The following is a 55,912-nucleotide window of genomic DNA, read 5'->3' as shown; positions in this document are numbered from 1 at the left end:
CCACCGTGCCCTCCAGCATCACGTAGAAGCAGGTGGCCGGGTCGCCCTCGGTGTACACCGGGCCGGGCTCGAACCCCTCCACCCGTCCCTCGCTGCACAGCCGGCCCAGCTGCTCGGGGAACAGCTTCTCGAACAGGAACAGCGACCCGATCTCCTTCGGGCTGCACGGCAGCGGCCGGCCGCTCACGACTGCTCCAGATACCGGTGGACGAGCATCACGGCCATGGCTCCCTCTCCGACGGCGGACGCGACGCGCTTGGCGGACTCCGCGCGGGCGTCGCCCGCCACGAACACGCCCGGCACGTTGGTCTCCAGGTGGTACGGCGGCCGCTCCAGCTCCCAGCCGGCGGGCGGCCGTCCGTCGGCGGTCAGGTCGGGGCCGGCCAGGATGAACCCGTGCTCGTCACGCAGCACCGTGCCGTCCAGCCAGTCGGTCAGCGGGGCGGCGCCGATGAACACGAACATCCACTGCGCGTCGACGCGTTCGCTCTCGCCGGTCTTCGTGTCGCGCAGGGTGAGCTGTTCCAGGTGGTCCGAGCCGTGCGCGGACTCGACGACGGTGCCGGTGCGCACGCAGATGTTCGGGGCCTCGTCGATCTGCTGGATCAGGTAGTGCGACATCGACGCCGACAGCGACGGGCCGCGCACCAGCAGGGTCACCGACTTGGCACCCCGGGACAGGTACATCGCGGCCTGCCCCGCGGAGTTGGCGCCGCCGACGATGTACACGTCCTGGCCCTGGCAGGAGGGCGCCTCGGTCAGCGCCGAGCCGTAGAACACCCCGCAGCCGGTGAGGTCCTCGCACCCCGATGCCGGCAGCTGCCGGTAGGACACGCCGGTCGCCAGGATCACGCTGTGCGCGGCGAGTGCCGAGCCGTCCGAGAACCGCACGGTGCGCGCCGCGCCGTTGACCTCGAGGCCGGTCACCTCCCGGGTGGTGAGGATCTCGGCGCCGAACTTCGCCGCCTGCCGGCGCGCCCGGTCGGTGAGCTGGGCACCCGAGACGCCGTCCGGGAAGCCGAGGTAGTTCTCGATCCGCGAGCTCTGGCCGGCCTGGCCGCCGGTCGCCGAGCGCTCCACGAGCACCGTCCGCAGCCCCTCCGAGGCCCCGTACACCGCAGCGCCGAGCCCGGCCGGTCCACCGCCGATCACCACGAGGTCGTAGAAGTCGGCCGCCGGAGTCGTCGCCAGCCCCACATGGGCCGCGAGCTCGGGCGCCTCCGGTTCGACCAGCGGCGTGCCGTCCGGCGTGACCACCAGCGGCAGCCGCTGCCCGTCCTGCCCGGCCGCCTTCAGCAGCCGCCGGCCCTCGGGCTCGTCGGAGGAGTACCAGCGGTAGGGCACCTGGTTGCGGGCCAGGAACTCCCGCACCTCGGAGGACCGCGCCGACCAGCGGTGCCCGACCACCTTCGTGCTGGGCACGGGCCGGTAGTCGCTGTGCCGCCACGCCTGGAGCAGGTCGTCCAGGACCGGGTAGAGCTTCTCCTCGGGCGGGTCCCAGGGCTTGAGGAGGTAGTGGTCCAGGTCCACGACGTTTATCGCGTCGATCGCCGCGTTGGTGTCCGCGTAGGCGGTCAGCAGCACCCGCCGTGCGCCCGGGTAGACGTCCAGGGCCTGTTCGAGGAACTCGATGCCGTTCATCTGCGGCATCCGGTAGTCGGCCAGGATGACGGCGACCAGGTCGCCGCGCAGCTTCAGCTCGCGCAGGGCGTCCAGCGCCGACTCGCCGGACTCCGCGCGCACGATCCGGTACGACTCGCCGTAGCGCCGCCTGAGGTCACGGGCGACGGCACGGGAGACCCCCGGATCGTCGTCCACGGTCATGATGACGGTCCGCGTCGGCTCCGCGGCCTGTGCCATGTTTCTCCCACCCCGAGCGGTCGGATCGTGCGGCCGGCGCGCCCCCGTCGTCACGGCGCCGGCTCCCGCCCATCGTATGTTCGATCCCCCCGCTTCGCTCAGGCATGCGGGGACGGGTCCCTGAAGCCGGCCCGGGGCCGGGAATGCGGGGGACGGGGTCCCTCAGCCGGCCCGGTGCCGGGACCGGAGCACGCAGAACTCGTTGCCCTCGGGGTCCGTGAGCACGACCCACGTCTGCTCGCCCTGCCCCACGTCCGCGCGCCGCGCCCCGAGCGACAGCAGGCGGGCGACCTCGGCCTCCTGCTCGTCCGGGCGGAAGTCGAGGTGCAGCCGGTTCTTGACGGTCTTCGCCTCGGGCACCGACGCGAAGAGCAGGCCCGGCAGGCGGTCCGGGGCCGGGCGGATCTCGAACTCCTCGGGATCGTCCTCGACCACCACCCAGCCGAGGGCATCGGCCCACCAGCGTCCGAGGGCCACCGGGTCGGCCGCGTCGACGATCACCTGTTCCCATTCCAAGGTCATGCGGGGCAGCGTATTCCAGGATTCGCGCGGGTGGCGTGCGGGCGGCGTAGGGAAGACTGGGCCCACGGACGGGAACCCGACACAGGGAGGCAGACGGCATGACGCGCCCGATCACGGCAGGGGTGGACGGATCGGAGGAGAGCCTCGCGGCACTGGCATGGGCGGGGCGGGAGGCAGTGCGCCGCGGGCTGCCGCTGCGCGTGGTGCACGCCTGGCGCTTCGAGGTGCACGACGCCTTCGACATGGGCGACCGGGACACGCAGCGGCAGTGGACCCGGGACGCACTCGCCGAGGCCGCCCGGCGGGTCACCGAACGGCACCCGGGCCTGACGGTGGCCACCGACGCCGTGGAGGACGGGGCCGTACGGGCGCTCATCGCCGCCGCGGCGGAGGCGGAGCTGCTGGTGCTCGGCTCGCGCGGACAGGGGGCGCTGGTGGGATTCCTGGTCGGTTCCGTCGGACAGCAGGTGATCGCCGAGGCCGTACGGCCCGTGGTCATGGTGCGCGCCGGGGACGAGGCCGCCGCCGAGGCCGCGGGCCGGGAGGTCGTCGTGGGCCAGCACGGCGCCCCGGAGGACAGCGCCGACCCCCTGCGGTTCGCGTTCGAGACGGCGGCCGCCCGCGGCGCCACCGTCCGTGCCGTGCGGGCCTGGACCCTGCCGCCGATGTTCGCCTACAGCCCCGGTTCGCTCAGGCTCCTCGACGAGGCCGGCGGCCTGGAGCCGTACGAGAGGAAGGGGCTGGCCGCCGCGCTGCAGCCGTGGCGGGAGCGGTTCCCGGACGTCCCCGTCGTCGAGCACGTGGAGATGGGCAGCGCGGGTCAGGTGCTGCTGGCGGCGGCCGACCGGGCCCAGCTGCTGGTCGTGGGGCGCCGCGCCCGCCCCACGGCGGTGGGCGCGCGGATCGGCTCCGTCGCGCACGGGATGCTGCACCACGCGGGCTGCCCGGTGGCCGTCGTCCCGCACACCTGAGTCAGTCGGTGGTCGGCTGCAGCGTCCCGCGCGCCCTGGGCAGGATGTTCCGGATGTAGTCCTCCACCGCCGTGTCCAGGCCGATGTCGTGCTGCGCCCGCTCGGACAGGTACCAGCGGTGCTCCAGCAACTGGTGGTACAGCTCGGCCGGATCCATCGCGCCGCGCAGCTCGCGCGGCACGGCCCGCACGGTGGGCCGGAACACCTCGCGCACCCAGCGGTGGGCCAGGACCTCCGGGCGGGCGGCCTGGGCGTCCCCCCTGCTCGAGCCAAGCCGAGGGCCCGGGGGCGGGTTGCCGGGGGCGTAGTCGTCCTGGGTCGCCATCCAGCTCTCCAGGTCGTTCAGCAGCCGCCGGGCCTGGTTCTCCTCGGTGTCCAGGCCGGTCAGGCGCAGCAGCTGCCGCTGGTGGTGGCCGGCGTCGACGACCTTGGGCACGAAGGTGACGGTGTCGCCGGTGGAGGAGGACTCGATCTGCATCTCGGCGACGTCGAAGCCGAGGTCGTTCAGCCGGCGTATCCGGCGCTCGATGTAGTGGTACTTGCCCGCCGGGTAGACCGAGGTACGGGTCAGCTCCTCCCACAGACGCCGGTAGCGGGCGCAGATCTCGGTGCCGAACTCGATCGGGTCCACCGAGGGGTGCAGCGCGCCGGAGGCCTCCAGGTCGAGCAGCTCGCCGCTGATGTTCACCCGGGCCAGGTCCAGGTCGTACTCCCGCTGCCCGCCGCTGAGCCGCGGGTGCAGTTCGCCGGTCTCGGCGTCCACCAGATAGGCGGCGTAGGCCCCCGCGTCGCGCCTGAAGAGCGTGTTGGACAGCGAGCAGTCGCCCCAGGCGAACCCGGCCAGGTGCAGCCGCACCAGCAGCACGGCCAGGGCGTCCATGAGCCGGTGCATGGTGGCCGGGCGCATGGTGGTCTCGAACATCGAGCGGTAGGGCATCGAACCGCCCAGGTGCCGGGTGATCAGCACCGGCTCCAGCGGCTCGCCGCCGTGACCGGTGCGCCCGGTGACCACGGCGAGCGCGTCGACGGCGGGGATGCCGAGCCGGTCCAGGTCGCGCAGCAGCCCGTACTCGCGCAGCGCCGGGCGTTGGGCGAGCTCCTTGACGGCGATCACCTCGTCGCCGGCGCGGGCGTAGCGCACGACGTGCCGGGAGATGCCGCGCGGCAGCGGCACGAGGTATTCCTCGGGCCACTCCTCCAGCGGCGTCTCCCACGGCAGCTCCAGCAGGAGCGCGGGGTGCTCCGGGTTGGTGGCGCTGATCTGCAAGGCCATGACACGAACCCTAGAGCGCGTGTTCGCGCGCCCGCTGCGCGGCCTGCCGCACCGAACCGCGGTGCACGGGTCCGTGCCCGGGCAGCAGCACGTCCGCCTCGAGGCGTTCGAGTATCTCCAACGAGGCCAGCGCCTGTGCACGTTCGTGGTGGAACATGTCCGGCAGCAGCTGCGGTCCCTGGATGCGCGAGGTGCGGTGGCCGCTCACCAGGGCGTCGCCGGAGACCACCACCCCGGTGTCCGGCAGGTGGAAGACCGCGTGGCCCCGGGTGTGGCCCGGCGTGTGCACGGGCACGGGCCGCCCCGGCAGATCGAGCGGCCCCGCCGCCGGGAACGGCTCCGGGGCGGCGACCGGGACGTGCGCGGTGCCGCCGACGCGCAGCGCGTGCACCACCCACGGCAGCACGCCCGGCCGCCAGCCGTTGCGCAGTACCTGCCCGACGCTCACCTGGTGCAGGAACTCCCGCCGCGCGTGCGGTACTTCGGCCTCGTGCAGGTGCACCGGGGTGCCGTAGGTGTCCCGCAGGTACTCGGCGGAACCCAGGTGGTCGTTGTGCGCGTGGGTGATGAGCACCGCCGCCACCGCCTGGGGCGAACTGCCCACCGCGTCCAGCGAGTCCAGCAGCTGCTGCCGGTCGCCCGGGTAGCCGGTGTCGATCAGTGTGGCCGTCTCGCCCTCGGTCAGGATCACCCAGTTGGTGTTGCTGCCGTGCACCAGGTAGGTGCCGTCGGCGACTTGCCGCACGTCCGTCCGCATCGATCGCCCCGCGTTTCCCGATGTCCCGATGGTTGCCCGTGGGGAACAGCCAACCAGATGCGAGCCGGGGTCCGACAAGAGGGGATGTGCTCAGCGCACGCCGGCCGGACGGAACTGGACGCTGATCCTCGGTCCGGTGGCCCGCACGGTCTTGGGTACGCAGTGCTCCCAGGTGCGCTGGCAGGAGCCGCCCATGACGATCAGGTCGCCGTGCCCGAGCGGACGCCGGACCGTGCCGCCGCCGCCCCGCGCCGGACGCAGCAGCAGATCCCGGGGCGCGCCCACCGAGAGGATCGCGACCATCGTGTCCTCCCGCGCGCCCCGGCCTGTTCGGTCGCCGTGCCAGGCGACGCTGTCCCGGCCGTCGCGGTAGTAGCACAGCCCGGCCGTGGCGAAGGGTTCGCCCAGCTCGTCTGCGTAGTGTGCGGACAGCGCGGCGCGCGCCTCGGCGAGCACCGGGTGCGGCAGCTGCTCCCCGGCGCCGTAGAAGGCGAGCAGCCGCGGTACGGCGACGACGTTGTCGTACATCTTCCGGCGCTCCGCACGCCAGGGCACACCGGCGGCCAGCCGCTCGAACAGGTCGTCGGCCCCGCCGAGCCACCCGGGCAGTACGTCGATCCAGGCGCCGAGGCCGAGCACGGTACGGCGCAGCCCGTCCAGCGGGCCGAGCCGGAGCTCGTCGGCCTGGTCGAAGAGGGAGCCCTGGAGGTGGTGCGCGCTCATGGGTCCAGCCTACTCCTTAATCGAAAGTATGTTCGCGTTGGAGGTCGGCGCCGGAGGCTCGCGCCGGAGCGCCTCCCGCATCTGGCGGGTTCCGTCCCGCTTGCGGCCCGGTCCTTTCGATACAGCCCGGTCCTTTCGATACACCGGTGTATCGGATACATTCACGTATCGATGGCCGGACGGAGGCAGGAGGTGACGGTGGGGGAGACCGCGCGGCGCGTCACCCGGCGCCGGGTGCGGACCCGGGCCAGCCTGCTCGACGCCGCCTTCCGGGTCTTCGCGGCCAAGGGCTTCGGCCGGGTGTCGATCGAGGAGGTGTGCGAGGCCGCCGGCTACAGCAGGGGCGCCTTCTACTCCAATTTCGCCACCCTGGACGAGCTGTTCTTCGCCCTGTACCAGGAGCGGGCCGAGCTGATCGCCGACCAGGTGGCCGGGGCGCTCGCGCTCGACGGACCGGACCTGGACGTGCCCGCGGCCGTCGACCGGGTCACCGAGGTGCTCCTGCTCGACCTGGACTGGCTGCTGGTCAAGACGGACTTCCTGGTGCACGCCGCCCGCGACCCCGCCGTGGCCGAGACCCTGCTGGAGCACCGCGCGCGGCTGCGCCGGGCCATCGCCGACCGGCTCGCCCGCGCCCGGGGCCACACCGCACTGCCCGCCGTCCTCGGCGACGCCGACGGGGCCGCCCACGCGGTCGTCGCGGCGTACGACGGCGTCACCACCCAACTGCTGCTGGACAAGGACGTCGAGGGCGCGCGGGCCTGGCTCAAGCAGCTGCTCACCGCGCTGCTCACCGACGGCAGCGGCGCCCCGGCAGGGGACACACAAGGAAACCGAGGAAGGAGACGGTCGCCATGGACGCCGACGTCATCGTCGTCGGAGCCGGCCTCGCGGGCCTGGTCGCCGCACACGAGCTGACCAGCCGGGGCCGCAGGGTCGCCCTCGTCGACCAGGAGAACGCCGCCAACCTCGGCGGGCAGGCGTACTGGTCCTTCGGCGGGCTGTTCCTGGTCGACTCCCCGGAGCAGCGGCGCCTGGGCATCAAGGACTCCTTCGAGCTGGCCTGGAGCGACTGGCAGGGCAGCGCGCAGTTCGACCGGCTTCAGGACGAGGACTCCTGGGCGGTGCGCTGGGCCCGCGCCTACGTCGAGTTCGCGGCGGGGGAGAAGCGCTCATGGCTGGAGGCACACGGGATCACGCTGCTGCCCACGGTCGGCTGGGCGGAGCGCGGCGACCTCAGGGCCGACGGCCACGGCAACTCCGTACCGCGCTTCCACATCGCCTGGGGCACCGGGACGGGCGTCGTGGAGCCCTTCGCCGACCACGCCCGGCGGGCCGCGCGCGACGGGCTGCTCACCTTCCACCACCGGCACCGCGTGGACGAGCTCGTCATCGAGAACGGCACGGCGCGCGGTGTGCGCGGCACGCTCCTCGCCGCCGACGACTCGCCCCGGGGCGCCGCCTCCAGCCGTGCGGAGACCGGCGAGTTCGAACTGACCGCCCAGGCAGTGATCATCACCACCGGCGGCATCGGCGCCAACCACGACATCGTCCGCCGCTACTGGCCCGAGCGGCTCGGCACCCCGCCCGCGGAGATGGTCACCGGCGTCCCGGCATACGTCGACGGCCGGATGCTCGACATCAGCGCCGAGGCCGGCGTACGCCTGGTCAACCGGGACCGCATGTGGCACTACACCGAGGGCCTGCAGAACTGGAACCCGATCTGGCCCGGCCACGGCATCCGCATCCTGCCCGGGCCGTCCTCGATCTGGCTCGACGCCCTCGGACGCCGGCTGCCCGACCCCTGCCTGCCCGGTTACGACACGCTGAGCACCCTCAGGCACCTGCGCACCACCGAGGACATCGCAGGGCACGACCACTCCTGGTTCGTGCTGACCCGGAAGATCGTCGAGAAGGAGTTCGCCCTCTCCGGCTCCGAGCAGAACCCCGACATCACCGCCAAGGACCGCAGGGCGGTGCTCCGGGACCGGCTGCTCGGCAAGGGCGCCCCCGGACCCGTGCAGGACTTCCTGCGGCACGGCGCGGACTTCGTCGTCGCCGACAGCCTCGAGCAACTGGTCGAGAAGATGAACCGGCTCACCAGCAAGGCACTCCTGGACGCCGCCGGGGTGCGCCGCCAGATCGAGGCCCGCGACCTGCAGATCGCCAACCCCTACAGCAAGGACTCCCAGGTGCAGGGCATCCGCAACGCCCGCCGCTACATCGGCGACCGCCTCGGCCGGGTCGCCGCCCCGCACCGCATCCTGGACCCGGCGGCCGGTCCGCTCATCGGCGTCAAGCTGCACATCCTCACCCGCAAGACCCTCGGCGGCATCCAGACCGACCTCGACTCCCGTGCCCTCGGCGCCGACGGGCAGCCCATCGACGGCCTGTACGCGGCCGGCGAGGTGGCCGGCTTCGGCGGCGGGGGAGTGCACGGCTACAACGCCCTGGAGGGCACCTTCCTCGGCGGCTGCCTGTTCTCGGGACGCGCGGCGGGGCGGGCCGCGGCACGGCGGACCGCCTGAACGAGCCGGACGGCCCGCCCTGCGCGGACGCGAGGGGGCGGGCCCACGAGTCGCGCCGGACGGCTCACTTCTGCAGCAGACCCGCCAGCAGCGTCGCGTGGCTCCTGTCCGGCGCCTTGGACGCGGTCAGCAGCGTCAGGCGCTCCTTTCGGGCCAACTTGCGGAAGCGGTCGAGGTGTTCGGCGGCCTCCGGCTCGGCGAGCTCCGCCTCGTAACGGCGCCGGAACTCGTCGTAGGTTCCCTCGCTCCCGTGGTACCAGCGGCGCAGCTCGGTGGACGGGGTCATGGCCTTCGGCCACTCGTCGACGTGCGCGTCCTCCTTGGAGATACCGCGCGGCCAGAGCCGGTCGACCAGGACGCGCAGGCCGTCGTCGGGCTCGGGCGGATCGTAGATGCGACGCACACGGACGCTCACGGTCGGGCCTTTCTCGGGTGCGGGCGGTCGTGGCCGGAGCCTACTGCGACGGCACCGGACGGCGGCCCCCCGCCGCGGTCGACGCGGCGGGAGTTGACCTGAACGAGGGCGCGCCGACGGCGATCCGCCCCTACTCTGAGGGCTTGATCATCCACCGCCCCCGATCCGCCGCCCCCGATCCACCGCCCCCGGAGCACCCGGCCGGCCGAAGGAGAGCATGTGACGCCACTGAGGAAGCAGTCCGCCCGCCGCGGCGCCGTACTGCGGCGCGAGGCCGTCGTCGCCACCGTTCCCGTCGCCGTCGCGGCGCTGCTGGCGGCCGCCGGTCCCGCGGCGGCCGGGACGACCGGCTCGGCGGGCGCCGGCGACCCCTACTTTCCGCTCGCCGGCAACGGCGGCTACCACGTCGCCCACTACGGCCTCGCCCTGCGCTACGACCCGAGGAGCCGGCACCTCGACGGCACGGCGGTCCTCACCGCCCGCGCCACCCAGCGGCTGACCCGGTTCGACCTCGACCTCAAGGGCCTGCAGGTCACCGGCCTCACCGTCGACCACGTCAGGGCCGCCTACCGGCGCGACGGCCAGGAACTCGTCGTCACCCCCCGCACCGCCCTGCCCCAGGGCCGCTCGTTCCGCGTCGCCGTCACCTACAGCGGCACCCCGGGGCCGGTCACCGACCCCGACGGATCCCTCGACGGCTGGATCCCCACGGACGACGGGGCCTTCGTCGCCGGGGAACCGCAGGGCGCGATGACCTGGTTCCCGGCCAACAACCACCCGACGGACAAGTCCTCCTACGACTTCGCCCTCACCGTCCCCGAGGGGCGCACCGCCATCGCCAACGGCGTCTACCTCGGCAAGCGGACCGCCCACGGCCGCACCACCTACCGCTGGCGCCAGTCGGAGCCGATGGCCGCCTATCTGGCCACCGCCACCGTCGGCACCTTCAAGGTGGAGCGGTACACCACCCGCGACGGCATCGAGGTCTACAACGCGATCGACCCGCGCGAGGCGGCCAAGGCCGCGCCCGTGCTGAAGAAGCTGCCGTCCGTGCTGGATTGGGAGAGCGGGCTGTTCGGGCCTTACCCCTACCGGGCCGCCGGCGCCGTCGTGGACCACGCGCCGGGCGTGGGTTACGCCCTGGAGACCCAGACCCGCCCCCTGTACGACTCGGCGCCCGACCTCGGCACCCTCGTCCACGAGAGCGCCCACCAGTGGTTCGGCGACTCCGTCTCGCTGACCCGGTGGAAGGACATCTGGCTCAACGAGGGCTTCGCCACCTACACCGAGTGGCTCTACGCCGAACAGCACGGCGGCCCGAGCGCCCAGAAGGCCTTCGACGCGCTCTACGCCCGCCCGGCGAGCGACGGGCTGTGGGCCTACCCGCCCGGCGACCCCGGCAGCGGCGAGAAAATCTTCGGCGCCCCCGTCTACGCCCGGGGCGCCATGGTCCTGCACGAACTGCGCAAGGCCGTCGGCGACCCGGAGTTCTTCCGGATCCTGCGCGCCTGGGCGTGTTCGCACCGCTACGGGCACGGCACCAGCGCCCGGTTCACCGCCCTGGCGGAGCGCGAGTCCGGCAGGAACCTCGACGCACTGTTCCGCACCTGGCTGTACACGAAGGGGAAGCCGAACAGGCCGTAGCGTGCCGGGTTCGGCACGCAGGACCGTCCGGGCCCCCGGGGGGACCGGACGGCCCTGTCCCGGGGGCCGTGGCCATCCGCACAGTGAAGGAGACACCAGGGGCCCCGGCATCCGGCCGACGGTTCCCGCCGCCTCGGGACGAGGGGATGACGCCGCCATGAACTGCACGGCCCCGCACACGGCGAGCCGCTGCGCCCGGCATCCTCGGCGGCGGCCTTGGTGAGCGTGGCCGCCCCCGCACGGGAGACCGAGGGGACCGGCATCGTGACGGCAGCGGCCGAACCCGGCGAGGACGTCCTGCGGCGGCTCGGGGCGGGCCCGGGCGGCCTGTCGGGGTCCGAGGCCGCGGCGCGACTGCGGCAGTGGGGGCCGAACGCGGTCCACTCGCACCGCGCCCGCCTGCTGCTGGTGCTCTGGCACCAGCTGCGTTCCCCTCTGCTGGGCCTGCTGCTGATCGCCGCCGTCGTCTCCTACTTCGTGGGCGAGCGGTCGGAAGCGCTGATCATCGGGATCATTCTGCTGCTCTCCGTGGGGCTGGGTTTCACCAACGAGTACCGGGCGGAGAAGGCCGCCGAGTCGCTGCACGCCCAGATCCGCCACCGGGCCACGGCGCTGCGCGACGGCCGTCCCACGGAGGTCGAGGTCACCACCCTCGTCCCGGGCGACGTGGTGGAACTGCGGCTGGGCGACATCGTGCCGGCGGACCTGCGGCTGCTGGCGGCCACCGGCCTGGAGTGCAGCGAGCAGATCCTGACCGGTGAGTCGCTTCCGGTGGCCAAGGACACGGCGGCGGTGGCGCCGGGCACGGCGCTGGCGGAGCTGTCCGGGTGCGCCCTGATGGGCACCGTCGTACACGCCGGCAGCGCGCGGGGCGTGGTGGTCGCCACGGGGGCGGGCACCGAATTCGGCCGGATCGCCGCGGGCCTGAGCTCCCATCAGCTGGAGACGGAGTTCCAGAACGGGCTGCGCCGCTTCTCCATGCTGCTGGTGTACGTGGCGGGAGCGCTCACCGCGTCGATCTTCGTCATCAACGTCGCCCTGCACAAGCCGATCATCGACGCCCTGCTGTTCTCCCTGGCCATCGCGGTGGGCATCACCCCGCAGCTGCTGCCCGCCGTCGTCTCCACCAGCCTGGCCGCCGGCTCACGCCGGATGAGCCGGCGCAAGGTGCTGGTCAAACGGCTGGTGTGCATCGAGGACCTGGGCGACGTCGACGTGCTGTTCACCGACAAGACCGGAACCCTCACTCAGGGCCGGATCGACTTCATGCGGGCCCTGCCGGCCGACGGGGGATCCGCCGGTGAGGTGCTGCGATGGGGCCTGCTGGGCACGGAGACGGAGGTCGACCAGGGCCGCCCGGTCGGCGGCAACCCGCTGGACGCCGCCCTGTGGCAGTCACCCGCGGCCGCCGGGCAACGCTCCGCCGTCGCCGCCTGGACCCGCGTCGCCACGCTGCCCTTCGACCACGAGCGGCGCATGGTCTCCGTGCTGGTCACCGACCCCGGCGGGACCGCCACGCTGGTCACCAAGGGCGCACCGGAGGCCGTACTGGCACGGTGCCCGGACGTCCCGCCCGCCGCCCGGCAGGCCCTCGACGCGGAGTTCGCCGCGGGGAACCGCGTGGTCGCCGTGGCGACCCGGCCCGCCCCGGCGGCCCGCCCGCCGACCACGGCCGACGAAGAGGGCCTGCGTCTGGCCGGCTTCCTGGTCTTCCTCGACCCCCCGAAGCACAACGCGGCCGAGGCCCTGCGCCGCCTCGCGGACCTCGGCGTCATCGTGAGGATCGTGACCGGGGACAACCCGGTGGTGGCCGAAAAGGTCTGCCACGACCTGGGCCTCGCCGGCGGCGGCACGCTGTCCGGCACCGACCTCGACGCCATGGACGACACGGAACTGGCCGCGGTCCTCGACCGCACGACCGTCTTCGCCCGGGTCAGCCCGGAGCACAAGGCCAGAATCGTCCGCGTCCAGCGCCAGTCGGGCAACGCCGTCGGCTTCCTCGGTGACGGCGTCAACGACGCCCTGGCCCTGCACGCCGCGGACGTGGGCATCTCGGTCGACTCGGCGACCGACGTCGCCAAGGACGCCGCCGACGTCATCCTGCTCGAAAAAGACCTCGACGTGCTCGCGGACGGGGTTGCCGAAGGACGGCGGATCTTCGCCAACACCATCAAGTACGTGCTCATGGGGACCTCCAGCAACTTCGGCAACATGTTCAGCGCGGCCGGGGCCTCCGTGTTCCTGAGCTTCCTGCCGATGCTGCCCTCGCAGATCCTGCTGAACAACCTGCTGTACGACGCCGGCCAACTGGCCATCCCCACCGACGAGGTCGACGAGGAGCAGGTGCGCCGGCCGTCCCACTGGGACATCGCCTTCATCCGCCGTTTCATGCTCTGGTTCGGGCCGATCAGCTCGCTGTTCGACTTCGCGACCTTCGCCCTCATGCTGGGCGTCTTCCATGCCGGACCGGCCCAGTTCCGCTCCGGCTGGTTCGTGGAATCCCTCGCCACCCAGACCCTGGTGATCTTCGCCATCCGCACCCGGCGCCTGCCCTTCTGGCGCAGCCACCCGAGCGTGCCGCTGGCGCTGACCACGGTCGCGGTGGTCCTCGTGGGCGCCGTCCTGCCCGCCAGCCCCGCGGCCTCGGCCCTCGGATTCCAGCCGCTCCCCGTCGGCTTCTTCGCCACGCTGGCCGCCCTGGTCGTGGCCTACCTGGGCCTTGTCGAGGTCGGCAAGCGATTCTTCTACCGCGCCGCGAAGGTTCCCGTCCCGCCCAGCCCGGCACCCGGGCACCGCCATCTGCGCCGCCGCGCCGCCCGCTTCAGCACCGCCCAGCGTCGCCGGTCCGCGATGCGGAAGGAGTGATTTTGAAGTGATGGCCCGCCGGCTGTACGACCACACGCACCTGCCCCATGACAAGGGCCCCGGCGTACGTCCCCGGGTCCTTCAAGGGCCGTGAGACGGGCCGGGGCCCCGGCAGCTGGCCGTTGGTGGCCGACGTGGACCCGCTGTGCCGGATCGGCTCCGGCGTCATCGGGGAGGCGCGGACCGGAGCGGCCCGGCAGGAGACGGAGTGGGGGACCCTGCGCCGCTCCGGGCGCTGACGGCTCCCCTCACCCTCACCCGCCCGGATCGCCCTTCCGCGCCGCTCGGCGCTATCCGAGGCGGCGGCGGGCCACCGCGCGGCGCCGCTTGAGCGCCCGCCGTTCGGTCTCGCTCGTGCCGCCCCAGACGCCGATGGTCTGGTCCGTGTTCAGTGCCCACTCCAGACACTGCTCCGAAACGGGGCAGCGCCGGCAGACCGCCTTGGCCTGTTCGGTCTGCAGCAGCGCCGGACCGGTGGTGCCGATCGGAAAGAAGAGGTCGGGGTCCTCCTGGCGGCACGCGGCGTGGTCTCGCCAGTTGTCCATGAATAGTCACCTGCGATCGAAAGTCGTCTGTGGCTTGACAAGTTGCGTACTCGTCATCGGGTCACCTGACGATGCGCGGGTGAAACAGCGCGGGTCCGCGATCGGGGGATCTTCGCGAAATCCGCACACGGTCACTGCTCGCGCACGCCCCACGGGGAGCCGTACGCCGTCAGCAGGTCCAGGAAGGGGCGGGCCGGGAAGGCCTCGGGGCCCAGGACGCCCGCACCGTTCCACACTCCGGTGGCCACGAGTTCCAGCGCGACGACCGGGTTCACGGCCGTCTGCCACACCACCGCCTGACACCCGAACTCGGCCATGGACCACTGGTTGTCGACCACGTGGTACAGGTACACCTCGCGCGGCGCGCCGTCCCGGGTGCCGCGCACCCAGGTGCCCGCGCAGGTCTTGCCGTGCATCCGCTCGCCCAGGGTCGCCGGGTCGGGCAGGCACGCGGCGACGACGTCCCGGGGCGAGACGGCGACCGGCCCGTCCGGGCCCGGAACGGTGACCGGGCCGGTGCGGTCCAGACCCAGCCGGTGCAGAGTCTTGAGGGTGTCGACGAACTCGCGGCCCAGACCGTACTTGAACGTCACGCGCTTGGCGTCGACCCAGCGCGGGACCAGCAGCACCTCCTCGTGCTCCACGTTCACGCACTCGACCTCCCCGATGCCCTCGGGGAAGTCGAACACCTCCGGCTCGCTGAACGGTTCGGTGGTGAACCAGCCGCGCCCCGCCTCGTACACGACCGGTGGGTTCAGGCACTCCTCGATGGTGGTCCAGATGCTGAAGGACGGGGCGAAGTCGTAGCCCTCGACGGTGAGGTTCGCGCCGTCGCGGACGCCGATCTCCTCGATGTCGTCGAAGAGTTCGTCGGCCGCGTACCGGGCGAACACGTCGGACAGGCCCGGTTCCACGCCCATGCCGACCAGAGCGAGGGCGCCGGCCTTCTCCCAGTCGGCCGCCTGCGCGAACTGCTCGTCGCCGAGCCTGACCCCGCACTCCTCGTACGGTCGCTCCGGGTGCGGCCGGGACAGGGACATCGCCATGTCGAGGTAGCCGGCACCGGCCGCGCGGGCCGCCCGGAACAGCGGCATCACGAAGCGCGGGTCGGTGGCGTTGAGGAGGATGTCGCAGCGGTGCCGGGCGAGCAGGGCGGCCACCGCCGCCTCGTCGGCGGCGTCCACGCGCTCGGCGCGAAAGCGGCCGTCGTCGCCGAGGGCCGTCACGGCGGCCTCGGCCCGGGCCCGGTCGTAGTCGGCGACGACCATCGCCTCGAAGAACGGACGGCGGGCCGCGATCCGGGTGATCGCGGTACCCACGCCACCGGCTCCCACGAGCAGTACACGCATGACGAGAACTCCCTCTCGTTGTGAGGTTGGCAAAAGACCGGGCGCGCCCCTGACCGCGATCCAACGCCCGTCGGCCGAGTAAGGTCAATGGCGTTGGCATAAGGGCGCGGGAGCGCGCGACGAGGAGGCCGGGAGGCCGTGATGCCCAAAGCCGTGGTGCCTGAGGAGAAGCGCCGGCGGCGCCGCCCCACCAGGAGCGGCACCGTGCTGTCCGAGAGCCTGATCGTCGACACGGCGCTGCGCCTGCTGCGGGAGCACGGCAGCGCGGGACTGACCGCGCGGCGCCTGGGCCTCGCGCTCGACTGCGACCCGAGTGCCCTCTACCGCTACTTCCGCGGCATGGACGACCTGACCCTCGCCATCGGCGACGCCCTCGTCGGCCGGGCCCTGCGGGGCTGGGAGCCGACCGGACAGTGGCGGGCGGACCTGCGCGCCGTCGGTCTGCGCATCCACGCCGCCTACGTGGCGCATCCCCAGGCCGCCGTGGTGACCGCCAACCGGGTCACCGGCCGGCCCCACGAACTGGCCGCCGACGAGACGGTCCTCGACGTGCTGCGCAGGGCGGGCTTCCCGCTGCCCGACACCGTCCGGATCTACCACGCCTTCGTCGACCAGACCCTCGCCTTCGCCGCGCTGGACGCAGCCTCCCTGACCCTGCCGAGCGCCGCCCTGCGCGCCGACGAGGAGATGTGGCGCTCCACCTACGCCCGACTCCCGGCCAGCAGCCACCCCCGCATCGCCGAGGCGGCCCCGCTGCTGATCACCCGCATGGTCACCAGCGCCTACCCCACGGCCCTGGACATGCTGCTGGACAGCGCCGGGGCACAGCTGGCGGCGGTGCGCCGGAAGAGGAGGCCCACCTGTCAATGACCTCCGTCAGTAACTCCCGTCAGTAACCCCCGTCCGTTTCGGACCCGGGTCCTGAGGGCAGGACCCGGCGTCGCAGCGCCTCGGCCGCCGTCGCCGTCACGGCCTCGGCGACCGTCGCGAGCGCGGGGGAGTCCAGCTTCCACTGCTGCCAGTACAGGGGGACGTCGACCGAGCGGTCCGGTGCGAGGCGGGTCAGCCGGCCGGCGCGCAGCAGCGGCGTGGCCTGCGCCTCGGGGACCATGCCCCAGCCCAGGCCCGCGGCGACGGCGTCGACGAAGCCCTCGGAGGCCGGGACGTAGTGCCGGACCGCGCTCGCCCCGCCCTCGCCGCCCCGCAGTGCGCGGACGAAGCCGTCCTGGAAGTCGTCCCGCCGGTCGAAGACGACAACGGGGGCCCCGGCGAGCACGTCCGGCAGCGGGCCGCGCAGGTGTCGGGCGGCGAAGTCCGGGTGGGCCACGGGGACGTAGCGCATCCGGCCGAGCGCGCGCACCGAGCAGCCCGGCACCGGATCCGGTGCGGAGGTCACCGCGGCCATCACCAGCCCCTCCCGCAGCAGCGCCGCGGTGTGGTCCTCGTCCTCCCGGCGCAGCTCGAAGCAGATGTGCCGCTCGCGCGGCACCCGCGCCAGGACCCCCAGGAACCAGGTCGCCAGCGAGTCGGCGTTCACCGCCACCGACACCCGGGTCGGCTCCCCGGTGCCGCTCAGCCCGAGTTCCGCGGAGGCGTCCCGCTCCAGCCGGGCCACCTGCCGGGCGAACCGCACGATCACCTCGCCGGACTCGGTGGGCCGCACCGGCTTGGTGCGCATCAGCAGCACCCGCCCGGTGCGCTGCTCCAGCGACTTGACCCGCTGACTGACCGCGGAAGGCGTGATGTGCAGGGCCGCCGCGGCCGCGTCGAAGGTGCCCTCGTCCACCACCGAGAGGAGGGTGCGCACCTGGTCGAGGGGAAGCTCCGTCATCACGATGGCTAATGGTACGTGAGAATCTTTAGCTGTACGCGCGGTGATCCGCTCCGTAGCGTCGAGGACATGAACCACGCCCTGACCACCGCCGCCGCCGGATTCGGCACCGGCCTCTCCCTGATCGTCGCCATCGGGGCCCAGAATGCCTTCGTGCTGCGCCAGGGTGTGCGCCGCGAGGCGTTGCTCGCCGTCGTCGGCATCTGTGCCCTGTCCGACGCGGTCCTCATCGCGCTCGGCGTCGGCGGGGTGGGCGCCGTGGTGGTGGCCTGGCCCGGGGCGCTCACCGCGGTCGGGCTGATCGGCGGCGCCTTCCTGCTCGGCTACGGCGCCCTCGCGGCCCGCAGGGCACTGCGCCCCGCACCGGCCGGCCTGCGCGCGGAGGGGCAGGCGGCGGGATCGGGACGGCGCGCGGTGCTCACCTGCCTGGCGATGACCTGGCTCAACCCGCACGTGTACCTCGACACGGTGTTCCTGCTCGGCTCTCTCGCCGCCGACCGGGGGCCGCTGCGCTGGACCTTCGGGCTGGGTGCCGCGCTCGCCAGCCTGTGCTGGTTCGCCGCCCTCGGCTTCGGCGCCCGGCTGCTGGGCCGCGTGCTGGCCCGGCCCTCGGCCTGGCGGGTCCTGGACGGGCTGATCGCCGCCACGATGGTCACGCTCGGTCTCACGCTGGTGGCCGGAGCCTGACGGTCCACGGCGGGCGTCCCGGCCGGTGGGGTACGAAGAACACAGCCAGTGCTGCGATAGTGACCCCCGGACAGAAAGATGTAACGAGCAACCAGGAAGCCCGTGGACACCAGCGAGAGCACCGACAGCAGCACCACCCCGCCGCGGACCGGCACCCCTGACCATGCCGGAGCCGTCCGGCGCGGCTGGCGTCGCTGGGCCATGGACACCCGCCCGCTGCGCCGCCCCGCCTTCCGCCGGCTGTGGTCCTCCACCGTCGTCACCGCGGTCGGCAGCCAGCTCACCGCCGTCGCCGTGCCCAAGCAGATCTACGACATCACGGGCTCCTCGGCCTGGGTCGGCTACGCGAGCCTCGCCGGTCTGGTGCCGATGGTCGTCTTCGCGCTGTGGGGCGGGGCCGTCGCCGACACCGTGGACCGCCGCAGGCTGCTGCTGGTCACCAACAGCGGCATCGCGGTCACCTCGCTGCTCTTCTGGCTGCAGGCCGCCATCCGGCTCGACTCGGTCGCCGTGCTGATGGCGCTGCTCGCCGTGCAGCAGGCCTTCTTCGGGCTGAACTCCCCGGCCCGCAACGCGTCCATCGCCCGGCTGGTCCCCGAGGGGGAGCTGCCCGCCGCCAACGCGCTGGGGTCGACCGTCATGCAGACCGGGCTGGTCGCCGGGCCACTGCTGGCCGGCGCGCTGATACCCGTGATCGGCCTGCCCGAGCTGTACCTCGTCGACGCCGTGGCCCTGTGCGTGACGGTCTGGGCCGTGCTGCGATTGCCCGCGCTCCCACCGCTCACGGGCTCGGCCACCCGCCGGGCCGGAGTGCGGGAGATCGCCGCCGGGTTCCGCTACATCTCCGGGCACAAGGTGCTGCTGCTGTCCTTCCTCGCCGACATCATCGCCATGGTCTTCGGCATGCCCCGCGCCCTGTTCCCGCAGCTGGCCGCAGAGACCTACGCCTCCTACGGCGAGGGCCTCGCGCTCGGCCTGCTGTTCGCGGCCATCCCCGTCGGGGCGGTGATCGGCGGCCTGTTCTCCGGCACCTTCTCCCGGGCGCGCCGGCACGGCTGGATGGTCGTCGGCGCGGTGACGGCGTGGGGCGCGGCGGTCGCCGGCTTCGGCCTGAGCCGCAGTCTGTGGGTGGCCGTGGGGTTCCTGGCCGCCGCCGGAGTCGCCGACATGGTCTCCATGGTCTTCCGCGGAGCGATCCTGCTGTCCGCGGCCACCGACGAGATGCGCGGCCGGATGCAGGGCGTCTTCACGGTCGTCGTCGCGGGCGGCCCGCGCCTGGCCGACGTGCTGCACGGCACGGCCGGCTCCGTCCTCGGCCCGCGCGCGGCCGTCGCCGGCGGCGGTCTGCTGGTCGTCGCCCTGATGCTGGGCCTGGCGGCGGCGGTCCCGGCGCTGCGCCGCTACCGCATCTGAGGCCCGGGGGCCGTACGGGCCCCGGGGACGGTGAGGTCCCGCCGGCCCGTGCTACAGGCCGCGCCGCGGGATCGTGTACTGCTCCAGCAGCTTGCCGCGCGTCAGCTCCAGCCGGTGCGCGAGGATCTCGGCGACCGTCCGCACCAGCGACAGCCCGAGCAGCGGATCCTCCACGCACAGCGCCAGCACCGCGGAGGCGTCGAACTCGTAGGCGCGCACCCGGCTGAACGCCTCGGCCCCGAAGTCCCATTCGTACGGCGGAAAGAGCCAGGACCAGCCGAGCAGGTCGCCGGCGCCCAGGCTCGCCACGGTCACCCGGCGGGTGGGCGTCACCTGCTGGTCCAGGTGGACGGCGCCGGAGCGGATCACCCAGAAGCGGTCGGCCGTGCCGCCCGCCTCGAAGATCCTGGCGTCCTCCGGGAAGGACACCTCGTGCGCGAGCTCCATCAGACGCTCGCGCTGCTTCTGGGGGAGGGCGGTCAGGAGTTTTATCGCTTTGGTCATGGCCCGGGGCTCCTTGCCGGCGATCGGTTCCGCGCATGTGCCTCAAGCCCATTTCAGCCGCTGCGGGCGCCCCGGGCACCTCGGCGGAGGCGACTTCCGCCCACTGCGACGAGGACTGCTCGGGTGCCACACGCCGGAAGGGCCGTGGGAAGGGGCGAAGCCCATCCGCGCGGAGGGGACGGCCCCGGCCGGTACCCGCAGCGGTGGCGACTTGGAGGCATGAAAAAGCCCTGGCTGGACGGGGGAGACCAGCCAGGGCCGTATGCGCCGGCGTACGGGGGACTCATGGGATCGACCCCGTTGCCGCGTAAGTATGAACAATAAACCATCTCCGGTCGTTTCACCCAGCCGGGAGCGGGTCAGGTGACCGGATTCACTCGGAACCCTGTTCGGCGTGCCGGCCCGGCGTGAGGATCTCGTCCAGCACCCGCAGGACGGTCTCGTAGGTCAGCACGCGCACGCCCGCCTCACGGGCCGCGTCCGGGTCGGTCGGCCCGAGCGTGTCGCGGCGGTCACGCCATCGGTGCTCCTCCTGCACCGCGCACGCCCTGGCGCGCCGGATGCGCCGCAACAGCTCGTCTGAGTCCACGACATCGGTCATGCGCTGCGCCTACCCGCTCGACGCGCTCCGATGGCCACCGTGCACCGGCCGTTTCCGGAACGCACGATGGCCGCCGTGCTTCGGCGGCTTGCGCCTGCCGGCGGCTGCCGGGTGCGGCCCCCGCATGGATGTTTGGCCCGTCCGGGAGCGGCTAGCCGGAAAAGGAGACCTGCGGGGCTCGCGCCGAACGGGAGGCGCGCGGTCACCGCACACGGCGTCCGGAAGGCCGCCGGTGCGGGTTTCCGCACGGGTCCGGCTTCTTCCTTCACACCCAGGGAGCGAGGAGATGTGCGAGAAGCACAGGACCGATTTCCAGCCCGATTCGTCCGGCGCGGACCCCTGTACGCACCCGGGGCCGTGTCAACCGGCCGACGCCCGACGGGCGGTGGAACGCGCCATCACCGAATGCTGCCGCGCGACCCACGCCCCCTGTGACGCACACGCCGTCTCCGACGCGCAGCTCGTTGCCTCGGAGCTCACGACCAACGCCATCCTGCACGGAGGCGGGATGACCGACTTCCACGTCGACGTCGTCGGGCGTGGCGTGCGCGTCTGCGTGAGCGACCGCAGCGACCGGGTGCCGGTGGCCGCGCCACCCGTGGACCGGCAGGGGCGGCGCCGGGCCGGCGGCCGCGGCTGGCCGATCGTGTGCCGGCTGGCCCGTGACGTCCAGGTCTCCGACCTGCCCTCGGGCGGCAAGTGCATCACCGCCGTGGTGCCCCTCGGCTGAGTGGGCCCCGGCAGCCCCGGTGGGCCCTCGCGCGCACGGCTCCACCGCACCGGCGGGCGTACCGGTGGGCGTCCGCTTCCGGGTGTGGTCGTCGTGGAGCGTTGTCCGGTGCAATCAATTTCCGCGAAGCGGAGTTTGCACCTCCCACCCCCGGGCAGACGAAATCTCGTGCTTCGGACCGGAGGCGCGCCGGCGGAAGCGGCATGACTGCTCCGGTGGGCCCTCCAGGTGAACGGGCGAACCGGACGCAACCACTTCCGCGGTCATTCCCCTGAGACCACCGTTCAGGAGCGATACCGCATGCTCATCGATATGTCGACAAGCCGTCCCAATGTGCCCGAGGAGGCGCCCGAGGACGCGCCCGAGGACCAGGCCGCGCCCGCCCGGCGGGCGCATGACGACGCCCCCGACACCGCAGCCCTCTTCAAGCACCTCGCCGCCGCGCAGGAGGGCCCCGAACGGGACGCCGTCCGCGACGAACTCGTCACCGCGTGGCTGCCCATGGCCCACCGCATCGCCGGCCGCTTCCGCGACCGGGGCGAGTCGATCGAGGACCTTCGGCAGGTGGCGGCGCTGGGGCTGGTAAAGGCGATCGACCGCTTCGACCCGGACCGCGGGGCCTTCGAGAGCTACGCCGTGCCGACCATCACCGGCGAGGTCAAGCGGCACTTCCGGGACCGGATGTGGGCCTTGCGGGTGCCCCGCCGGGTGCAGGAACTGCGCAACAGGGTGCGCGTCGCGCGCCGCGAACTCACCCAGAACCCCGGCAGCGCCGAGCCCTCGATCGCCGACCTCGCCGCCCACACCGGGCTGACCGAGGAGGAGGTCAACACCGGGATGGAGGCCCTCGACAGCTTCAGCACGCTGTCGCTGGACGCCGAGATGTCGGGCGACGGGGACGGGGACGGGTACAGCATCGCCGACACCCTCGGCGCGGCGGACTCCTCGTACGACGTCGTCGTCGACCGGGAGTCCGCGAAGGAGGGGCTGCGGCGCCTTCCTGAACGTGAACGGGCCATTCTCTACATGCGATTTTTCGAGGACATGACACAGAGCCGCATCGCCGACCGGCTGGGCATCTCCCAGATGCACGTCTCCCGGCTGATCAGCCGCAGCTGCGCCCGGGTCCGGGACGAGGTGCTGGCGGAGCGGTCGAACCGCCGCGGCAACGGCCCGCGGCCGGCCGCCATCTGAGCAGACGTGTCCGAGCAGAGGTGTCCGAGCAGTCACGTCCCAGCAGGGACGTATGAGCATCCACGGAAGGCCGAACGAGTGCTGATTCCCCACCCCGAGTTCCTGCGGAAGCTTCTCGACGAGTACGAGGCGGTGCTCGCCGAGGAGCGCGCGGGCGCCACCGGCCCGAGCGTGCGGGCGCAGGACCTGGCGTACACGCTGTGCGTGTCGACGGGCACCCGCGAGGTGACACTGGCCGTGGAGGAGGCCCGCCGCATGCTCGCGGTACTCACCGGCGCAGGGAACGACGGCAACTTCTCGACGGCGACGGCGACGGCGACGGCGACCGTGACCGCGGCCGTACCGCTGACGGTCTGACAGAACAGGGCCCAGCAGGACGGGACACCCACCCCGCGGCACGGACAGGCCCGCCCTCGCCACGCACGGCTGTCCGTATGCGCTTGAGCCGCATACGGGCAGCCGTGCGTGTGCGGGCTCCGCGTGCCGTGCGTGCCGTGCGTGCCGTGCGTGCCCCGTCCGGGCCCCGGCGCCCGCTGGGAGGAGTGTGTCCCGGCGCAGCCGGGGCATCCGGATTCCCGGGGCTGGAGGTGGAGCTGGAGGTGGAGCTGGAGGTGGAGATGGAGTCGAGTGCCATGGCCCGTCCCGGGCGGATCCGGGCCCGGCGGGCCGCGCAGGGCTCGGTGACGGAGGGGGCCGCGCGAGCGGGACTGGCCGCGCGGGGAGTGATCTATCTGCTGGTCGGCGTGCTGGCGCTGCGGGTCGCCTTCGGTGACGGAAAGCACCAGGCGGACCGCAACGGCGCGCTCGCCGCGCTCGCCGACGAGCCGTTCGGCGCCGTGCTGCTGTGGGCGCTGGGCATCGGGCTGGCCGGGATGGCGGTATGGCGCCTGTCCGAGGCGGTGTTCGGCTCCATGGGGCCGGAGGGCCGCAAGGCGGGCAAGCGGCTGCTGGCCGTGGTCCGCTGCGTGTTCTACGTCTTCGTCGCCTGGTCCGTGCTCTCCTTCGCGGCGGGCTCGGGCGGCAGGGGGTCCGGCGACGAGCAGTCCCGGGACCTGACGGCCAGGGCACTGCGCGTGCCCGCCGGTCAGTGGCTGGTCGGCGCCGCGGGCGCCGGGATCGTGGTGGCGGGCCTGTGGATCGGTGTGCAGGCGCTGCGCCGTGACTACCACGACAAGCTCAAGCTCGGCGCGTTGTCCCGCAGGACACGGCGCCTGGTGGACATCACCGGTGTCGGCGGCGGTACCGCGCGCGGGCTGGTGTTCGCCACCGCGGGGACCTTCCTCGTACGGGCCGCCGTCGACTACCGGCCGGAGAAGGCCAAGGGCCTGGACGACACCCTGCGCTCGTTCGCCGACACCCCGTTCGGCCCGTGGCTGCTGGCGCTGGTCGCGGCAGGCCTCGTGCTGTTCGGGCTGTTCTCCTTCGCACTGGCCCGCTGGCGTCGTGTCTGAGCTGCCCCGCACGGGGAACACGGACCGGATGAACGATGACGAGCTTTCGCCCGACGGCCGGGCCGTGCAGGTGTACCTCGACCTGCTGCGCGTCCGGCTGCCCGAGGAGGACTACGACCTCCTGCTCACCGTCGTCGACCCGGTCCTGAGGGCGATAGACGAGCAGGGCGTGCCCTCCGCCGACTTCCCGCTGGACGCCGCGCAGGCGCAGGGGCTGCCCCAGGAGATACGGGACGAGGCCGCCCTGGTCATCGCCACCGCGGTCACCGGCAGGCTGGACAACGAGCTGGTCGTCCTGGACATCGAGGAGACCGGACCGGTCCGGGTGGTCACCGACGCGGCGACCGCCGCCGACCCCGACCGCCTGACCGAGATCGCCGGCTACATCCGTGACCGGCACCGGGAGACCGAGGAACTGCGTGGGATCGCCGAGGTGAGCGATCTGCCCACGGACTTCTGATCGCACGCCGTTCGCCCCGCTCCGGCCGGCCGTCGTCGATCCCCGCGCCGGCCGTCGTGCCCACTCCGGCGGGGAGGCCTCCCGGCCGCTCAGCGTGCGGGCTCCGGCACCGGAACCCCCAGCGGACGGGCCAGGCCCATCACCGCCTCGTCCAGGCGCTGCAGATGCCGGAGCACCCGGTCGGTGATGCGCCCGTACCGCGGACCGCCGGGCGCCGCGTCCTCCAGCAGGGAGGCGATGCTCGGCCCCGTCTCGATCCGGGCACCGGCGTGCTGGTCCGCCACATGGGCGTTGATCGCCGCGATGTTGTGCGTGATCCGGCCGCAGGCCCGGCGCAGCCGCGGGTCCGCCGCGATCGAGGGATGCGTGGGCAGCAGCTCGGCCGCCGCGGCGAGCGTCCGTGCGTGGTAGGCGCAGGTCTCGAGGAGCGCGACGACGTACTGGGCGGTGTCGCGCCGGGCCCGCAGCGGCGTGATCGGATGCGTCAGAGGCTGTGTGGCCGCCCGCAGGTCGCCGAGCGCCCGGTCCAGGTCACGCGCCTTGTCCAGCAGGTCGTCCCCCGCCCCGCCGCTGAGCTGGTCGACGGCGGCGCCGGTCACGTCGGCGAGCCGGTCCAGCACCGTGACCAGCAGGTCGTTCGTGCGCCGGTCCGTGCGCACCGGGAGGACCGCCGCCGCCGCGATGATCCCGCAGGCCGCCCCGAGCGCCGTCTCCTCCACGCGGAGCACGAGCACCTCCCAGCTGTACTTGTGCAGCAGCGTGTACAGCAGCCCCAGCGCCGCGGTGACGAAGAACGACATCAACGTGTACGACAGCGGCGCCGTGTAGAACATGGCGAAGACGAACAGCAGCACCATGCCCAGCGCCGTCCACGTGTGCGGCCCGATCAGTCCCGCCAGCACGATGCCGGCCACGACCCCGAGCACGGTGCCCAGCAGCCGGCGGTAGCCCTTGACCAGGATCTCGCCCGTGGAGGAGGTGTTGATGAAGACGATCCAGCAGGTCAGTACCGCCCAGTACCAGCGCCGGCCGGAGAGGAACTCGCCGCCCACAATGGCCAGGGCGGAGCCCACCGCGACCTGCACGGCGGCCCGCGTGGTGGGCCGCTGCAGCCCGGTGGGCGCCTGCTCCTCGGCCCGCTCGTCCTCCTCGGCGCCCTCGATGGCGGCGTTCTCGGCGTCCAGCTCCTCCCGGGACCGGGTCGTCGCGGGCGCGTCGTCGGACTCGTCCTGCGGACCGTCCAGCGCGAGCCTGAGCCCCAGCACCGCCCGCGCGGCCTCGCCGATCCCGCGGAAGACGTCCTGGACGGGGGCCGGCGCGGGCGGCAGGTTCTCCTCGTCGCGGTAGCCGAGCAGCCGGTTGCGCACGTGCGCCATCGCGGTGCCGCCGCCCTCCCCGACGGGCCGCAGCACCAGCATCCGCAGCGCCCGGAGGTCACGGCGGAGCGTGTCGGTCGCCTCGTCCCGCACCGGCAGCCGGCCGCCCGGCGGGACCGGCGCACCGGGCAGGTGGAGAGTGAGGGTGCTCGTCCGCTGGGCGCTGCGGGCGCTCAGCAGCAGCAGCCCCAGCCGCTCCGCGGAGATCTCCGCGCCCGCGATCCGCCGCTGCACCAGCCGGGCCACGGCCTCGTCGGAGGTGCCCTCCTCCAGCCGGCCCTGGATCATCATGGCCGTCTCGTGCAGCCGGGCCGTGCCCTCGCGCACGGACTCCAGCACCTGCTCCACGTCGTCCGGGCCGGCGTCCAGCAGCTCCAGCTGTGCGGACACCAGCTGTGCCAGGCGCACCCGGAAGGCCTCCCGCAGACGTTGCAGGATGCCCGCCGGTGTCTCGTAGACGATCACGAACCGTACGAGGGCGCTGCAGGCGAAGGCGATCACGATGACGCCGTACAGTCCCGGCAGCGTCGCCGTGGTGGCGCCGACGAACAGGGACATGAAGTAGATCTGGAAGACGATCAGGCCGAGCGCGTTGCCGCGGTCACCGAACCGGCGGCTGTAGACCGCGCCGAAGATCAGGGCGACGAAGAAGACGTCCCCGGCCACGACACGCGCGTTGAGCAGCGCGGCCAGCGACACGGAGACCAGCGCCACGGGCAGGCCCAGGGCGAGGGTGAGGGCCTGCTGGGAGCGCTGTTTCTCCCGGATGGCGAAGGTCGCCACCATCGACGCGATCGCACCGGCCACCAGATGGGCCACGGGGGCGCGCAGCACGGCGAGGACGGCGAGCGTCAGCGCGATCGAGCCGGCCGTCCGTGAGCCGGCGGCCAGCCGCAGCAGCCCGGGATCGGACGCGGCGACGCGATCCCGCAGCCGCGCCCGGACCGACCCCTGCGCTGCCCTCACGCCGCCGCAATCTCCGTTCCAGGCGATCATCCGCTTCCCCAGCATGGCACGCCACGGCCGGACCGCCCCTCGCGGCCGCACCGCCCGCCGCAGCGGGGCCGTTCCCGGCGGCCGGCGGGTCCCCGCCCGGCCTCACAGCTGCCGCGACCGGGTCCGCTCGACGTGCTCCTGCACCCGCTCCGGGCTCATGTACGCATCGGTGTACTCGAAGTCCTTCAGCTTGGCGGGCTTGCGTGCCTGGAAGCCGGTACGCACGAAGTCGTCGCCGGCGACCGCGTTGAGCAGCCAGTTCGTGGCGACCCTGGTCCTGGCCACGTTGGTGCGCAGCGCCCCCAGGTGATAGCCGCGGGCCACCACCTGTGCGGGCACCCCGCGCAGCTCCACGCCCAGCGGCTTGGAGACGGCGTCCCGGCCGCCGAGGTCGACGACGAGGCCGAGGTCCTTGTGCTCGTAGGGCCGCATGGGCTGGTTGCGCAGCGTCGCGATGACGTTGTCGGCGACCCTCGTGCCCTGCCGCATGGCATGCTGCGCGGTCGGCGGGCAGACCGCGCCGTCGCCCTTGGCCAGGTCCGGCACTGCGGCCGAGTCGCCGAGCGCGAACACCCCGTCGTGGCCGGGCAGGCACATCTCGGGGGTGACCGCGAGCCGGCCCCTGACGGTCTCCGAGCCGAGGGTGGCGATGAGCGGGCTCGCCACCACGCCCGCGGTCCAGATCAGCGTGTGCGTGGGCACCACCCGGCCGTCGGTGAAGGTGACCTCCTCCGGGCCGGCCTTCGCGATGGACACTCCCAGCGAGATCTCGATGCCGCGCCGCCGCAGCACCTCCTGGGCGCTGCGGCCCAGCTTGTCGCCCAGCTCCGGCATCAGCTTCGGCGCGATGTCGATGAGGTGCCACTTGATCAGCGCCGGGTCCAGCCTCGGGTAACGCCTGACCGCCGCGTGCGTCAGGCGCTGCAGGCAGGCGGCGGTCTCGGTGCCGGCGTACCCGCCGCCGACCACCACGAACTGCAGCCGCGCGGCCCGCTCGGCCGGGTCCTCGCTGTCGTCGGCCAGGTCGAGCTGGGTGATGACGTGGTCGCGGATGTAGGCGGCCTCGGCGAGCGTCTTCATGCCGAAGGCGTGATCCGTCAGGCCCGGGATGTCGAATGTGCGGGTGATGCTGCCGGGGGCCAGCACGATGTAGTCGTACGGCTCGTCGACGATGTGGTCGGTGATGGTGCGGATGACACAGACCTTGGCCTTCAGGTCCACGCCGATGGCCCCGCCCGGAATGATGCGGGTGCGGTACTTCTTGCTGCGGCGCAGGGAGACGGCGATCGACTGGGGCGTCAGCACCCCGGAGGCGACCTGGGGCAGCAGCGGCAGGTAGAGCTGGTAGGCGAACGGCGTCACCAGGGTGACGTCGGCCTCGCCGGGGGCGAGCTTGCGCTCCAGGCGGCGAACGCACTCGACTCCGGCGAAGCCTGCGCCAACCACCAGGATCCTGGGTCGTGTCACGGTGTTCATCCCTTCTGCGGCTCCAGGCGGTCTGCCTCGACGCCAAGCGCCTGCCCCTGGATCGCTGCTTCGCACCTCATCGATCCCGCCGTGCCCCCGGACACAGCCGGACGGCACGGTTGCACATGCGGGTTCCCAAGATCGGGCGACGTATCGCGGACGCGGGTGCCGGGCTTCGCCCGGTAGCGCATCCGGGGGCCGGGAGCGCTGGTCCTTGGACGGCTCCCGCCGAAGGGCCGCAGCGGCGCCGTGTACGGCCCTCCCTTACGGGTACGCCGACGTGCATGACAAGCGTGGCGGGCGAAGGGAACTGATGTGGGCTGCGAACCGGCCCCCCAGCAGTGGGAAGGCATCGCCCGGCAGGTGACGGACGCGGTGGAGAGCCTGGTGACGCTCTGGTTCGCCGCGGCCGAGGAGGCCACGCCGGGATTGCCCGCCCGCCACCTGCTCGCCCTGCGGACCGTTCGCCACCGGCCCGAACTCAACCTGACCGCGCTGGCCGAACACCTCGGCATCGGTCTGCCCAACGCCAGTCGGCTGTGCGACCGGCTGGAGGGCGCCGGCCTGCTGGAGCGGACCGTCCAGCCCCACGACCGGCGCGAGGTGCAGTTGATGGTCACCGCTCACGGGCGACGGCTGCTCGCCGAGATCAAGGAGGGCCGTGTCCGCAGGCTGGCCGCCGTGCTCGCCTCCATGCCGCCGGCCCAGCGCGCCGATCTGCACCGGGGGCTGCTCGCCTTCCACCAGGCACGTTCGGGCGCCGTCCACGACCACCCGCACCGCCACAGGCCCTTCGACGGCTGACCACCGTCCTTCACCGTGGCCGCCCTCCTACGGCTGACCGCCGCCCGTTGCCGTTGCCGGGCCCTCGACCCCTGACCGCCGCCCGTCACCGTGGCCGGTCCCCTGGATCAGAACCCCCGGCCGTCCGTGCCGCCGGGACCCGGCCCGGTCCCAGTCGCGCCGCGCTGTCGACGTGGCACAGCAGCAGGCAGACGTCGTCGTCGCGTGGGGAGTCGCTCAGCAGCGGCTCCAGAATGCGGTCCGCCGAGCCGTCCAGGTCGGCGTCCAGCTCCGTGGAGTCGAACGCCCTCAGTTCCGCCGCCAGCCGGTCGATGCCCGGGTCTATGCCCTGCGCACGCCGCTCGACCAGGCCGTCGGTGTACAGCGCCAGCGTGGAGCCGGGGGAGAGGGGGACGGTGTGGTCGTGGATCTCCTGCCGCAGCGGGATGCCGAGCATCGCACCGGGCTTGGCGTCCAGGATGCGCGACCGCCCGTCCGGCGTGCGCAGCACCGGCGGCGGATGACCGGCGGACGCCCAGGTGAGCGTGGGGTCGTCGGGGCGGAAACGGGCGATGACCGCGGTGGCGTACAGGTCGGGCTGCAGATGGTGCAGGAACACGTGCAGCCGGGTCAGCAGCTGCCCGGGGCTGCCGCCGTCGACGGCGTAGGCGCGCAGCGCGGTGCGCAACTGGCTCATCATCACGGCTGCGTGCAGCCCGTGGCCGGTGACGTCGCCGATGACGGTGATCAGGCTGCCGTCGGGCTGGCGGAAGGCGTCGTACCAGTCACCGCCGATGTTCAGGCCGTGGGTGGCCGGCAGATAGCGGGCGGCCAGTCCCAGACCCGGGGTGGTGGGCAGGTCGGTGAGCAGCGCGCGCTGCAGCGTCTCGGCGATGTCGCGGCTGTGCTCGAATCGGCGCGCGTTGTCGATGGCGATGCTCGCGCGCCGGGTGAGCTCGATCAGCATGATCGCGTCGTCGGCGTCCCAGCGGTCGCCGGGCGGCGACAGGGTCAGCACGCCGAGCGGCGCCCGCCGCGTGGGCAGCGGGATGCAGAGCAGGGGCCGGTGCGGATCCAGCGCGGACGGCGGCTGGTCGTCGACGCCCGGCAGACGGCCGGGATGGTCGGCGGCGTACTGCGGCCGGCCCGTGCGGGCCGCGATCACGGCGGCGGCCGGGTGCGGAGCCGGCCGCCGCCGCTTGTCGTCCTCATGGTCGAACAGCCACACATCGACGCTGCCGGCGTACCGGGGCACCAGCAGGTCCGGCAGCCGCCGCACGATCTCCTCGTGATTGAGCGAGGCCGTCAGCACGGCGCTGGCGTCCGCCAGGAAGGTCAGCCTGCGGCGGGCGTTCTCCGCCTCGGTGCGCGCCTTGCGCTCGGCCGCGAACGCCTCGCGCTGGGCCCGCCCGGCCGCGTCCAGCTCGGCGTGCAGCGCCAGCACGCCCTGGTTGGTCTGGTGCAGTTCCTCGCGGTGGAAGGCGACGAGCTCCTCCTGCTCCGCGAGCTTGTCCAGGGCCAGCGCGGTGTCCTCGTCGGCGCCCAGCAAGGCCTCGGCCAGGGCGGCCGCGTCGGCGGGCACCTCGCCGTCCGGCGGTTCGGCGGCCTCGGGGCAGACGACGGACGTCCGCCACGGTGGCGGCCCGCCGCCGTCGCCCGTCTCGTGTGCCGGGGTCACCGTGATGTGCAGGGGGGACGCCCCGGCAACCCCGGCACCGGGGCCGGGAACCTTCAGGGCGACCCTCCAGGTGCCACCCTTCGTCAGGCACTGCCGCAGGTGGGCGCCGAGGGCGGTGGCCAGGCGGGTGCGTTCGAGCAGGGGCACACCGTAGGCGGCCGCGACGCGGGATGCGGCGATACGGGCCCGGGCGGCGTCGGTGACGGTGGTGATCTGCCAGGTGTGCGTCATGGGCGGTCCGGCGGAGTGGGAGTCAGGACGGCCACCGCGGTGTCGTCCCGTACCGGGCGGGCGGAGCTGCTGGCGTCACGTATGGTCACGGCGGCCGTGACCGCGGGGTCGGCCGCGAGGACACCGTCCTCGCCCGGCGGTGTCCACCGGCTGGGCAGGCCGTCGCTGTGCAGGACGAGCAGGCGGTCGGCCGCCCAGGGCATCTCGGTCTCGGGCAGGGTCCTGGGCCGGTGCACGCCCACGATTCCCGGCCGGGACAGCAGGTGATGCCAGGTGCCGTCCGCGCGCAGCCGCGCCCCGACGTTGCCGATGCCGGCGAAGCGCACCCGTCCGGCCCGCAGCTCCAGCTGGGCCACGGCGACGGCGGCCCCCCGGGTGCCACGCAGCGCCGCGTCGAGTCGCCCGAGCAGCTCGGAGGGGGTGAGACGGGCCGAGCGGTGCAGGGTCTCCACCGCCGCCGACGAAGCGCGGGCGGCCTCCCGGCCGTGGCCCAGACCGTCGGCCAGCATGAGGGTCACCCGGTCCTCGGCGGCAACCCAGGTCCAGGCGTCACCCGAGTACTCCGCCCCCGCGAAGGGGACGTTGACGCCGCCCGCCCGTACCGCGGCCCGCGGTGTCACGGCCCCGGCGCGCCCGAGGGCGGCACCCACCCGGGCGAGCGCCACCGTGCCCCGGCCCGGAGCGCTGTGCAGATGGAACTCGTCGGCCACGCGCCGGCAGGTACCGAGCCCGGCGCCGAGCGACCGGCTGGTCGAAAAGCCGTCGCGCTGGGCGGCGTCGACGTCGGCCATGCCCGGCCCGTGGTCGACGGCCACTATCTGCACCACCGGCGCGAGGCCGCCGTCCGCGCCCGGAACCGGCGGGGGCACGACGTCGATGAGGACCTGCCCGCCGTCGGCGTGCTTGAGCAGATTGGTGGCGAGCTCGGTCGCCACCAGCGCCGCGGCGGCGGCGCGTGGGGCGTCGAGGCCGGCCAGGGCGGCCGCGTCCTCGGCGGCGACCCGGGTGTCGCGCACCCGGGTCGAGTCGTGCACCGGAACGTCCCAGACCCGTGGCATCAGGTTTCCTCGCGCGGCTGCGCCGGCCGGGCGGCCCAGGAGGTGACGGTGACGCGGGTGCCGGCACCCGGGGTGCTGTCGATCGCGAAGTCGTGCACCAGGCGCCGGGCGCCGCCCAGCCCCATCCCGAGGCCGTCGCCGGAGGTGTAACCGTCGCTCAGCGCCCGGTCCAGGTCCGTGATGCCCGGCCCCTCGTCGCTGAAGGTCAGCCGGAGCCCGTGCACATGCCCGTTGACCACGTGTGCCGCCTCCATCCGTCCGCCCCCGCCGTGCACCAGCGTGTTGCGTGCCAGCTCGCTGGCCGCGGTGACCAGCTTCGTCTGGTCCACCAGGCCGAAACCGAGCTGGGCGGCCGCCTGGCGCACGTGCTGCCGCACCCACACTAGATCCATGTCCGAGCGGATCGGCAGGCAGGCCTGAACGCCCGTTGCTGTCTCCATCACGGACTCCCCAGGCGTGCGCCGCCGGGGCGCAGAACCGTGTCCTGGCCGGTGAGGAGGTGCAGGGCGTCCTCGGTGGTGAGCGCGGTGCGCAGGCCGGGCAGTGTCAGGCCCAGTTCGACCATGGTGATGGCCACGGCGGGCCGCATTCCGGCCACCACGGTCTTGGCGGCCAGCAGCTTCGCCTTGGCCGCGATCTCGGCCAGCACCCGTCCGAGGAAGGAGTCGACGATCTCCACGCCGGAGATGTCGATGACCACCCCCGTGGTCGAACTGCGGGCGATGGCCTCGCCGATGTCCTGCTGGAGCTGTTCGGCCGTGCTGTCGTACAGATCTCCCTGGAGTGTGACCAGGAGCACGTCGCCGAGTCTGAGTACCGGCACGTGCCCCGTGGTGGGCCGGGAGAAGTCGTCGATCACCGTTCACCCACACCATGGGTTGCCGGGTTGACGATGTCGGCGCCCAGCTGGTGCAGGGCGTGGGCGAGTGCGTCGGCGAGTGTCGCGCGGGTGACCACCGTGCCCAGGTCCAGACCGAGGTGGACGATGGTCTGCGCGATGGCGGGGCGGATGCCCGAGACCACGCACTCGGCGCCCATCAGCCGGGCGGCCGCGACGGTCTTCATCAGGTGCTGGGCGACCAGGGAGTCGACCGTCGGCACGCCGGTGATGTCCAGGATCGCGTAGCGCGCCTGCTGGTCGATGACCGCCTCCAGCAGCGTCTCCATCACGACCTGGCTGCGGGCGCTGTCGAGCGTCCCGATCAGCGGCACCGCGACGATGCCGTCCCACAGCTTGATGACCGGTGTGGCCACCTCCAGCAGCTGGAGCCGCTGGCGGTCGATGAGCGCCTGGTTCTCGGTCAGCGCCGTCTCCATGACCACCAGCCGCAGGGTGCCCATCAGGACGGTCAGGACGTTGGTGCACTCGCGCACGTGCTCCGCCGGGGCGTCGGGGAACTCGGCGACCAGCAGGTCCACCGCGGGCGGCCGCAGGGCGTCCACGTCCCGCGAGACGTCCGAGACGGTCAGGCCGGTCCGGCTGCGCGCGGCGCCCATCCGGGACAGCTGATCACGCACCACCATGAAGCCGCCGGCCTCCGGGTCCGCCACCCGCTCGGAGGCGGCCACCTCACCCAGCGCCTCGACGACGGCCCGGCCCGCCTCCACCGCCTCGTCCCGGGAGACGGTGAACACGGTCCGGAAGAGCGACTCGTCGGCCCACCGCTGGGCGATCTGCTCCCGGCGGCGGCGCAGGAAGTCCCCGACCTCGCGCGCCGGCGATCCGTGCTGTCCTGCCGCTTCGTGCTCCGGCACCTGCTCAACTCCTCATCCGCGTTGCGCCGCTCCGCTCACGCTTCTGGCAACGAGGCGGCGACGCAAACCCTTGCCGGGCGACAACTGTAACCGGGTGTCCACCTCGTACGACACCTCGTCCGGACCTCCTACGGCGCGGCCTGCTCGCCGTCCTGCTCGCCGAACCAGTCGAGACACACGACCAGGGCGTCGTCGTCCGGTTTGTGACCGCCGCGGTGCCCGGTCAGCTCCCGCAGCACCGCCGCCGGCACCTCGGCGGCGGGCAGCAGCGAGGCCGCGGTGATGGCCCGGGCCAGCGCGCGCTGCCCGTACTGCTCACCGCCGGGGGCCGCGACGGCGTACACGCCGTCGCTGACGAAGACGAGCCGGTCGCCGGGCAGCAGGGCGAACTCCTGGGGGACGTAGTCGGTCTCCTCGAACATGCCGAGGGGCAGCTGCTGGTCGAACGGCACGGCGGTCACCGTCCGGTCGCGCACCAGGAGCATGCGCGGCGAGCCCGCGTCCACCACCTGCATACGGCTGGTCGACAGGTCCAGGTCCAGCATCAGCACCGACAGATGGACGCGCCCGCCGTAGTGCGCGTAGATCGCCTGGTCGGCCAGTGCCGCCTGGTCGGCGAGGGACAGGTCCGCGCGGCGCGCGTTGCGCAGCGCGCTGACGCCGAGGTTCGTCAGCAGCGAGGCCTCGATGCCCTCGCCCATGCCATTGGTGACGTACAGCATGAGCCGGTCGGCGGACGCGGCCCAGTCGAAGTTGTCCCCGAAGATGGCGTAGGCGGGCTGCAACTGGGCACCGAGCGCGTACTGCGGCCCGGCGCAGGAACGGGCCGGCAGCAGTTGCCACTGCATCTCCGCGGCGAGCGTGAGGCGGTCGGTGCGCCGGGCCCGCAGATACACGTCCGTGTCCCGGTCGGCGACGATCACCTCGTGGCCCAGGGCCTGCGCCACTTCGGCCAGTTCGCCCAGGTACTCCTGGCTCGGTGCGCCCGGGGGCAGGGTGACGGACAGCACGCCGAGCCGGTCACCGCGCACGGTCACCGGGAGGTGGAGCCGGACCCGGCCGCCCGGGAGGTCCTCCATGAAGGACTCCTGCGCTCCGAACGCCCGGCCGGCCGGGCTGCCGTGCACGGGCAGCGGTGACCCGCCAACGGTTGAGCCGGCCACCGGGCGGAGCGTGCTCAGCCCGTAGTCGGCCATCAGGAACTCGGCCTCCTCCGCCGCGTACTGGCCGCACACGGCCTCGCGGAGGGCGTCGGCCACTCGGTACGGAGCCGCGGCGCGCAGGACGCGCTGCACGGCCACGAGTCTGTTCACGATGTCGCTTGTGCCGTTCTCTGTGAGAGGACCGAGCCGGGTCCCGGCCGTGGTGGCCGTGACTGCACCGGTCCGTTGCGGTAAGGGTTTCGGCCGCCGCCCGCCCCACGGCGAGCTGACAGCGCCGCTGAAGCCTGCGAGAGTGTCATCGTGACGTCCTCCTACCCGCGCCCGCAGCCCCCACCCCGCGACGAGGTGGCGCGCGTGGCCTCGGAGGCCGCGGAACTGCTGGAGGTCCTGTGGGGCCGCGCCTCGACGGCGCCCGTCTCCGCCTCGCAGCTGAGGGTGCTGTTCATCCTGGAGCACAACGAAGGCATCAACCTGCGCACCCTGGCCGACGCCCTGGCCTCCACGCCGCCGTCGACGAGCCGACTCTGCGACCGGCTGGAGGCGGTGGGCTTTGTACGGCGGCAGGCGGCGGCCAACAGCCGTCGCGAGGTGGAACTGCATCTCAGCCGCCGCGGCCGGGCGTTCCTGGGCGATCTGCGCTCGCGCCGGGAGGCGGAGCTGCAGTCCGTACTGGAGCGGATGCCGACGGCGCAGCGGGCCGCGCTGCTGACCGGGCTCGAGGGGTTCTGTTCGGCCGCGTCGGCACTGATCCATGACGGCGGTGCGACGGGCGACGCCCGCACGGCCTGACGCCGTCCTCGTCGACACACCATGGTCCCTTCGCCTGCTGTTGCGCTCACTCTCTTGCCTCGGCCATATAATTGTCAAACGACAACTGTTGTGTTCGGGTAAACGAAGGATCGGCGGCCCGCCCGTGCGGGCGCGGCCCTGCTCAGGCCGGCTGTCCTCCCGGCTCCTCCGGCTGCTGGTCCACCAGTGCCAGTGCCTCCTCCACGCTGCCCGAGACCGGCACCGTCAGGCTCACGCCGGTGAGATCGAGGATCCGGCGCACCGCCGGGGTGGGGTCGATGATGTGCACGCTGCCCGGACGCTCGCGCACCTCCTGGTACACCCGCAGGATGATGTTCATGCCCGAGGAGTCCATGAACGGCACGCCGGAGAGTTCCAGCAGGAAGTGCCGCCGGCCGTGGTGGAGTTGGTTCGCCAGATGGGCCTGCAACTCGGTCGCGGTGTCGACGTCCAGGTAGCCCTCGACCGTGAGCAGGGCGACATCCTCCCGGGGCAGGGTGACCTCGACGGACAGCGGGTTCTGGGCAATGGGCACGGGTACCTCCAACGAGTGCTGACGGCCAGTGCTGGATTACCCCCGTCGGCGACTTCGATGCACACCGGTGGTGAACCGGCGCCATGATCCACTTCTTGGCACCGCCGACGGGTGCGACCCGCACTGCGCAGCGCCGTCTACCCACGAAACCGGGCGCCATGCGCGGGCGCCGCGCGGGCCCTCCACCGGCCACCGGGCCCGTCAGGGAAGCGGCGTGCCGTCGGTGGCGTCGAGGATCTCGGCCGTGGTGAAGCCCGCGCGCCCGGAGTCGAGGAAGACGTACGCCGGTGCCGTCTCGGCAGGCCGGGCGGGGCGCCCAACCAGGTCCGCGCCCTCGGGCGCGAAGGCGATGGCGACCGCCCGGCCGTTGCCCGAGCCGGCGCCGGTCGGCAGCACCTTGCGATCGGTCGGCACACCGCTGCACCGGTAAGACTCCTCGCCGTCATCCGGCGGCGGGTCCATCGGCCCGGTCCGGCCGGGGTGCTTCTGGTCCTGCTGCGGGAACTGCGGCCGCGGGTGCCGGGTGCCGGGTGCTGGGTGCCGGGTCGCGGGGGCCTGCGGGCGGTCGTCGGCCATGGCCCCCTCCGTGGGGGGTGCACCCGGGGATCGACGGGTGCGTTTCGCCGCGTCCAGGTGCCCCTGTGCATGCGGCTATGCATGCGGCCATGCATGCCCCTGTGCATGCGGCACACACGCGGCGAAACGGGCGACCCCGGCGTCAGGCGACGTGGATGCCCACGATGCAGGTGTCGTCGTCGGTGTCGGACTTGCTGTAGGTCAGCAGGCGGTCCAGCTGCTGGTCCAGCGTCCTGGGCGCCGAACGGGCCGTGGTCAGCAGATGGGTGAGCGATTCCTCCACCGAGCGGTCCCGGCGCTCGATCAGACCGTCGGTGTACATCAGCAGCGTGTCCTCCGGCGCGAACTGCAGCTCGGCCTCCTCGTAGGCGGCCTCCGGCACGGCGCCCAGCAGCATGCCCCTGACCAGCGGCAGCGGGGCCGCCTCCGGGCCCCGTACCAGCACCGGCGGCAGATGGCCCGCCCGGGCCCAGCGCAGGGTGCGCCGCCCGGGGTCGTACAGGGCGCAGACGGCGGTGGCGGTGACGGCACCGGTCAGATGGTGCGCGACGATGTTCAGCCACGACAGCAGCTGGCCCGGCCCGGCCCCGGTCACCGCCAGGCCCCGCAGCGCGTTGCGCAGCACGACCATGCTGGTCGCGGCCTCGATGCCGTGGCCGGCGACGTCGCCCACGCACAGCAGCACCAGCCCGGACGGCAGCACCACCGCGTCGTACCAGTCGCCGCCCACCAGCTGCTCGGTCTCCGCCGGGCGATAGCGCACGGCGACCTCCAGGCCGGGCACCTGCAGAGGTGCCTGCGTGGGCGGCATGATGGCGTGCTGGAGCTGCAGGGTCAGCCGGTTGCGCTCGGTCGCCTGCTGCTCGGTGTGGGCGAGCTGGTCCCGGGTCGCGGCGAGCGCCACCTCCGTCCAGTGCTGGGCGGAGATGTCCTGGTAGGCCCCGCGCACCACGAACAGTCGGCCGTCGGTGTCCAGGACCGGCTCGGCGACCACCCGGATGTGCCGGGTCACCCCGTCGGGCCGCTGCAGCCGGAAGGCCGCCGACGCCGCGCGGCGCTGGTGCAGCAGGGTGCGCAGGAAACGGCCGATGGTCACGGCGTCGTCGGGGTGCGCGTGCGCGGACAGCTCCTCCAGCGGCACCGGGCTGCTCGTCGGGGCACGGCCGTAGAGGCTGAACAGCTCGTCGTTCCAGGTGATCTCACTGGTCAGCAGGTTCTCCTCGAAGCCGCCGATGCGGCCGAGGCGCTGGGCGTGCTGGAGCAGGCTCGCCAGCCGCGCCGTCTCGTCCTCGATGCGCCAGATCAGCAGCACGCTGTTGCCGTGCCGGCTGATGCTGATGTCCGCGACCGCCGACAGCGGCACCTGGTCGACCAGCGCCGTCAGATGCATCCGGTGCGCCCGGAAGGACTCGCCCGTGGCATACACCCGTTCCACCCGCTGGAACAGCTCGCTCTTCCCGGCGGCCATGGGGTAGGCCTCCAGCAGCAGCGCGCCGTTGACCACCGCCCGAGGCCGGCCCGCCGGGTCCAGGAACCGGCTGTTGACGTGCTGGATGCGGAAGTCCACCAGCTGGCCGGAGCCGTCGACGTGCGGAACGAGGACCAGGGCCGGATCGTGCAGTCCGTCGGCCAGGTCCATCAGCTCGGCGGCGTCCGGCAGCACCCGTGGCTCATGGCCGAGGTCCTGGCGCAGCGTGTACGTCTCCAGTGTGTGCGCACACAGCTCGGCCAGGGCCTCCACCTGCCGGACGATCTGGGGCGGCTGCGGCTCCAGCCGACCCGGCCAGGCGATCTCCAGCACGCCGTGGATACGGCCGCCGGTGCCGGCCGGCACCGCGACCCGGCCGCCGTCCGGGTACAGATGCCGGCCGATGGTCGGCAGCCCGGTCTCGGCGAGCGAGGTGAACCACTGGCCGGTGCGCTCGGTGAGTCCCCGGCGCGCCACGGTGGCCACCTCCGGCGGAACGTAACGCCACCGGGTGGCCTCGGCCGGGGAGAAGCCGGCGCTGCCCGCCAGCGTGAGGGAGCCGTCGGCGCCCGCGGCCCACACCGCCACGGCCTCCGCGCCGAGCGGGCGCAGCGCGTGCTCAAGCAGTGAGTCGGCCACGGCCTGGGTGTCGTCCGCGGCCAGCGCCCCGCTCTCCGCGGCGCGCAGCCGTACGGCCGAGTCGCGCTCCGGTGCCCCCGCGGCGGCCGCGAGGAAGGCGTCGGTGACCTCGGAGACCCGGTCGCGGGCGGCCTGGTTGATGACCTCCACCGCGAACTCCAGCGGCGTCACCTTCGCCTGCTCGGTCAGCTCCTCGAGCTGCCGGGCGGCCTGCGCCGGACCGCAGCCGAGGCGCTCGACCAGGATGCCCTTGGCGAGTTCGATCAGGGCCCGGCCCTCGGCCTCCGCCTGGGCCGTACGCACCTCGCGGCGCAGCCGCTCCACCGTGGCGGCCAGCCGGCCCACGGGGGAGACCTCCGCCGGCCCGGACGGTGCCGGGTCGCCGACGGGCGGCTGCGCCTCGCAGGCGGACGTCTCCGGGCGCAGCCCGGCGCCGACCGGCTCGCGTTGCTGCTCGGACGTGCTCACGATGCGAAGGCTCCTCGGCTGGACTGCGCTGGGGTGCGGAACGTGCCGCGGTGGGCTGAGCCCGTCCCGCCGGCGCGCGGGGCGGGCGCCGGCGCGCTCACGCGGACAGCCAGCGCCGGACGCAGGCGATGAGGTCGTGGGTGTCGACGGGCTTGGTGACGTAGTCGCTCGCGCCCGACGACAGGGACTTCTCCCGGTCCCCGGGCATCGCCTTGGCGGTGACCGCGATGATCGGCAGCTTCGCGTACTGCGGCAGTCTGCGGATCTCGGCCGTCGCGGTGTAGCCGTCCATCTCCGGCATCATCACGTCCATCAGCACCAGCGCGATGTCCGGGTTGCCGACCAGTGTCTCGATGCCCTTGCGCCCGTTCTCCGCGTGCAGCACCCGGAAGCCGTGCAGCTCCAGGATCCCGCTGAGCGCGAAGAGGTTGCGCGCGTCGTCGTCGACGACCAGGACGGTGCGGCCCGCGAAGGAGCCGTCGACGGGCGGCGCGAGTTCCTGCGGGTCGTCGGCCCGCACCAGGGACAGCACATCTCCCGGCTCCTCGGCCGACAGGTGCAGGGAGATCCGCTCACGCAGCTCGTCCAGGCTGGAGAGGAACTCCATCGAGGCGCCGTCGGGATGCGACCGCAGCGCCTCCGCCCGGGCCACGTCCGGGCGGTGACCGCTGTGGACGAGTACCGGCACACCGGCCAGCGCCGAGTCGCCGTCCAGCGCCTGCAGGAACCGGGACGCCTCACCCTCGGGCATGTCCAGGTCGAGCACGACACAGTGGCACGGCTCGGCGGCCAGTGCGCCCGCGGCCTCCTGCGCCCCGACGGCGGTGATGACTTCCACCGTGGGCAGCGAGGTGCCGTCGTCCGGGCTGTGCCGGTTCACGTCGGCGACCACGCTTTCGGCGACCAGGGTCAGCAGGCCGCGCGGCCGCTCCTCGACGACCAGCAGCCGGCGCGGGCGCCGGCGCTGTGTGCCCGGCTGCGGGGCGGTGGAGAGACGGTCCGCCGCACCGGCCGGAAGGAGCTCGGCCGGCGCCTTGTCCGTGGACCGCCCGCTGCCGAGCAGCTGCTCGAAGTCGGGACGGGTCACGGGCAGGAAGAGGGTGAAGGTGCTGCCCCGGTCGGGCGAGCTGTCCACCGCGACGGCACCGCCGAGCAGATGGGCGATCTCCCGGGTGATGGACAGACCGAGGCCGGTCCCGCCGTACTTGCGGCTTGTCGTGCCGTCCGCCTGCTGGAACGCGCCGAAGATCGTCTCCAGGTGCTGCTCGGGGATGCCGATGCCGGTGTCCTTCACCCGGAAGGCCACGACGGCACCGCCCCGGACCACACCCTGGGGCACCTCGTCGTCCGCCGCGGGCTCGATGCACAGCTCGACGCTGCCCTGCTCGGTGAACTTCACCGCGTTGGACAGCAGGTTGCGCAGGATCTGCCGCAGCCGGGAGTCGTCGGTGAGCAGGTCGGCGGGCGCGCCCGCCGCCGTGGTCACCGCGAAGTCCAGGCCCTTCTGGCTCGTCATCGGCCGGAAGGTGGCCTCGACGTACTCGATGAGCTGGCGCAGCGACACCCGCTCCGGGCTGACGTCCATCTTGCCGGCCTCGACCTTCGACAGATCGAGGATGTCGTTGATCAGCTGCAGCAGGTCGCTGCCCGCGGAGTGGATGATGCCCGCGTACTCGACCTGCTTCGGGGTCAGGTTGCGCGAGGGGTTCTGGGCCAGCAACTGGGCGAGGATCAGCAGGCTGTTGAGCGGGGTGCGCAGCTCGTGGCTCATGTTCGCCAGGAACTCCGACTTGTACTTCGAGGCCAGCGACAACTGCTGAGCCCGGGCCTCGAGTTCCTGCCGGGCCTGCTCGATCTGCAGGTTCTTCGCCTCGATGTCGCGGTTCTGTGTCGCCAGCAGCGAGGCCTTGTCCTCCAGTTCGGCGTTGGAGCGCTGCAGCTCCTCCTGCTGCGACTGCAACTCGGCCGAGCGGGCCTGCAGTTCGGCCGTCAGGCGCTGCGACTCGTCCAGCAGCTCGTCGGTGCGGGCGTTCGCCACGATCGTGTTGACGTTGACGCCCAGCGCTTCGCGCAGCTGCTCCAGGAAGTCCCGGTGGATCGGCGTGAACGCGGTGACCGACGCCAGTTCGATGACGCCGAGGACCTGGTCCTCGAACAGGATCGGCAGCAGGATCAGCGCGGTCGGCACCGCCTGGCCGAGCCCGGAGGAGATGGTGACGTAGCCCTGGGGCAGCTCGTCGACCGTGATGGTACGGCGGCTGCGCGCGGCCTGGCCGACCAGTGAACGGCCGAAGGGGAAGCGGGTGGGCCGCTCGTCGTCGTCCGGCCGGCCGTAGGAGCCGACGAGCCGCAGCTCCGGGCCGCGCCGGCCCTCCTCGGCGAGGTAGAATGCGCCGTACTGGGCCGACACCAGGGGGGTGAGCTCCTCCATGATCAGCTCGGCCACGACCGGCAGATCGCGGTGGCCCTGCATCAGGCTGGAGATCCGGGCGAGGTTGGTCTTGAGCCAGTCCTGTTCCTGGTTGGCCCGGGTGGTCTCGCGCAGGGACTCCACCATGGAGTTGATGTTGTCCTTGAGCTCGGCCACTTCGCCGGAGGCCTCGACGGTGATCGAGCGGGTCAGGTCGCCCTCCGCCACGGCGCTGGCCACCGCGCCGATCGCCCGCACCTGGCGGGTCAGGTTGCCGGCCAGCTCGTTGACGTTCTCCGTCAGCCGCTTCCAGGTGCCCGAGACGCCCTCCACCTCGGCCTGTCCGCCGAGGCGTCCTTCGGTGCCGACCTCGCGGGCGACGCGGGTGACCTCGTCGGCGAACGCGGAGAGTTGGTCGACCATCGTGTTGATGGTCGTCTTCAGTTCCAGGATCTCGCCGCGGGCGTCGACGTCGATCTTCTTGGACAGGTCGCCCTTGGCCACCGCGGTCGTCACCAGCGCGATGTTGCGCACCTGGCCGGTGAGGTTGTTCGCCATGGAGTTGACGTTGTCGGTGAGGTCCTTCCAGGTGCCCGCCACGTTCGGCACGTGGGCCTGTCCGCCGAGGCGTCCTTCGGTGCCGACCTCGCGGGCGACGCGGGTGACCTCGTCGGCGAACGCGGACAGCGTGTCCACCATGGTGTTGATCACGTCGGCCAGGGCCGCGACCTCGCCCTTGGCCTCGACCGTGATCTTGCGGGACAGGTCTCCCTTGGCCACGGCGGTGGCGACCTGGGCGATCGAGCGGACCTGTCCGGTCAGGTTCGACGCCATCACGTTGACGTTGTCGGTGAGGTCCTTCCAGGTGCCCGAGACACCCTTGACGTCGGCCTGTCCGCCGAGGCGTCCTTCGGTGCCGACCTCGCGGGCGACGCGGGTGACCTCGTCGGCGAAGGCGGAGAGCTGGTCGACCATCGTGTTGATGGTGTTCTTGAGCTCGAGGATCTCGCCGCGGGCGTCGACGGTGATCTTCTGGGAGAGGTCGCCCTTGGCGACCGCGGTCGCCACCTGGGCGACGTTGCGGACCTGGGCGGTCAGGTTGCCCGCCATGAAGTTCACCGAGTCGGTGAGGTCCCGCCAGGTGCCCTTGACGCCCTTGACGTCGGCCTGTCCGCCGAGGCGTCCTTCGGTGCCGACCTCGCGGGCGACGCGGGTGACCTCGTCGGCGAAGGCGGAGAGCTGGTCGACCATCGTGTTGATGGTGTTCTTGAGCTCGAGGATCTCGCCGCGGGCGTCGACGGTGATCTTCTGGGAGAGGTCGCCCTTGGCGACCGCGGTCGTCACCTGGGCGACGTTGCGGACCTGGTTGGTCAGGTTGCCCGCCATGAAGTTCACGGAGTCGGTGAGGTCCCGCCACACGCCCGCGACGCCGGGCACCTTGGCCTGTCCGCCGAGGCGTCCTTCGGTGCCGACCTCGCGGGCGACGCGGGTGACCTCCCCGGCGAAGGCGGAGAGCTGGTCGACCATCGTGTTGACGGTCTCCTTCAGCTGCAGGATCTCGCCGCGCGCGGGCACGTCGATCTTCTGGGAGAGGTCGCCCTTGGCCACCGCGGTCGCCACCTGGGCGATGTCGCGGACCTGAGTGGTCAGATTGCCAGCCATCGCGTTGACCGAGTCGGTCAGGTCGGCCCAGGTCCCGGACACCCCCGGAACCTCCGCCTGTCCGCCGAGCGTCCCCTCGGTGCCCACCTCCCGGGCCACGCGGGTGACCTCGGAGGTGAACACGGACAGTTGGTCGACCATGCCGTTGAACACGGTCGCGATGTCGCCCATGAGCCCGTCGGCGTCCTCGGGCAGACGCGTGCCGAAGTCGCCGTCCCGCACGGCCGTCAGACCGGCCAGAAGCTGCCTCAGTTCCTGGTCGCCCGGCACCGTGTCGACGACGACCTCGGTCCTGTCGCTGGTCATGCGCACCCTCGTCCCGCTCCCCTTAAGTCCTCGGCGATGAGGACTTGGACATCTCGTCGGGTCGTCGCCGCCCCGCATGTTGTGCGTGCATTTCCGCATGTCACGGATCTGCGCGATGAGAAAATACGTCGCAGGCTAACCCACTTCGACCGCGCCGAACAAAACTTCGCGACAATGCGCGCCCCGGAGAATTCTCGCCCCAGGAAAGGGTGCATGAGGTCGGCAAACGGGGGTACTCAAACCTATTTTTCCGACGTCGCTTTCCGCGGGAGGTCACCTCCGGTGGACGACTCCGAATGCGCCTGCCGTACGCTCGCCCTGGCGCACCACGCGCCCGACCAGCACACTGCTGCCCGGAAGACTCAGGCCCCGGAAACGCTCGTATGACCACATTTCAGCCATCGCCCTTCAGTCTCTCCGTGGAGACCCTGACCTCCGCCGTCGTGGTGCGTGTCGCCGGCGACCTCGACTACGCGACCCACGACCAACTCGTCGGCACGGTCACCGCGTTGCTCGCCCGGCGTCATGCCGCACGGCACCCGGTGGGCGCAGTTCACCTGGACTTCTCGGCGCTGGAGGGCATCGACTCCTCCGGCCTGTCCGCGCTGCTGCAGATCCGGCGCCGTACGGACGAGGCGGGCATCGCACTCCACCTGGACGGGCGCCCGGCCGTCCTGGAGCGACTGCTGGACATGACCGGAACCCTCGAACTGCTCACCGCCCCGCCCCGGGACACCACCGGGCGGCACCGCCCGCAGGCCCCCTGAGCCGCCGCCGGGCCGCCCGCTCCGCGGACCCCTCGGCGTACTGACCCGCATGGCCGCGGAACGCCGAATGCCATTGTCGGAGCAGGGTAGTTGGTGCGTGAGAGGCCACGGGCCGGGACCGCCGGCCCGAGGGCCCGTGACCGGTTCGCCCGGGGAGGAAGGAGCACCGTGACAATCGACGTGATCTGGTCGTACCCGCCGCAGGTCGGTCGGGCCGAGGGACTCGACCTGACCGGCTTCGGCGTCGTCGCCACCGACGGCACGGTCGGTCATGTGGACCGGGAGGCAGACCCCTCCGGGATGCGGCACCTGGTCGTGGACACCGGAGTGTGGGTGTTCGGCAAGAGCGTTCTGGTGCCGGTCGGCGTGGTCGCCGAGATCGACCTGGAGGAGCGGAGGATCACGGTGTCCTGCTCCCGGGCGGAGATCAAGGCGGCGCCGCGTTTCAGGACCGACAGCGAGACCATGGACCCGGAGTACCTTACGCGCGTGGGCGGTTACTACCACCAGCTGCCGCCGCGCGAGACGGCCACCTCGTGAGGTCCGCGGTGCCGGACGCCGGACCCGTGGTGGCCGACCGGTGAGGAGTGACGAGCACGGGTCGGTCGCCACCCGGGCCGGGGGCACGGCGGCCGCCGTTACCAGCGCCGCGACGGCACGCGCCCACGCACGGTCGATGGTGCGCGAACAGTGGGACTCGCCCGGGCGCAGGGCGCGTGAGGAGGACGTCGCCGACCTCCTGCTGATCGTCTCCGAACTGGTCACCAACGCCATCCGGCACGGCGGCGGACTCGCCGCGTTCGACGTGGTACCGGCTCAGCACGGAGTGCGGCTCGCGGCGCGGGACCACAGCGACGTCGTCCCGCCCGTCGCCTTCGGGTCCGGCGCGCTTCCGCACCCTCACCACGGCAGCGGGTACGGCTGGCCGCTGATCATCCGGCTGGCGCGCGAGATCGTCATCGACCGGTGCCCCGGGGGCGGCAAGACCATCAGCGTGCTGGTGCCGCTGCGGGAAGACGCCGCGCCGGACCGGGACTGAGCCCGCCCGCCCCGCTCCCCGGGCCCGGACGACCCGGGCAGGGGATCACCGGAAAGGGCGGGGATCACCAGGGCAGGAAGACGTGCACATCCTTGCCGTGGTCGTTGACCACGACGCTGACCTGGTCGCACAGGGTGTGGACCAGATGCCAGCCGATACCGCCGCCGCCATGGCTGGGATGGAACGGCCTCGGGGCCGGCGGGGTGGTGCTGGTGTCGCTCAGCGTCACGTGCACCCCGTCGAAGGTCCGGCGCATACGCAGCTCGAACGGCCCCGGCGCGTACTGCACCGCGTTCGCCGCGAGTTCCGTGACGACCAGCAGGATGTCGTCCCAGTGCTCCGGTGCCGTCGGCAGTCTGGTCCGCGCGAGGTCGTCGAGGAACTCCTCCGCGGCGAGGCGCGCACCCGTGACATGGTGCAGCTCACCCGCGAAGCGGGTGGTGCGGCTCGGAATCCCTTCGGTGGCCAGTGTGTCGTCCCAACGCGGCTCGGTTGCCATCTCGCCTTTCCGGCCCGGCGTCGTCAGCTGGGCAGTCGTCCTTTCTTTCCCTTGCGTCCCACTGTCTTGTTCCCATGGGCGCGGAGGCTACGCGTCGGCGTCCAGCGGGTCCGGTCTCAGGGGGGCTCGCCCCGGACGGCCGTCCGGCTCAGCCGGAGGCCGTCCAGGTGGCGCCGTAGCCGACCGCCGGCAGAACGGCCGGGATCACCAGGTCGGCGATGCCCAGTGCCAGCCCGAGCCGGGCCCGGAACGGGCGCGAGGTATCCCGGCGCACCGCGATCAGGGCCAGGGTGATGGCGACGGGCCCGAGGACCAGATTCAGGACGACCAGTCCGACGAGGCCGGGAACGAAGGAGGCGACGGCCATCCCCTCGGTGTCGCGCCTGCCGGTGTACTGCCGGGGTGGCGCGGTCAGCCGCATCGCCCACGCCCTCCCGGTCCGAGTGCGCCGCCTGCGTTCGCGGACGGTGAAGACCGCCGTCCACACCACCACCGTGCTCAGGACGACGGTGACGGGCCACGGAAGACGGGCCACCGAACCGAGGACTACGGCCAGTAACAGCAGCGCCGCGACCAGGAAGAGCACGGCTCACCTCCCGTTCCGCACACGAACGGGGGCAGGGGCAATGGGTTTTGCCGGGAACATGCGAACACAGGACTCCCGCGCGGCCGACCCCACGCCTGCGCGCCGGGAGGAAGTTGTCCAAGAGACGAGCTCAGCGGAAGACGTTGTCGGAGTCGTCCCAGTCGGCCGCCGGATCCTGTCCCGCCGACCGGCGCGCCGTGCGGCCGCGGGCCTGGTACATGGCGTCGATCTCGAAGGCGTAGTGCCGCACTATGGCGTCCCTGCGCAGCTTCATCGACGGCGTGAGCAGCCCGCTGGCCACGTCGAAGGGCTCGGGAAGCACCCGGAAGACCCGGATGGACTCCGAGCGGGAGACCACGCTGTTGGTGGCCGCGACGGCCCGGCCGATCTCCTCCCGCAGCGCGTTCTCCTCGCGTGCCTCGCGGCCCGGCGCGTCGCCCTGCAGCGCGAGCGCCGCACGCCAGTGGGCCAGGAACTCCGGGTCCAGCGTGATCAGTGCCCCGACGCACGGGCGGTTGTCGCCCACGACCACCGCCTGGTGGATCAGCGGATGCATTCTCAGCCGCTGCTCCAGCAGGGCCGGAGCCACGCTCTTGCCGCCGCTGGTGATGATGATGTCCTTCTTGCGCCCGGTGATCGTCAGATACCCCTCGGCGTCCAGATGGCCGATGTCGCCCGTGGCCAGCCAGCCGCCGCGCAGCGCGGCCCGGGTCGCCGCCTCGTCGCCTACGTACCCCTGGAACACCGAGGGCCCCCACACCAGGATCTCCCCGTCGTCGGCCACCTCGATAACGGTGCCCGGCAGGGCCTTGCCGACGGTCCCCGACTTCTCCCGGCCCAGCGGCTGCATGGTGATCCCGCCGGCGGTCTCGGTGAGCCCGTACCCGTCGTGCACGTAGATGCCGATGCCCTCGTAGAACAGGGACAGTTCACGGCTGAGCGGTGAGCCGCCGGAGGTGCCGCGGACAATCCTGCCGCCCAGCGCGGCCCGCAGCTTGCGGTACACCGTCCGCTCGTACAGGGCGTGTTGCAGCCGCAGGTCGAACCCGGGGCCCGGGCCCCGGCCGGTCCGCTGCCGCTCCAGCGCCGCGGCGAAGTCGCGGGCCGTCGCGGCGGCCCGCTCGAACAGCACGCCGCGGCCCGCCTGTTGGGCGGTGCGCAGGAAGTTCTTGTAGATCTTCTCGAAGACGGAAGGCACGGCGTAGAAGTACGTCGGACGAAACGAGCGCAGCGCCGACACCAGCGCCGCCGCGCTCAGGTCGGGCTCGTGGCCCATCAGAATGCCGCCGCGGATGCACAGGCCCTGGACCATCAGGCCGTACACGTGCGAGAACGGCAGGAAGGCGAGGACCGATGCCTGCTCGCCCGGGGGCGCGGCGGTGTGCCCCCAGCCCGCCAGCAGGGTGTCGCAGGGGCTCGCCAGCGCGCGGTGGCTCAGCGCGCACCCCATCGCGTGCCCCGAGGTGCCGGAGGTGTAGGCGATCACGGCGGTCGCGTCCGGCAGCACGATCCGGCGCAGCGAGTCGACCGTGGTCGGCGGTATCATGGCGCCCCGCTCCACCAGTTGGGCCAGCGCCCCGGCGTCCAGCTGCCACACGTGCTGCAGCAGGGGCAGGGACGCGCACACGGAGCCGACCGTCATCACGCCCTGCTCGTCCTCGACCACGACGGCCACGCATCCGGAGTCCCGCAGGATCCACTCCACCTGGTCGCGCGAGGAGGTCGGATGGACCGGGACGACCTCGGCCCCGACCGCCCACAGCGCGTAGGCGAGCACCGTCCACTCGTAGCGGGTGCGGGCCATGACGGCCACCCGGTGGCCCGGCGACATCCCGGCGGCGACCAGACCGCGGGCCAGGTCGGACACCTCGTCCCGCAACTCGACCGCGGTCACCTCCTCCCACGCGGCGGAGGCGGGGTCCCGGCGGCGCGCGAGCACCGGCAGGGTCGGACGGGTCTCCGCGGTCTCGAAGACGCTGTCGGCGAGCCCGCCGGCCAGGGTGGACACGGCGGACGGAGCGAGGGCGAAGTCGCGCATGCGCTGCTCCTGATGTATACGGAGGGTGACTCCACCGATGAGTACCGTTGTCGGGCGGGTCGAATGTAGCCCAGGTGAGCAAGTGCCGGGGCCCCGAACCGGGAAGTCGCCCCGTTTTGTTGATCTCGGCCCGATCGGGGACTCGACAGGCATGGGCCACGTCGATCCGGATCGGGCTCCGGATCCTGAACGGACCCCGGGCCCGGAACCCGGGGCGGGCGTACCGTCCACAGACCCCGCCCACAGAGAGCGGCCTGCCCGAGGCGGGGGCCCCGGGACCGAAGTCAGTTCTGGGTGCGCCGCACGCACTCGGTGACGACGTCGCGCAGGCTCCCGGTGCGCTCCAGCAGCTCTCTCTGCACCCGGGCGCCGCTGCCCCGCCGCAGCAGTTCGCTCATGGCGCCCCTGGCCCGGTCGAGGTCAGCGGTGCCGGCGAGTGCCTCGGCCACATGGTCCAGCAGGGCCCGCAGCACCGACTCGGCCGGCAGCCGCCGCAGGGTGACCGGATGGAGGAGCTCCCGGGCCAGCCCGGCCCGGGCGGCCTGCCAAGCGGCCAGCCGCAGCAGGCTCACGCTGTGGTCCACCGGCTCGCGGCCCGCCCGCCACTCCTGGGCGGCGGTCTGAACCAGCCCACGGGCGAGCGTGGCGATCAGCTGAGCCGTGTCCGCGTGCAGACACACGTCCGCCACCCGGATCTCGACCGTCGGGTAACGCGCGGACAGCCGCGCGTCGAAGTAGGCCATCTTCTCGTCGAGGATCACACCGGTGGCCACCATGTCGGCCACCCGCCGGTGGTAGCGCCCGGGCGAGCCGAACAGCTCGGTGGGACCGGCCGACGGCCAGCGGTCCCACACCCGGCTGCGGTAGCTGTCGTAGCGGGTGTCCTGGCCCTGCCAGAACGGGGAGTTGGTGCTGATCGCCAACAGGACCGGCAGCCAGGGGCGGATGCGGTCCAGGACCGCGACGCCCTCGTCGTCCGACTCCACGGCCACGTGCACATGCATGCCGCACACCAGCTGCTCCTGCGTGGCGATGCCGTACTGCTCGGCCAGCCACTGGTAGCGGTGGTTCATGCTGATGGTGGGGCTGACCGGCAGCGGGGAGGTGGCCAGCGCGGCCACCGCGCAGCCGATCTCCCCGGCGTGCCGCGCCGCCTCCTTGCGGCAGCGGACGATCTCCTCGCCGAGTGCCGCCATGTCCGTCTGCGGGTGCGTGGCGAACTCCAGCATCTGGCCGAACAGCTCTTTCTCGAACACGTCCTGGCCGGCGTCGTCCGCCTCGGCGTGGGCGAGCACCGCCGCGGACAGCGCCCTCGGCTCACCGGTCTCCGGGTCGACCAGGAGGAGCTCCTCCTCCACTCCGACGGTCCGCACCTCTTGCCGCCTCTCCGTCCGTCTGCCGCGACGCCGGCCGCTCACCGGGTCGTACGACCCCGACTGCCCCGGGACGGCGGCCGGACACCTGGGTACGGTCCCCGGATCCGGTGGCCGCCCGCCACCATGGCACCGCTCAGGCGGGGTACGGCGCCAGCCAGAGGGTGGCCAGGGGCGGCAGCGTGAGGCGGATCCCGCCCTCCTCCGGCTTGAGCGGGTCCGGGTTGGTGACGTCGCTGCCCCCGTACCGGGCGGCGTCGGTGTTGAGGACCTCGCACCAGGCGGTGACGTCGTCGTCGGGCAGGCCGAGCCGGTAGCCCTCCCGTACGGCGGGGGAGAAGTTGCACACGGCCAGGAGCGGGACGCCCTCGGCGTCATAGCGCAGGAAGGCGTAGACGTTGTCGTCGGCGGCATCCACGGCGACCCAGCGGAAGCCCTCGGGACGGGTGTCGCGCTGCCACAGCGCCGGGGTGTCCCGGTAGCGCGTGTTGAGGTCGCGCACCAGGTCCTGCACCCCGCGGTGGTCGCCCGCGGCGCAGTAGCCCTCGTCCAGCAGCCACCACTCCGGCCCGTGCTCCTCGGAGAACTCGCCGCCCTGGGCGAACTCCTGCCCCATGAAGAGCAGCTGCTTGCCGGGGTGGGCCCACATGAAGCCGAGATAAGCGCGGTGGTTGGCGCGCCGCTGCCACCAGTCGCCCGGCATCTTGGACACCAGGGCCTGCTTGCCGTGCACGACCTCGTCGTGCGAGATCGGCAGCACGTAGTTCTCGCTGTAGGCGTACACCATCGCGAAGGTCATCTCATGGTGGTGGTACTTGCGGTGCACCGGCTCCTTGCTCATGTACTGCAGTGAGTCGTGCATCCACCCCATGTTCCACTTCAGCCCGAAGCCCAGCCCGCCGCCGTCGGTCGGCGCGGTCACCCCGCCCCAGGCGGTGGACTCCTCCGCGATGGTGACCACGCCGGGAGCCCTCCGGTACACGGTGGCGTTCATCTCCTGCAGGAACGCCATCGCGTCCAGGTCCTCCCGGCCGCCGTACGCATTGGGCGTCCACTGGCCGGAGTCGCGCGAGTAGTCGAGGTAGAGCATGGAGGCCACCGCGTCCACGCGCAGGCCGTCGATGTGGAACTCCTCGCACCAGTAGACGGCGTTCGCGACCAGGAAGTTGCGCACCTCGGTGCGGGCGAAGTCGAACTCGTGCGTTCCCCAGTCGGGATGCTCGGCGCGCTGCGCGTTCCCGGGCTCGTAGAGCGGGTCGCCGTCGAAGCGGGCCAGCGCCCAGTCGTCCTTCGGGAAGTGGGCCGGCACCCAGTCCATGATCACACCGATGCCGGCCCGGTGGCAGGCGTCGACGAAGTACCGGAAGTCGTCCGGGGAGCCCAGGCGGGCGGTGGGCGCGTAGTAGGACGTCACCTGGTAGCCCCAGGACGGGCCGAAGGGGTGCTCGGCGACCGGCATCAGCTCCACGTGGGTGAAGCCCAGGTCCTTGACGTACGCCGGAAGCTGCTCGGCCAGTTCGCGGTACGTCAGCCCCTGCCGCCAGGAGGGCAGGTGAACCTCGTACACCGAGAACGGCGCCTCGTGCACCGGGACGTCCCCGCGGTGCGCCATCCACTCCTGATCGCCCCAGTCGTGGTGCGCGGCCGTCACGATCGAGGCCGTGTCCGGCGGCACCTCCGTGCGGCGCGCCATCGGGTCGGCCTTCAGGCAGCGGCCGCCGTACTGCGAGGTGATCTCGAACTTGTACCGCGCGCCCTCGCCGATGCCCGGCAGGAACAGCTCCCACACGCCGGCGGCGCCGAGCGAGCGCATCGGGAACGCGGTGCCGTCCCAGTACGTGAAGTCACCGGCCACTCGCACGCCCCGGGCGTTGGGCGCCCACACCGTGAACCGGGTGCCGGCCACGCCCTCGTGGGTCATCGGCTCCGCGCCCAGCGCCCGCCACAGCTGCTCGTGCCGCCCCTCCCCGACGAGATGCAGGTCCAGCTCGCCGAGGGCGGGCAGGAAGCGGTAGGGGTCGTGGACCTCGTACTCGTCCTGCTCGTAGGCGACCAGCAGCGTGTACGCGGGGATCGCGTCCAGCGGCAGTACGCCGGAGAACAGGCCGTCGCCCTCGGAGACGAGCGGGGTGCGCTCGCCGCCGATCACCACGCTCACCGCGCGGGCGAACGGCCGCAGCGCCCGGAAGGCGATCCCGCCCGGCACCGGGTGCGCGCCCAGCAGGGCGTGCGGGTCGTGGTGGGCGCCGGACACGAGGCGCTCGCGGTCGGCGGGGTCCAGGGGCGGGGCCGTCCTGCCCGCACCCGCCGCGGGCAGGACGGGTCCGGACGGCTCGGGGAGTGACGTGTCGCGCAGTGCCATCGGTTCAGCCTCCTCTCACGGCGAGACGTTCGATCGCCGCCATCGGTACGGCGAGCCAGTCGGGACGGTGCCGGGCCTCGTACAGCACTTCGTACACGGCACGGTCCGTCTCGTAGGCCCGCAGCAGGGCGTGTTTCTTACGGGGGTCCCAGCCGGCCCGGGACGCGTAGCCGGCGCAGTACGCCTCCCGGCAGCGGCGCGCCCATTCCGGACGCCAGGGTCGGCGCTGCCGGGCGGCATAGTCGAAGGAGCGCAGCATCCCCGCCACGTCCCGCACCGGGGACTCGGGGATACGGCGCTCGGCGAGCGGACGGGACGGCTCGCCCTCGAAGTCGATGACGAACCACTCGCGCCCGGCCCGTAGCACCTGGCCCAGATGGAGATCGCCGTGGATGCGCTGGGCGGGCGGTCCGGCGTCGCAGCTGGCGAGCGCCGCGAACGCGGTGCGCAGCCGGGTCGTGTACGGCCTGAGCGCGGGCACGCTGTGCGCCGCGGCCTCCAGGCGGTCGGTCATCGCCGCCGCCACGCCGGCGACGTCCCGGTGCGCACCGGTGGGGAAGGCACCGGCCAGCGCCAGGTGCACCTCCGCCGTCGCCCGCCCCAACTGGTGGGCCTGAGCGGTGAAGTCGTCACCGGTGGCCAGCGCCCGCAGGGCCAGCGCCCAGCCGTCCGCCGCGTTGCGCAGGAACGGCTGGAGCACGCCGAGCGTCGCCGCCTCCGGCCGGGCCGTACGGAACCAGGCCACCGGGGCGGGGACGCGGCTGCAGTCCTGCCGGGCCAGGGCCCACGGCACCTCCAGGTCCGGGTTGACGCCCGGCTGTATGCGGCGGAAGACCTTCAGGATGAACTCGTCGCCGTAGACGATCGAGGAGTTGGACTGCTCGGCGTCCAGCAGCCGCGGCACCAGACCGCCGGGGATCGGCACGGACGGGTCGGCCTCGAAGCGCAGGGGGCCCGCCGTGCCGGGGCGCCGCAGCCGTTCGAGGAGCAGCTGCGCCGACCGCGGGTCGTACAGCGCGTCGTACACCGCCAGGCCGGCCAGCGGGCCCTCCACGGGGCGGCCGATGAAGGCCCGGTGCAGGCGCGGGGCCAGCTGCTGCCGTACGCCGAGCAGCAGTTGGTAGCAGTCGGCGGGCGGCGGCGCGGATGTACCGGCCGGCGCGGGGACGCCGCCGTGACCGGCGGCGACGTCGGCGTGTTCGGCGTGGACCAGCAGATGCAGACAGCCCGGGAACAGCTCCGTCATCGACAGCAGACGCAGATCGGTGACGGGCCGGTCCTTGCCGGCGAACCAGCGCTGGCGCGGCAGCCAGTCGCGCAGCAGCGAGCCGAGCGAGGCCACGGACCCGGCAAGGCCCGCAGTGCCCGGCTGGGGTGCCGTCTTCGGCATGGTCACGCCTCCTTTCGTCGGCCACACGCTCAGACTCGTCGGCCGATCCGGGATGCGACCTTGGTGAGCCGGAACCAGTAGAAGCCGTGTCCCGCCAGTGTCAGCAGGTACGGCAGCTCTCCGATGGCCGGGAAGCGCACCCCGCCGATGAGCTCGACCGGGTGCCGTCCGTCGAAGGCGCGCAGGTCGAGTTCGGTGGGCTGGGCGAACCGGGAGAAGTTGTGCACGCACAGCACCAGGTCGTCCTTGTACTCGCGCAGGAAGGCGATCACGGACGGGTTGGAGGACGGCAGTTCCGTGTACGACCCGAGTCCGAAGGCATGATTCTGCTTGCGGATCTCGATCATCCGGCGGGTCCAGTGCAGCAGCGAGGAGGGCGAGGACATCGACGCCTCGACGTTGGTGACCTGGTAGCCGTAGACCGGGTCCATGATCGTGGGCAGGAAGAGGCGTCCCGGGTCGCAGGACGAGAAGCCGGCGTTGCGGTCCGGGGTCCACTGCATCGGGGTGCGGACGGCGTCGCGGTCGCCGAGCCAGATGTTGTCGCCCATGCCGATCTCGTCGCCGTAGTACAGGATCGGGCTGCCGGGCAGCGACAGCAGCAGGGCGGTGAACAGTTCGATCTGGTTGCGGTCGTTGTCCAGCAGGGTCGCCAGGCGCCGGCGGATGCCGATGTTGGCGCGCATCCGTGGGTCCTTGGCGTATTCCGCCCACATGTAGTCGCGTTCTTCGTCGGTGACCATTTCGAGGGTCAGCTCGTCGTGGTTGCGCAGGAAGATGCCCCACTGGCAGTTCGAGGGAATGGCGGGGGTCTTGGCGAGGATTTCCGAGACCGGGTAGCGGGATTCCCGCCGTACGGCCATGAAGATGCGGGGCATGACGGGGAAGTGGAACGCCATGTGGCATTCGTCGCCGCCGCTGGAGTAGTCGCCGAAGTAGTCGACGACGTCCTCCGGCCACTGGTTGGCCTCCGCCAGCAGCACGGTGTCCGGGAACATCTGGTCGATCTCGCGCCGCACCCGCCTGAGGAACTCGTGGGTCGCGGGCAGGTTCTCGCAGTTGGTGCCCTCTTCGGCGTAGAGATACGGCACCGCGTCGAGGCGGAAGCCGTCGATGCCGAGATCGAGCCAGAAGCGGAGAGCGGCGAGGATCTCCTCCTGGACGGCGGGGCTCTCGTAGTTGAGGTCCGGCTGGTGGGAGAAGAACCGGTGGAAGTAGTACTGCCTCCTCACCGGGTCGTACGTCCAGTTGGAGGTCTCGGTGTCGACGAAGATGATGCGGGCGTCCGGATAGCCCGTGTCGTCGTCGGCCCACATGTAGAAGTCGCCGTAGGGGCCGTCGGGGTCCTTTCTCGACTCCTGGAACCAGGGGTGCTGGTCGCTGGTGTGGTTCATGACGAAGTCGATGATGACGCGCATGCCGCGCTGGTGGGCGGCGTCGACGAACTCCACGAAGTCGGCCAGGTCGCCGAAGTCGGGGAGTACGGCGGTGTAGTCGGAGACGTCGTAACCGCCGTCCCGCAGCGGTGACTTGAAGAACGGCGGCAGCCACAGACAGTCCACGCCGAGCCACTGCAGATAGTCCAGTTTGGCGGTCAGGCCCTTCAGGTCGCCGATGCCGTCGCCGTTGCTGTCCTGGAAGGAGCGGACCAGGACCTCGTAGAAGACGGCGCGCTTGAACCACTCCGGGTCGCGGTCCCTGGCCGGGGCGTCCTCGAAGATGTCCGCGACGGGCTCGTTGACAGTCATGGTGCTGGGGGCCCTCCTATCTGCGGCGAGGTGGACGATCGCTGGACATGGAGCACGTGCGCGGGCCGGTGGCCCGGTTCCAGGCGCACGTAGTTGGTCCTGCCCCAGTGGTAGGTCTCACCCGTCAGTTCGTCGTTCACGGAAGTGGACTCGTGCCGTTCCAGGCCGAGTTGCGGCATGTCCAACGAGACCGTGGCCTCCTGGGTGTGGTGCGGGTCGAGGTTGGCGACCACCAGAACCGAGTCGGGGCCGGTGGTCTTGCTGTAGGCGATCACGGCGTCGTTGTCGGTCGGATGGAAGCGCAGATTGCGCAGATGGTGCAGCGCGGGGTGGCGGCGCCGGATGTCGTTGAGGCGGGTGATGAGGGGGGCGATGGTGCGTCCCTCGCGTTCGGCGGCGGCCCAGTCGCGGGGTTTGAGCTGGTACT

At 72.6% G+C, this 55,912-nt stretch carries 50 protein-coding genes and 1 pseudogene (1 of these 51 cut by a window edge); 19 read left to right on the top strand and 32 right to left on the bottom strand.

The features are described 5' to 3' along the window. From ACH4UM_RS28625 to ACH4UM_RS28615, 3 genes are all read right to left on the bottom strand, one after another. A protein-coding gene (locus ACH4UM_RS28625) for an ATP-binding protein (RefSeq protein ID WP_398185246.1) crosses the window boundary here: on the bottom strand, window positions 1-187 show its beginning. It extends 1,310 nt beyond the left edge of the window; only the first 187 of its 1,497 coding nucleotides appear in the window; the start codon lies at window positions 185-187; the stop codon falls past the left edge of the window. Next, window positions 184-1,860: an FAD-dependent oxidoreductase gene (locus ACH4UM_RS28620; RefSeq protein ID WP_398185244.1), complete on the bottom strand. Its 1,677-nt coding sequence runs from the start codon at window positions 1,858-1,860 to the stop codon at window positions 184-186. Before ACH4UM_RS28620 ends, ACH4UM_RS28625 begins: the two co-directional genes overlap by 4 nt. Before the next feature lie 162 nt (window positions 1,861-2,022). Beyond that, entirely contained in the window at window positions 2,023-2,382 is a 360-nt protein-coding gene (locus ACH4UM_RS28615) for a VOC family protein (protein WP_398185241.1), read from the bottom strand. Between the two features lie 98 nt (window positions 2,383-2,480). Between ACH4UM_RS28615 and ACH4UM_RS28610 the strand changes: the two genes are divergently transcribed. Next, on the top strand, window positions 2,481-3,353 hold the full coding sequence (locus tag ACH4UM_RS28610) for a universal stress protein (protein WP_398185238.1): 873 nt from the start codon (window positions 2,481-2,483) through the stop codon (window positions 3,351-3,353). 1 nt (window position 3,354) lies between these two features. Here ACH4UM_RS28610 and ACH4UM_RS28605 read toward each other — a convergent pair whose 3' ends face one another. The 3 genes from ACH4UM_RS28605 to ACH4UM_RS28595 all read right to left on the bottom strand — a co-directional run bounded on the left by ACH4UM_RS28605 (window position 3,355) and on the right by ACH4UM_RS28595 (window position 6,106). Beyond that, window positions 3,355-4,626 carry a DUF4032 domain-containing protein gene (locus ACH4UM_RS28605; RefSeq protein ID WP_398185235.1) on the bottom strand — a complete coding sequence of 424 codons (1,272 nt, stop codon included), beginning with the start codon at window positions 4,624-4,626 and terminating at the stop codon, window positions 3,355-3,357. A 10-nt stretch (window positions 4,627-4,636) separates the two neighbouring features. After that, the gene (locus ACH4UM_RS28600) at window positions 4,637-5,383 is read right to left on the bottom strand and encodes an MBL fold metallo-hydrolase (RefSeq protein ID WP_398185232.1); all 747 of its coding nucleotides are present in this window, start codon (window positions 5,381-5,383) and stop codon (window positions 4,637-4,639) included. A gap of 90 nt (window positions 5,384-5,473) precedes the next feature. Further along, window positions 5,474-6,106: an alpha-ketoglutarate-dependent dioxygenase AlkB gene (locus ACH4UM_RS28595; RefSeq protein ID WP_398185229.1), complete on the bottom strand. Its 633-nt coding sequence runs from the start codon at window positions 6,104-6,106 to the stop codon at window positions 5,474-5,476. 171 nt (window positions 6,107-6,277) lie between these two features. Here ACH4UM_RS28595 and ACH4UM_RS28590 point away from each other — a divergent pair, with 171 nt between their 5' ends. Continuing rightward, window positions 6,278-7,024, top strand: a complete 747-nt coding sequence (locus ACH4UM_RS28590; protein WP_398185226.1) for a TetR/AcrR family transcriptional regulator — start codon at window positions 6,278-6,280, stop codon at window positions 7,022-7,024. Continuing rightward, the gene (locus ACH4UM_RS28585; protein WP_398185223.1) at window positions 6,961-8,634 is read left to right on the top strand and encodes an FAD-binding dehydrogenase; all 1,674 of its coding nucleotides are present in this window, start codon (window positions 6,961-6,963) and stop codon (window positions 8,632-8,634) included. The genes ACH4UM_RS28590 and ACH4UM_RS28585 overlap by 64 nt, the downstream gene beginning before the upstream one ends. Before the next feature lie 64 nt (window positions 8,635-8,698). On the opposite strand, the gene ACH4UM_RS28580 is transcribed toward ACH4UM_RS28585, so the two are convergent. Next, window positions 8,699-9,049: a DUF488 domain-containing protein gene (locus ACH4UM_RS28580; protein ID WP_398185220.1), complete on the bottom strand. Its 351-nt coding sequence runs from the start codon at window positions 9,047-9,049 to the stop codon at window positions 8,699-8,701. A 219-nt stretch (window positions 9,050-9,268) separates the two neighbouring features. Here ACH4UM_RS28580 and ACH4UM_RS28575 point away from each other — a divergent pair, with 219 nt between their 5' ends. From ACH4UM_RS28575 to ACH4UM_RS28565, 3 genes are all read left to right on the top strand, one after another. Next, on the top strand, window positions 9,269-10,693 hold the full coding sequence (locus ACH4UM_RS28575; protein WP_398185217.1) for a M1 family metallopeptidase: 1,425 nt from the start codon (window positions 9,269-9,271) through the stop codon (window positions 10,691-10,693). Window positions 10,694-10,918: 225 nt separating this feature from the next. Further along, the gene (gene mgtA / locus ACH4UM_RS28570; protein ID WP_398185214.1) at window positions 10,919-13,558 is read left to right on the top strand and encodes a magnesium-translocating P-type ATPase; all 2,640 of its coding nucleotides are present in this window, start codon (window positions 10,919-10,921) and stop codon (window positions 13,556-13,558) included. Between the two features lie 47 nt (window positions 13,559-13,605). Then, the gene (locus ACH4UM_RS28565) at window positions 13,606-13,797 is read left to right on the top strand and encodes a DUF6098 family protein (RefSeq protein WP_398185211.1); all 192 of its coding nucleotides are present in this window, start codon (window positions 13,606-13,608) and stop codon (window positions 13,795-13,797) included. Window positions 13,798-13,848: 51 nt separating this feature from the next. Here the strand turns inward: ACH4UM_RS28565 and ACH4UM_RS28560 are convergent, their stop codons facing one another. Together ACH4UM_RS28560 and ACH4UM_RS28555 are read right to left on the bottom strand one after the other, a co-directional pair. Continuing rightward, on the bottom strand, window positions 13,849-14,103 hold the full coding sequence (locus ACH4UM_RS28560; RefSeq protein WP_398185208.1) for a WhiB family transcriptional regulator: 255 nt from the start codon (window positions 14,101-14,103) through the stop codon (window positions 13,849-13,851). Window positions 14,104-14,234: 131 nt separating this feature from the next. Next, window positions 14,235-15,452 carry a saccharopine dehydrogenase family protein gene (locus ACH4UM_RS28555; RefSeq protein ID WP_398185205.1) on the bottom strand — a complete coding sequence of 406 codons (1,218 nt, stop codon included), beginning with the start codon at window positions 15,450-15,452 and terminating at the stop codon, window positions 14,235-14,237. A 141-nt stretch (window positions 15,453-15,593) separates the two neighbouring features. Here ACH4UM_RS28555 and ACH4UM_RS28550 point away from each other — a divergent pair, with 141 nt between their 5' ends. After that, the gene (locus ACH4UM_RS28550) at window positions 15,594-16,322 is read left to right on the top strand and encodes a TetR/AcrR family transcriptional regulator (protein WP_398185202.1); all 729 of its coding nucleotides are present in this window, start codon (window positions 15,594-15,596) and stop codon (window positions 16,320-16,322) included. A 19-nt stretch (window positions 16,323-16,341) separates the two neighbouring features. Here ACH4UM_RS28550 and ACH4UM_RS28545 read toward each other — a convergent pair whose 3' ends face one another. Next, window positions 16,342-17,283 (bottom strand): LysR family transcriptional regulator ArgP, encoded by a 942-nt coding sequence (locus tag ACH4UM_RS28545; RefSeq protein ID WP_398185199.1) that lies wholly within the window; start codon window positions 17,281-17,283, stop codon window positions 16,342-16,344. A 69-nt stretch (window positions 17,284-17,352) separates the two neighbouring features. Between ACH4UM_RS28545 and ACH4UM_RS28540 the strand changes: the two genes are divergently transcribed. Continuing rightward, on the top strand, window positions 17,353-17,970 hold the full coding sequence (locus tag ACH4UM_RS28540; RefSeq protein ID WP_398185197.1) for a LysE/ArgO family amino acid transporter: 618 nt from the start codon (window positions 17,353-17,355) through the stop codon (window positions 17,968-17,970). 102 nt (window positions 17,971-18,072) lie between these two features. After that, window positions 18,073-19,383 (top strand): MFS transporter, encoded by a 1,311-nt coding sequence (locus ACH4UM_RS28535; protein ID WP_398185194.1) that lies wholly within the window; start codon window positions 18,073-18,075, stop codon window positions 19,381-19,383. Between the two features lie 51 nt (window positions 19,384-19,434). Here the strand turns inward: ACH4UM_RS28535 and ACH4UM_RS28530 are convergent, their stop codons facing one another. Together ACH4UM_RS28530 and ACH4UM_RS28525 are read right to left on the bottom strand one after the other, a co-directional pair. Next, window positions 19,435-19,887: a cyclic nucleotide-binding domain-containing protein gene (locus ACH4UM_RS28530; RefSeq protein WP_398185191.1), complete on the bottom strand. Its 453-nt coding sequence runs from the start codon at window positions 19,885-19,887 to the stop codon at window positions 19,435-19,437. A 373-nt stretch (window positions 19,888-20,260) separates the two neighbouring features. Then, window positions 20,261-20,488 (bottom strand): 3-deoxy-D-manno-octulosonic acid transferase, encoded by a 228-nt coding sequence (locus ACH4UM_RS28525; RefSeq protein WP_398185188.1) that lies wholly within the window; start codon window positions 20,486-20,488, stop codon window positions 20,261-20,263. Window positions 20,489-20,774: 286 nt separating this feature from the next. Between ACH4UM_RS28525 and ACH4UM_RS28520 the strand changes: the two genes are divergently transcribed. From ACH4UM_RS28520 to ACH4UM_RS28500, 5 genes are all read left to right on the top strand, one after another. Beyond that, window positions 20,775-21,218, top strand: a complete 444-nt coding sequence (locus ACH4UM_RS28520) for an ATP-binding protein (RefSeq protein ID WP_398185185.1) — start codon at window positions 20,775-20,777, stop codon at window positions 21,216-21,218. 300 nt (window positions 21,219-21,518) lie between these two features. Next, the gene (locus tag ACH4UM_RS28515) at window positions 21,519-22,412 is read left to right on the top strand and encodes a SigB/SigF/SigG family RNA polymerase sigma factor (protein WP_398185182.1); all 894 of its coding nucleotides are present in this window, start codon (window positions 21,519-21,521) and stop codon (window positions 22,410-22,412) included. A gap of 78 nt (window positions 22,413-22,490) precedes the next feature. Continuing rightward, window positions 22,491-22,769 (top strand): DUF5133 domain-containing protein, encoded by a 279-nt coding sequence (locus ACH4UM_RS28510; protein WP_398185179.1) that lies wholly within the window; start codon window positions 22,491-22,493, stop codon window positions 22,767-22,769. A gap of 260 nt (window positions 22,770-23,029) precedes the next feature. Then, window positions 23,030-23,863 (top strand): DUF1206 domain-containing protein, encoded by an 834-nt coding sequence (locus ACH4UM_RS28505; RefSeq protein ID WP_398185590.1) that lies wholly within the window; start codon window positions 23,030-23,032, stop codon window positions 23,861-23,863. A gap of 28 nt (window positions 23,864-23,891) precedes the next feature. Continuing rightward, a complete protein-coding gene (locus tag ACH4UM_RS28500; protein ID WP_398185176.1) occupies window positions 23,892-24,323 on the top strand; it encodes a hypothetical protein in 432 nt (143 codons plus the stop codon). Between the two features lie 89 nt (window positions 24,324-24,412). Here ACH4UM_RS28500 and ACH4UM_RS28495 read toward each other — a convergent pair whose 3' ends face one another. Both ACH4UM_RS28495 and ACH4UM_RS28490 read right to left on the bottom strand, forming a co-directional pair. Continuing rightward, the gene (locus ACH4UM_RS28495) at window positions 24,413-26,665 is read right to left on the bottom strand and encodes an FUSC family protein (protein WP_398185173.1); all 2,253 of its coding nucleotides are present in this window, start codon (window positions 26,663-26,665) and stop codon (window positions 24,413-24,415) included. Between the two features lie 132 nt (window positions 26,666-26,797). After that, on the bottom strand, window positions 26,798-28,171 hold the full coding sequence (locus tag ACH4UM_RS28490) for an NAD(P)/FAD-dependent oxidoreductase (RefSeq protein WP_398185170.1): 1,374 nt from the start codon (window positions 28,169-28,171) through the stop codon (window positions 26,798-26,800). A 306-nt stretch (window positions 28,172-28,477) separates the two neighbouring features. On the opposite strand from ACH4UM_RS28490, the gene ACH4UM_RS28485 reads away from it, so the two are divergent. Then, the gene (locus ACH4UM_RS28485) at window positions 28,478-28,966 is read left to right on the top strand and encodes a MarR family winged helix-turn-helix transcriptional regulator (RefSeq protein WP_398185167.1); all 489 of its coding nucleotides are present in this window, start codon (window positions 28,478-28,480) and stop codon (window positions 28,964-28,966) included. Between the two features lie 85 nt (window positions 28,967-29,051). Here ACH4UM_RS28485 and ACH4UM_RS28480 read toward each other — a convergent pair whose 3' ends face one another. The 6 genes from ACH4UM_RS28480 to ACH4UM_RS28455 form a co-directional block, all read right to left on the bottom strand. Continuing rightward, a complete protein-coding gene (locus ACH4UM_RS28480; RefSeq protein WP_398185164.1) occupies window positions 29,052-30,854 on the bottom strand; it encodes a PP2C family protein-serine/threonine phosphatase in 1,803 nt (600 codons plus the stop codon). After that, window positions 30,851-31,912 carry a SpoIIE family protein phosphatase gene (locus tag ACH4UM_RS28475; RefSeq protein WP_398185160.1) on the bottom strand — a complete coding sequence of 354 codons (1,062 nt, stop codon included), beginning with the start codon at window positions 31,910-31,912 and terminating at the stop codon, window positions 30,851-30,853. The genes ACH4UM_RS28480 and ACH4UM_RS28475 overlap by 4 nt, the downstream gene beginning before the upstream one ends. Then, window positions 31,912-32,352 (bottom strand): anti-sigma regulatory factor, encoded by a 441-nt coding sequence (locus ACH4UM_RS28470; protein ID WP_398185157.1) that lies wholly within the window; start codon window positions 32,350-32,352, stop codon window positions 31,912-31,914. Before ACH4UM_RS28470 ends, ACH4UM_RS28475 begins: the two co-directional genes overlap by 1 nt. Then, a complete protein-coding gene (locus tag ACH4UM_RS28465) occupies window positions 32,352-32,771 on the bottom strand; it encodes an STAS domain-containing protein (protein WP_398185154.1) in 420 nt (139 codons plus the stop codon). Before ACH4UM_RS28465 ends, ACH4UM_RS28470 begins: the two co-directional genes overlap by 1 nt. Further along, the gene (locus ACH4UM_RS28460; protein WP_398185151.1) at window positions 32,768-33,667 is read right to left on the bottom strand and encodes an STAS domain-containing protein; all 900 of its coding nucleotides are present in this window, start codon (window positions 33,665-33,667) and stop codon (window positions 32,768-32,770) included. Before ACH4UM_RS28460 ends, ACH4UM_RS28465 begins: the two co-directional genes overlap by 4 nt. A 128-nt stretch (window positions 33,668-33,795) precedes the next feature. Then, entirely contained in the window at window positions 33,796-34,980 is a 1,185-nt protein-coding gene (locus ACH4UM_RS28455; protein WP_398185148.1) for a PP2C family protein-serine/threonine phosphatase, read from the bottom strand. A gap of 150 nt (window positions 34,981-35,130) precedes the next feature. Between ACH4UM_RS28455 and ACH4UM_RS28450 the strand changes: the two genes are divergently transcribed. Then, a complete protein-coding gene (locus ACH4UM_RS28450) occupies window positions 35,131-35,619 on the top strand; it encodes a MarR family winged helix-turn-helix transcriptional regulator (RefSeq protein WP_398185145.1) in 489 nt (162 codons plus the stop codon). A gap of 142 nt (window positions 35,620-35,761) precedes the next feature. Here the strand turns inward: ACH4UM_RS28450 and ACH4UM_RS28445 are convergent, their stop codons facing one another. The 4 genes and pseudogenes from ACH4UM_RS28445 to ACH4UM_RS28430 form a co-directional block, all read right to left on the bottom strand. After that, window positions 35,762-36,154, bottom strand: coding sequence for an STAS domain-containing protein (locus tag ACH4UM_RS28445; protein ID WP_398185142.1), 393 nt, complete (start codon window positions 36,152-36,154; stop codon window positions 35,762-35,764). Between the two features lie 318 nt (window positions 36,155-36,472). Next, window positions 36,473-36,730: pseudogene (locus tag ACH4UM_RS28440) on the bottom strand (NAD(P)-dependent dehydrogenase); the annotation flags it as partial. 142 nt (window positions 36,731-36,872) lie between these two features. Continuing rightward, window positions 36,873-39,305: a SpoIIE family protein phosphatase gene (locus ACH4UM_RS28435; RefSeq protein ID WP_398185140.1), complete on the bottom strand. Its 2,433-nt coding sequence runs from the start codon at window positions 39,303-39,305 to the stop codon at window positions 36,873-36,875. Between the two features lie 97 nt (window positions 39,306-39,402). Beyond that, complete coding sequence (locus tag ACH4UM_RS28430; protein WP_398185137.1) at window positions 39,403-43,683, bottom strand: HAMP domain-containing protein; 4,281 nt, start codon at window positions 43,681-43,683, stop codon at window positions 39,403-39,405. A 419-nt stretch (window positions 43,684-44,102) separates the two neighbouring features. On the opposite strand from ACH4UM_RS28430, the gene ACH4UM_RS28425 reads away from it, so the two are divergent. From ACH4UM_RS28425 to ACH4UM_RS28415, 3 genes are all read left to right on the top strand, one after another. Further along, on the top strand, window positions 44,103-44,450 hold the full coding sequence (locus tag ACH4UM_RS28425) for an STAS domain-containing protein (RefSeq protein WP_398185134.1): 348 nt from the start codon (window positions 44,103-44,105) through the stop codon (window positions 44,448-44,450). 168 nt (window positions 44,451-44,618) lie between these two features. Continuing rightward, a complete protein-coding gene (locus ACH4UM_RS28420) occupies window positions 44,619-44,990 on the top strand; it encodes a PRC-barrel domain-containing protein (RefSeq protein ID WP_398185132.1) in 372 nt (123 codons plus the stop codon). Between the two features lie 40 nt (window positions 44,991-45,030). After that, entirely contained in the window at window positions 45,031-45,489 is a 459-nt protein-coding gene (locus tag ACH4UM_RS28415; protein WP_398185130.1) for an ATP-binding protein, read from the top strand. A gap of 64 nt (window positions 45,490-45,553) precedes the next feature. Here the strand turns inward: ACH4UM_RS28415 and ACH4UM_RS28410 are convergent, their stop codons facing one another. The 8 genes from ACH4UM_RS28410 to ACH4UM_RS28375 all read right to left on the bottom strand — a co-directional run. Further along, a complete protein-coding gene (locus ACH4UM_RS28410; RefSeq protein ID WP_398185128.1) occupies window positions 45,554-45,988 on the bottom strand; it encodes an ATP-binding protein in 435 nt (144 codons plus the stop codon). 148 nt (window positions 45,989-46,136) lie between these two features. Continuing rightward, window positions 46,137-46,409 (bottom strand): DUF4190 domain-containing protein, encoded by a 273-nt coding sequence (locus ACH4UM_RS28405; protein ID WP_398185588.1) that lies wholly within the window; start codon window positions 46,407-46,409, stop codon window positions 46,137-46,139. Between the two features lie 295 nt (window positions 46,410-46,704). After that, on the bottom strand, window positions 46,705-48,612 hold the full coding sequence (locus ACH4UM_RS28400; protein WP_398185125.1) for an AMP-dependent synthetase/ligase: 1,908 nt from the start codon (window positions 48,610-48,612) through the stop codon (window positions 46,705-46,707). A 284-nt stretch (window positions 48,613-48,896) separates the two neighbouring features. Continuing rightward, a complete protein-coding gene (locus ACH4UM_RS28395; RefSeq protein WP_398185122.1) occupies window positions 48,897-49,985 on the bottom strand; it encodes a glutamate--cysteine ligase in 1,089 nt (362 codons plus the stop codon). 136 nt (window positions 49,986-50,121) lie between these two features. Beyond that, complete coding sequence (gene glgB / locus ACH4UM_RS28390) at window positions 50,122-52,347, bottom strand: 1,4-alpha-glucan branching enzyme (protein ID WP_398185119.1); 2,226 nt, start codon at window positions 52,345-52,347, stop codon at window positions 50,122-50,124. A 4-nt stretch (window positions 52,348-52,351) separates the two neighbouring features. Continuing rightward, window positions 52,352-53,737 (bottom strand): maltokinase, encoded by a 1,386-nt coding sequence (locus ACH4UM_RS28385; RefSeq protein ID WP_398185117.1) that lies wholly within the window; start codon window positions 53,735-53,737, stop codon window positions 52,352-52,354. A gap of 29 nt (window positions 53,738-53,766) precedes the next feature. Further along, a complete protein-coding gene (gene treS, locus ACH4UM_RS28380; RefSeq protein WP_398185114.1) occupies window positions 53,767-55,485 on the bottom strand; it encodes a maltose alpha-D-glucosyltransferase in 1,719 nt (572 codons plus the stop codon). Beyond that, window positions 55,482-55,912: DUF3459 domain-containing protein (locus tag ACH4UM_RS28375; protein WP_398185111.1), on the bottom strand; the 431-nt coding region annotated here is incomplete at its 5' end. The genes ACH4UM_RS28375 and treS, both read right to left, overlap by 4 nt.

Source organism: Streptomyces sp. NPDC020801, assembly GCF_044334385.1.
Classification (GTDB): Bacteria; Actinomycetota; Actinomycetes; order Streptomycetales; family Streptomycetaceae; genus Streptomyces.
This window is presented reverse-complemented; position numbering and strand designations above follow the sequence as displayed.

Excerpts from the sequence above, each read along its gene's own strand:
- ACH4UM_RS28620 (WP_398185244.1), bottom strand. The coding sequence starts at position 1,860 with ATGGCACAGGCCGCGGAGCCGACGCGGACCGTCATCATGACCGTGGAC.
- ACH4UM_RS28615 (WP_398185241.1), bottom strand. The coding sequence starts at position 2,382 with ATGACCTTGGAATGGGAACAGGTGATCGTCGACGCGGCCGACCCGGTG.
- ACH4UM_RS28610 (WP_398185238.1), top strand. The coding sequence starts at position 2,481 with ATGACGCGCCCGATCACGGCAGGGGTGGACGGATCGGAGGAGAGCCTC.
- ACH4UM_RS28605 (WP_398185235.1), bottom strand. The coding sequence starts at position 4,626 with ATGGCCTTGCAGATCAGCGCCACCAACCCGGAGCACCCCGCGCTCCTG.
- ACH4UM_RS28600 (WP_398185232.1), bottom strand. The coding sequence starts at position 5,383 with ATGCGGACGGACGTGCGGCAAGTCGCCGACGGCACCTACCTGGTGCAC.
- ACH4UM_RS28595 (WP_398185229.1), bottom strand. The coding sequence starts at position 6,106 with ATGAGCGCGCACCACCTCCAGGGCTCCCTCTTCGACCAGGCCGACGAG.
- ACH4UM_RS28590 (WP_398185226.1), top strand. The coding sequence starts at position 6,278 with ATGGCCGGACGGAGGCAGGAGGTGACGGTGGGGGAGACCGCGCGGCGC.
- ACH4UM_RS28585 (WP_398185223.1), top strand. The coding sequence starts at position 6,961 with ATGGACGCCGACGTCATCGTCGTCGGAGCCGGCCTCGCGGGCCTGGTC.
- ACH4UM_RS28565 (WP_398185211.1), top strand. The coding sequence starts at position 13,606 with ATGACAAGGGCCCCGGCGTACGTCCCCGGGTCCTTCAAGGGCCGTGAG.
- ACH4UM_RS28560 (WP_398185208.1), bottom strand. The coding sequence starts at position 14,103 with ATGGACAACTGGCGAGACCACGCCGCGTGCCGCCAGGAGGACCCCGAC.
- ACH4UM_RS28555 (WP_398185205.1), bottom strand. The coding sequence starts at position 15,452 with ATGCGTGTACTGCTCGTGGGAGCCGGTGGCGTGGGTACCGCGATCACC.
- ACH4UM_RS28550 (WP_398185202.1), top strand. The coding sequence starts at position 15,594 with ATGCCCAAAGCCGTGGTGCCTGAGGAGAAGCGCCGGCGGCGCCGCCCC.
- ACH4UM_RS28545 (WP_398185199.1), bottom strand. The coding sequence starts at position 17,283 with ATGACGGAGCTTCCCCTCGACCAGGTGCGCACCCTCCTCTCGGTGGTG.
- ACH4UM_RS28540 (WP_398185197.1), top strand. The coding sequence starts at position 17,353 with ATGAACCACGCCCTGACCACCGCCGCCGCCGGATTCGGCACCGGCCTC.
- ACH4UM_RS28530 (WP_398185191.1), bottom strand. The coding sequence starts at position 19,887 with ATGACCAAAGCGATAAAACTCCTGACCGCCCTCCCCCAGAAGCAGCGC.
- ACH4UM_RS28525 (WP_398185188.1), bottom strand. The coding sequence starts at position 20,488 with ATGACCGATGTCGTGGACTCAGACGAGCTGTTGCGGCGCATCCGGCGC.
- ACH4UM_RS28520 (WP_398185185.1), top strand. The coding sequence starts at position 20,775 with ATGTGCGAGAAGCACAGGACCGATTTCCAGCCCGATTCGTCCGGCGCG.
- ACH4UM_RS28515 (WP_398185182.1), top strand. The coding sequence starts at position 21,519 with ATGCTCATCGATATGTCGACAAGCCGTCCCAATGTGCCCGAGGAGGCG.
- ACH4UM_RS28505 (WP_398185590.1), top strand. The coding sequence starts at position 23,030 with ATGGAGTCGAGTGCCATGGCCCGTCCCGGGCGGATCCGGGCCCGGCGG.
- ACH4UM_RS28500 (WP_398185176.1), top strand. The coding sequence starts at position 23,892 with ATGAACGATGACGAGCTTTCGCCCGACGGCCGGGCCGTGCAGGTGTAC.
- ACH4UM_RS28490 (WP_398185170.1), bottom strand. The coding sequence starts at position 28,171 with ATGAACACCGTGACACGACCCAGGATCCTGGTGGTTGGCGCAGGCTTC.
- ACH4UM_RS28480 (WP_398185164.1), bottom strand. The coding sequence starts at position 30,854 with ATGACGCACACCTGGCAGATCACCACCGTCACCGACGCCGCCCGGGCC.
- ACH4UM_RS28475 (WP_398185160.1), bottom strand. The coding sequence starts at position 31,912 with ATGCCACGGGTCTGGGACGTTCCGGTGCACGACTCGACCCGGGTGCGC.
- ACH4UM_RS28470 (WP_398185157.1), bottom strand. The coding sequence starts at position 32,352 with ATGGAGACAGCAACGGGCGTTCAGGCCTGCCTGCCGATCCGCTCGGAC.
- ACH4UM_RS28430 (WP_398185137.1), bottom strand. The coding sequence starts at position 43,683 with ATGACCAGCGACAGGACCGAGGTCGTCGTCGACACGGTGCCGGGCGAC.
- ACH4UM_RS28410 (WP_398185128.1), bottom strand. The coding sequence starts at position 45,988 with ATGGCAACCGAGCCGCGTTGGGACGACACACTGGCCACCGAAGGGATT.
- ACH4UM_RS28405 (WP_398185588.1), bottom strand. The coding sequence starts at position 46,409 with ATGCGGCTGACCGCGCCACCCCGGCAGTACACCGGCAGGCGCGACACC.
- ACH4UM_RS28400 (WP_398185125.1), bottom strand. The coding sequence starts at position 48,612 with ATGCGCGACTTCGCCCTCGCTCCGTCCGCCGTGTCCACCCTGGCCGGC.
- glgB (WP_398185119.1), bottom strand. The coding sequence starts at position 52,347 with ATGGCACTGCGCGACACGTCACTCCCCGAGCCGTCCGGACCCGTCCTG.
- ACH4UM_RS28385 (WP_398185117.1), bottom strand. The coding sequence starts at position 53,737 with ATGCCGAAGACGGCACCCCAGCCGGGCACTGCGGGCCTTGCCGGGTCC.
- treS (WP_398185114.1), bottom strand. The coding sequence starts at position 55,485 with ATGACTGTCAACGAGCCCGTCGCGGACATCTTCGAGGACGCCCCGGCC.